The following is a 56,088-nucleotide window of genomic DNA, read 5'->3' as shown; positions in this document are numbered from 1 at the left end:
GCGCTCCGCCAGCAGCTCGTCCAGCCGGCAGTGGATCCGCCCGGCGTCGTCCTCGGGCGGCATCAGACCAGACCCTCGGTCTCGCGCTCCAGCCGCTCCCCCGCGTGGAAGGCGGCCGCGAGCGCGCCCACGGCCATGGACGCGAGGATCGGCGTCCACGACACCTGGAACGTGATCTGCTCCATGACCGCCCGGTCGGCGATCTGCGCCAGCACCCCGTTCGACGCCAGCACCGAGCAGCCGAACCAGGCGACCCACCCGCCGGCGATCAGCAGCGACACCGCCGTGATCAGCCGGGTGGTCGTGCGGGAGAAGAACTGCCCCGCCAGCATCCGCCGGGACAGCAGCAGCACGCACACGGTGACGCCGATCGTGGCGAGCGGCGGCACCGCGGCGGCACCGAGCGCCGCCACGTAGGTGGCGGCCGGCAGGTCCGACACGGTGAGGGTCGCGGTGTCCACCGTCGCCGCGACCGCGGCACCGTCGGGCCCCAGCGGGAGGTCGACGGTCGCGCCCATGATCATCACGTCCACGGGGGCGTCCCGGTTCGGGAGGATGCGTACCACCGAGGCGACGAGGCCGATCGCCTGCCAGACGATCACGGCGGCGCCCACCACGAGCAGGGACAGCAGGTCGGACCGGCTGGTGAACCAGGGTGTCCGGGTCGTCATGGCGCCTCCCAGGCGTATCGAAGATCGATGTTATCGATTGACGATATGCCATCGGGCGTCCCCCGTCGACCCCGTGCGGGGACGACGCAGGGCCGCGACCCCCGGCGAGGGGGGTCGCGGCCCTGGTGGTTCCCGTCACCCCCGGCGAGGGGGGTCGCGGTGCGTCAGCGCATGCCGGCGGCCTGGGCCCAGGCGACGGCCTCGGCCCGCGTGGAGACGCCGATCTTGCGGTACACCGACCGCACCTGCGACTTCACGGTGTTGCGCGTGACGAAGAGCTTGCGGGCGATGTCCTCGAGGGTGACGTCCTCCGCCAGCTCGGCGAGGACGACCCGCTCACGCGTCGTGAGCGGCTCACCCAGGATGCTGGTGGACGCGGTGGGGGCGATCTCCAGGGTGGCCATGCTGTCCTCCGGTCTGCGTGTGGCGAGTCCCGGCTGCTGGGGGTCTCCGGCTGCCGTCTACCGGTGTTGATCGGCAAGTGTGGCGGCCTCGATCGCAGTTGGTTTCTCACCCGTTCCCGGGGACGTGCGGACGATGCGGGACGGACCGCCCATGTGCTAGGACCGAAGGCCCAGGTCATCGTCCGGCAAGCGGTCTCCTGAGAGGCTCCTCAGAAACACCCGAACGGGCTAACCGCCGTCCGGGGGAGTCTCAGTCCGTGAGCGTCGCCGCGTACTCCTCGGCGGACAGCAGCGGGCCGGCGCTCGTGACGTCCACCCGGAACAGCCAGCCGGCCCCGTAGGGGTCCCCGTTCACGACCGACGGCTCGTCGACCGCCTCCTGGTTCACCTCGACCACGGTGCCCGCCACCGGGGAGTACAGCTCGGACACGGACTTGGTCGACTCGACCTCGCCCACGACCGCTCCCGCCGCGATCTCGCTGCCGACGGTCGGCAGCTCGAGGTAGACGATGTCGCCGAGCGCGTCGGCGGCGTTCTTGGTGATGCCGACGGTGGCCGGCTCGGCGCCGTCGATCCACTCGTGCTCGGCGGTGTACTGCAGGTGCGTGGGGACGTCGCTCATGGTGCTCTCCGGGGTTCTGCTCGCGAGCGGGCGCTCGCCGGCGGGTGGGGTGGTCGGGAGTCCGTCGGTCAGGACCGACGGTAGAACGGCAGCGCCACCACGCGGACCGGCTCGCGCCGGCCGCGCACGTCCACCGCGAGCTCCGTGCCCTCGGCGCTGACCTCGGGGGTCACGTACGCCATGGCGATCGGGGTGCCCAGCGTCGGCGAGGGCGCACCCGACGTGACGCGGCCGACCGTGACGGCGTCCTCGGCGGTCGAGGTCAGGACCTCGTAGCCGTGCCGGGCGGCGCGCCGGCCGGAGCCGACGAGGCCGACGAGCACGCGGGACGGGGTCGCGTGCGCCCGGGAGGCGAGCGCCGCACGGCCGACGAACGGCAGCGGCTCGCCGTCGGCGGTCGTCTTGTCCAGGCGGACCACGCGGCCGAGGCCCGCGTCGTGCGGGGCGGTGGTGGTGTCGAGCTCGTTGCCGTACAGCGGCATGCCCGCCTCCAGCCGCAGGCTGTCGCGAGCCGAGAGCCCGGCAGGCACCAGGCCGAGCGGGACGCCCGCGGCGAGCAGGTCCCGCCACAGACCGGGTGCGGCGGCGGCCGGCACGAACAGCTCGAAGCCGTCCTCGCCGGTGTAGCCCGTGCGGGCCACCAGCGCCTCGACACCGCCGACGGTGGCGGGCACGCCCGCGTAGTACTTCACGTCGCGGACCGCGTCGGCGTGGGCGGGTTCGGTGAGACCGACGACGATCTCGGCGGACCGGGGGCCCTGCACCGCGATGAGCGCCGTCTCCAGGGACCGGTCGGTGAGCGAGGCCTCGAACGGCGCCAGCCGCTCGGCCAGCGCGGCGGCGACCACCGCGACGTTCGAGGCGTTCGCCACGACCAGGTAGGCCTCGTCGGCGAGCCGGTAGACGATCAGGTCGTCCAGGATCCCGCCGTCCTCCTGCACGATCATCGTGTACCGCGCCCGGCCGACCGCGAGGCCGGAGATGTTCCCGACCAGCGCGTGGTCGAGGCCGGTGCCGGCCCCGGGGCCGTCCACGTGCAGCTCGCCCATGTGCGACAGGTCGAACAGCCCGGCCGCGGTCCGGACGGCCTGGTGCTCGGCGAGGTCGCCGGCGTACCGCAGCGGCATCATCCAGCCGGCGAACGGCGTCATCGTGGCGCCGAGCGCGACGTGCTCCGCGTGCAGCGGGGACAGCACGGCCCCCGTCGCGTCGTCGGTGGTCGGGGTGGTCGTCTCGGTCACAGCGCGGCTCCCTCGGCGTAGGCCTCGATGGGCGGGCAGGCGCAGACGAGGTTCCGGTCCCCGTGCGCGCCGTCGATCCGCCGGACCGGCGGCCAGTACTTCCCGGCGCGCAGGCCCGCGACCGGGTAGGCCGCGAGCTCGCGGCCGTAGGGCTTGTCCCAGTCGTCCGCGACCAGCGACCCCGCGGTGTGCGGGGCGTTCCGCAGCGGCGACTCCGCGACGGACCAGCGCCCGGCCGCGACCGCGTCGATCTCGGCGCGGATCGCGACCATCGCCTCGACGAACCGGTCGAGCTCCGCGACGTCCTCGGACTCGGTGGGCTCCACCATCAAGGTCCCGGCCACCGGGAACGACAGCGTCGGCGCGTGGAAGCCGTAGTCCATCAGCCGCTTGGCCACGTCCTCGGCCGTCACGCCGGTCTGCTTGGTGATCGCGCGGAGGTCGAGGATGCACTCGTGCGCCACCAGGCCGGCGGGGCCGGTGTAGAGCACCGGGAAGTGCGGGGCGAGCCGCGAGGCCAGGTAGTTGGCGGACAGCACGGCGGTCTCGGTGGCGCGACGCAGGCCGTCGCCGCCCATCAGCGCGACGTACGCCCAGGAGATCGGCAGGATGCCGGCGGACCCGAACGGCGCGGCCGACACGGCGGGAGCGGCCCCGCCGGCGAGCGGGCCCTCGTCCCCCGTCCACACCGCGTCGGTCGCCGGCAGGTACGGCACCAGGTGCGCAGCCACGCCGATCGGGCCGACGCCCGGGCCGCCGCCGCCGTGCGGGATGCAGAACGTCTTGTGCAGGTTGAGGTGCGAGACGTCGCCGCCGAACTCGCCCGGGCGGGCGAGGCCGACGAGTGCGTTCAGGTTCGCGCCGTCGATGTAGACCTGGCCGCCCGCGGCGTGCACCAGGTCGCAGACCTCGCGCACGTCCTCCTCGTAGACGCCGTGCGTCGACGGGTACGTGATCATGATCGCGGCCACCCGGGGGCCGTGCTGCTCGAGCTTCGCCCGCAGGTCGTCCAGCTGCACCGAGCCGTCCTCGGCGGTCGCGACGACGACCACCCGCATGCCCGCCAGCGCGGCGGAGGCCGCGTTGGTGCCGTGCGCCGAGGCCGGGATCAGGCAGAGGTCGCGCACCGGGACGTCCTCGGGCGCGGCGCCGGCGGCGATCGCCTCGGCGCGCCGGCCCTCGTGGTACCCGCGGATCGCGAGCAGCCCGGCGAACTCGCCCTGCGAGCCCGCGTTCGGCTGCACCGACACCGCGGCGTACCCGGTGATCTCGGCCAGCCAGCCGGTCAGGTCGCCGATCAGCTCGGCGTAGCCCGCGGCCTGCTCGGCCGGCACGAACGGGTGCACGCCGGCGAACCCGGGCCAGGAGATGGCCTCCATCTCGACCGTCGCGTTGAGCTTCATCGTGCAGGAGCCCAGCGGGATCATCGTCCGGTCGAGGGCGAGGTCCTTGTCCGACAGGGCGCGCAGGTACCGGAGCATCGCGGTCTCGGACCGGTGCCGGTGGAACACCGGGTGCGTCAGGTAGTCGCTCGTCCGGCGCAGGTGGACCGGGATCGCCGGGGCGTCGAGGCCGTCGGCCGGGCCGGTGGCGAGCGCGCCCGCGTCCGCGTTGGCGAACGACGCCAGGACCTCGGCCACGTGCGCCTCGGTGGTCACCTCGTCGCAGGTCACCTGGACGTGGTCGTCGTCCGCGGCCCAGACGTTGATCCCGCGGGCGGCCGCGGCGGCGACCACGGCGCGCGCCCGGCCCGGCACCACGGCGCGGACGGTGTCGAAGAACTGCGCGTGCTCGACGGCCACGCCGCCGGCTCGCAGCCCGTCCGCGAGCGCGACGGCCCGCGCGTGCACCCGCTCGGCGATCTCCCGCAGGCCGTCGGGCCCGTGGTAGACCGCGTACATCGAGGCGACGATCGCCAGCAGGGCCTGCGCGGTGCAGATGTTGCTGGTCGCCTTCTCGCGGCGGATGTGCTGCTCGCGCGTCTGCAGGGCGAGCCGGTACGCGGTGGCGCCATCGGCGTCGATCGACACCCCGACCAGGCGGCCGGGGAGCGAACGCTCCAGGCCGGTGCGCACGGCCATGTAGGCGGCGTGCGGGCCGCCGTAGAACAGCGGGACGCCGAACCGCTGGGCCGAGCCGACCGCGATGTCGGCGCCCTGCTCCCCCGGCGGCGTGAGCAGCGTGAGGGACAGCAGATCGGCGGCGACGGTGACCAGCGCGCCCGCGTCCTTGGCGGCGGCGATCAGCGGTGCGAGGTCGCGCACGGCGCCGGACGCACCGGGCGCCTGGAGCACGAGGCCGACCAGCGCGTCCCCGCCGAGGTCCGGCAGGCCGTCCGTCAGGTCCGCGACCCGCACGCCGAGCCCCGCCGCCTCCGCGCGGCCCAGCGTGACCGCGAGGGTCTGCGGCAGGCAGTCGGCGTCCAGCACGACGACGCCCGTGCGGCCCTTGGCCGCGCGGTGCATGAGCGCGACCGCCTCGGCGACCGCGGTGGCCTCGTCGAGCAGCGACGCGTTGGCGACCGGCAGCGCGGTGAGGTCGGCGACCACGGTCTGGAAGTTGAGCAGCGCCTCGAGCCGGCCCTGGGAGATCTCCGGCTGGTAGGGCGTGTACGCGGTGTACCAGGCCGGGGACTCGAGCACGTTCCGGCGGATCACCGGCGGCGTCACGGTGTCGTGGTAGCCCAGGCCGATCATCTGGGTCAGCACGGTGTTCTTGTCCGCGATCGTCCGCAGCGCGGCCAGCACCTCGGACTCGCCGCGCGCCTCGGGCAGCGCGAGCGGGCGGTCCGTGCGGATGCTCGCCGGGACCGCCGCGTCGATCAGCGCGTCCAGGCTCGGCCAGCCGTCGCCGACGTGCGCGAGCAGGCCCGCGACGTCGGCCGGGCGGGGACCGACGTGCCGGTCGGCGAAGCCGCGCGCGGCGTCGGTGCGGTCCGCGGGCGCGGCGGCGCGCGGGGTCCCGGCGGCCGTCGTGCGGGCGTCGGTGGGGAGGTCCTCGAGGTGGGTCACGCGGCTGCTCCGGGCGGGTCGGACGTGCAAGGCGGACGGGCGGGTGGTGCGCGTCTCCCCGCTCTGTCATCCGCCGGCCGCGGGCGTGCCGCGGACGTACGACCTGAGAGTTTTGCCGGTCCGCCGTGCCCGTGAGGGCCGGGGCGCGCCGACTTGCACCGTCGGTGGGCCGGCGTGCGCCGGCCGCTTTCCAGAGTTGCCTCGCCACGGCGGTACGGGGGCCTGAGAGATTCCCGGGGAGGGTTGCTCCTTCGGCGCCTCGCGGTCACGACCGCCGGGGCGGTCGCGCGGGAGGGCTCTCCCGCCGCGGTTCGAGCAGCGTGTTGAGTTGTCTGGGTCACAGCCTAACCGCGGTCGTGGGCCGTTCGTCCCGCGCGTCCGCCCGTCGGCCGTTACGGCTCCGTGAACTCTGCCGCGGGCAGCGGCAGCACGACAGTCGCGGCCGAGTCGGCGCCGCGGGCGCGCGCGTGCGCCACCACGCGCTCCACCTCCGGGAGCGGCCCCTCGACCAGCACCGGCTGGCCCGCGCCGGGGTCGCCGGACCAGCGCACGGCCGCGCCCTCGGGCGGCACGAACGCCCCGGACTCCCGCGGCAGGTGCACCACCGCGGCGGCGCGGACCGCCGGGTCGTCGACCGCGCGCACCTCGGCCGACCGGACGGCCGCGAGCCGCCGCAGCGTGCGCAGGAGCAGGCGCTGCCGGCGCTCGGAGGCCGTGAACGTGACGACGATGAGGCCGACGCCGTCGGCGACGTCGCCGGTGGTCAGCGAGTCGAACGAGACGCCCCGGGTGGAGAACACGCCGGTCAGCGCGGTGAGGGTGCCCGTCGCGTCGGCGCCTGCCACGAAGGCGACCCAGCGGCGGTCGGGGCCCGGGACGCCCCCGGCGGCGCCCGCGGGCCCGACGGCGGTCACCGGCCCGCCCCCGCGCCCAGGCCCCACGGCGCGAGCATCGCGTCGATCCGCGCGGCGGAGGCCAGCAGCCGGCGCGCCTCGTCCGGCGCGGGCTCGTCCAGCAGCACGCGCGTCCAGCCCTCGGGTCCCAGCACCACCGGCACCCCGAGCACCCCGCGCAGCGGCGTCCCCGCCACGGCCACCTCCCCGTCCAGCGCGACCTGGCCCGCGACGACGATGTCCCGCCCGTCGAGCACGGTGTCCACCAGGTCGACCGTCGCGTTCGCGGTGGCCGCCGCCGTCTTGGCCCCGCTCTGGTGCGTGAGCCACGGCCGCGCGACGCCGCGCAGGTCCGGCGGCCACGTCTCGACCAGGTCGAAAGCCGCAGCCACGTCGTCGGCCATCAGGCCGCCGAGGTCCCGCTTGGCGTCCTCGATCTCGGCCGCGAACCCGTCGAGGGTCCGCCCGCCGCGCAGCGCCGCCACCGCGCGCCGCCGCTCCTCGACGTCGAGCCCGCTGATCCGGACCGTCGACCACAGCGGCACCAGATCGTCCCCGTGCTGCCCCGCGACGAAGCCCCCGACCCGGTGCCGGCGCACGCCGAGGGACACCGCGACCTCGCGGCGGAACCGCAGCGTGTCCAGCCAGGCGCCCATCCCGATCACCCGGTGCCGGCCCAGCTCGCGGGCCACCACGGCGACGCCGAGCTCCACGGGGTTCGACACCACGACGACGACCTCGTGCCCCGAACCGTGCCGGGCGATGGCGCGGGCGTAGGAGGCGAACACCTCGTGGTTCTCCGCCGCGAGCGCCGCGCGGTCCGTCACCGCCCCGACGCGCGCGGGCGCGGTCCGGCCGGCGGTCAGGACGACGACATCGGCGACCACGTCCTCGGGGTCGAGCGCCACGTCGATGAGCGGCGCGTGCTCGTCGTAGGCGTCGACCAGGTCGGCGCGCAGCCCGTAGGACGCCCGCCCGGACGCGCCGCCCGGCCGCCCGACCAGCTGCAGCCGCGACGTCGTCGGCAGCACCCGCCGCTCGATGAGCTGCGCGCACACCTGCCGCCCGACGTCACCCGTCGCTCCCAGCACCGCCACGTCCACGCGCCGACCCTAGGGCAGACGCACCCGGTGCGCGGCGAGGACGACCGCTCACGACCCGACGTCGCCGGCCGATGGGCTCGTTGCGCCGTCCGGGGTACGCGCGCGCGAACGCCTGCCCGGCCGTGCGGTCGGGCGGCATCATCTCCAGCGTGCGACGAGCGGGGTCCCCGCAAGTTCGCCGTCCGGACCCAGGGCCCGAGGAGGACCCCCATGACGACCCGCCGACCGCTCCGCCGCCTCCGACTGACCACCGCCGCCGCCGCGACGCTGGCCGTGCTCGCGCCCACCGCGGCGATGGCCGACCAACCCACCACCGGCTACGAGGTCGACGGGCGGGTGGTGTACCGCACCGCCGACCTCCCGTCGCAGCACGGCGACGGCCACTTCGAGGAGGGCTCGGTCACCACGGCCTACGCCGAGGTCGACGGCGCGTACGTCGACCTGTCCGCGGTGCAGGCGCCCACCGTCGGGACCGGCACCCCGACGGGGCTCCCGGCGGGTTCCGGGGTGACGGTCACGATCGAGGCCCCCGCCGGTCTGGCGGAGTCCGAGGTCGTCGACCTCGTGACGACCGCCTCGCCGGACGACGCGACCGGTGGGGACGCCGCCCGGGTCGTGGACGCCGTCGTCACCGAGAGCGGCCCCCACGCCTCGTCGCTGCCCACCGCCGGGCTCGTGTCCGGGGTGCACCAGCTCGTCGTCGTCCCGGTGCGGTGGTCGGCGACGGACGCCGTGCCGACCGCCGCGCTCACCGCCGCCGCCTCGGGGACCGAGGAGTACTGGGAGCGGCAGAGCGGCGGGCGGATCGACGTGCAGCCCACGGTCGCCGGGGCGGTGACGATGCCGCGCGACGAGCTCTGCGACGTCGACGCGATCATGGACCAGGTGGTGGCGGCCACGGGGATCGCGCCGAGCACCACCCGGCACGTCGCCGCGGCCTTCCCCGAGATCGACGCGTGCGAGTTCTCCGGGCTCGCCTCGATCACCGGGGGTGCGATCTGGCTGAACGGCGACACGTCGACGTACGTCCTGGCGCACGAGCTCGGGCACAATCTCGGCCTCGGCCACGCGAACACGCTGACCTGCAGGTCGGGCAGCTCTCGCACCCCGCTCACGTCGGACCTCGCCGGCTGCACCGCGGTCGAGTACGGCGACAACACCGACGTGATGGGCCAGGGACGCAACCTCAGCTCGCCCGGCAGCATCAGCTCGGGGTTCGCCCAGTCGCTCGGGTGGGCGGACGTCGTCACGGTCCCGGGCCCGCCCGCGATCTTCCGGCCCATGACCGTCGACCTCCAGCCGCTGTCGCAGGCGACCGGCGTGCGCGGCGTCCGGCTGACCGCCCCGGCGGGGCCCGTGTTCGTCGACTACCGCCCGGCCGTCGGCGCCGACGCCCTGCACGAGCCCGGGTGGGCGGGGGTCCAGGCGCGGCTGATCCTGTCGGACAGCTCCTTCCCGTTCCCGACGAGCTACCTCCTCGACCTGCAGCCGGCGCGCGCTCCGTTCACGAACCCGTCGCTCCCCGCCGGGCAGACCTGGCGCGTGAGCGACCGGGGCACCGGCGTCACCACCACGTCTCTCGGTGCGGCCGCCCGCGTCGTGATCGAGGTGGCGCCCGGCGCTGCGCAGGACGAGCGCTACGTCACGCGGGTCTACCAGGACCTGTTCGGGCGCGCGCCGGACCCCACCGGCCTCTCCGGATGGACGTGGGCCCTCGCCGGGGGCACCCCGAGGATCGCGGTCGCGAACTCGATCACCGGGTCCGACGAGTACCGGGCCGGCCTGATCGCCGGCGCCTACCGCACCTACCTCGACCGGGGCCCCGACCCCGTGGGCAGCGACGCCTGGCTGGCGGCGATGCGGGGCGGGAGCACCATCCAGGGCATCGAGTCCGGATTCATCGCGTCGTCCGAGTACTACCAGCGGGCCGGCGGGACGGACGCGGCCTGGGTCTCCCGCCTGTACCGCAACGTGCTGAACCGCGAGGCAGCGCCCTCGGAGGTGGCCACCTGGACCCGGCAGCTCACGCTCGGCGCGTCCCGGCAGACCGTCGCGACGGGCTTCCTCCTGTCGTCCGAGCACCTCACCACGGTGGTGGACGGGTACTACGTCGCTCTGCTGGGGCGGCACATCGACCCGACGGGTCAGGCCGCGTGGGTCGCGCAGATCCAGGGCGGCGTCCGCGTCGAGACGATCATGGGCGGGATCATCGCGAGCGACGAGTACTACGCCCGGGTGTGACCGCCGGCCGGTCAGTCGAAGTCGAGCAGGTCGCCCAGCCAGGACTCCCGCTTCTTCTTCTTGCCGTACGGGTACCGCGGGTCACGGCGGTCGTCGTACCGCCGTTCGTCGGGGCGGCGGTCGTACCCGCGGTCGTCACGGTAGCCCCGGTCGTCGCGGTAGCCGCCGTCACCGCGGTGGCCCGGGTCGCGGTAGCCGTCGTAGCCCGGGGCCGGCGGGTACCCGGGGGCGGGCGCCGGCGGGTAGCCGGGGCCGGGGTCCGGCACCCCCGGCGCGGGCGCCCCGGCGGCGCGGTCGAGGATCTTGTCGAGCTCGCCGCGGTCGAGCCAGATGCCCCGGCACGACGGGCAGTAGTCGATCTCGACGCCCTGCCGCTCCGCCATCACCAGCTCGGCCCCGTCCGTGGGACACCTCATGTCGCCCTCCTCGCCCGTGCGCGCCCTGGGGACGCGCGTCCTGCCCGGCCCAACGGACGGGGACGGAGCCCGGTTCCGGGCACGGGGGGCGGTGGCGGCGCTACAGCGTCCGCTGCCAGGCGACGACCCGGTCCACCGCCTCCGCCACGACCTCCGGCGCGGACGCGAACGACAGCCGCACCCAGTCGTGCCCGTCCACCGAGTCGAAGTCGGTGCCGGGGGTGAGCGCGACGCCGGCCTCGTCGAGCAGCCGGGAGCACCAGGTCCGCGAGTCCAGCCCGGTCGCCGACACGTCCGCGTACACGTAGAACGCCCCGTCGGCGGGCGCCACCCGGGACCAGCCGAGCTCCGGCAGCCGGTCCAGCACCGACCGCCGGGACGCCGCGTACTGGGCGACGTTCGCCTCGGCGGCGGCGTACCCCTCGGGCGTGAACGCCGCGACGCCCGCGTGCTGCGCGAGCGCCGGCGGGCACAGCGCGACGTTGCCGGCGAGAGCGTCGACCGGGGCCGCCAGGTCCTCGGGGAGCAGCAGCCAGCCGAGCCGCCAGCCGGTCATCGCCCAGAACTTCGAGAACGAGTTGACCACGACGGTGCCGGTGCCGAGCGACGTCGCGGCGGTGGGCGCACCGGCCGGCCCGGGCTCGGCGGCGACCGCGTCGGGGTAGGTGATGCCGTGGTAGATCTCGTCGGACACCAGCCGGACCCCGTGCTCCGCGCACCACGCGGCGAGCCCGTCGAGCGACGCCCGGTCGATCAGCGTGCCGGTCGGGTTCGCGGGGCCGGCGACGACGAGCCCGTCCACGGGGCGGTCCAGCGCCTCGAGCTGCTCGACCGTCGGCTGGTACCGGGTCTCCGGGCCGCACGGCAGCTCGACGACCTCGCACCCGAGCGAGGCGAGGATGTTCTTGTACGCCGGGTACCCGGGCCGGGCCAGAGCCACCCGGTCGCCGACGTCGAACGCCGCCAGGAACGCGAGCATGAACCCGCCCGACGACCCGGTGGTGACGGCCACCCGCGCCGGGTCGACGTCGACGCCATACCAGGACCGGTAGTGCCCGGCGATCGCCGCCCGCAGCGCCGGGCTGCCGAGCGCCTCGGTGTACCCGAGGTCCCCGCCCGCGAGCAGCTGCACCGCGCGGTCGCGCACCACGTCCGACGCGCCGGTCGACGGCTCCCCGACGCACAGGTTGAGCACCGACTGGCCGGCGGCACGGCGGGCGTTGGCGGCCGCGACGATGTCCATCACGGCGAACGGGGGCACCTGGGAGCGCGCGGAGACCTTCACCCGCCCCATCCTGCCCCGCGCCCGCCCACCGGCGCCCGCCCGCGCCGGTGCCCGCCGAGCGCGGCACTTCCAGCCGAGCGCGGCACCTCCAGCCACCGCACTCGGCGCGAGCTGCCGCGCTCGCAGGGAGCCGCCTACGGTCTCCTGCGCGGACACCCCCGGTCGGGGGTGGCGGCGCCGGAAGGCGTAGGCCGCGCGGCCGCGCCCGCCGGGCCGCGCCCGCCCGCGGTCAAGCCCGCGCGGCGTCCCGGTCGGAGAGCGCCGCGCGGACCGCGTCGACGACGCCGTCCGCCGCCGCCTCGATCTCGTCCAGGCAGTGCTCGAAGTTCTCCGGCCCGCCGTACCAGGGGTCGTCGACGTCGAGCAGGTGCTCGTCGGCGCGGTCGGCCACCCGCGGCGCCGCCGGGTCGAACGTCCGGAACATCACCACCCGCCCGGCCGCCTCGTCGTCGCCGGCGATCCGGCGCAGCGCGCGGGCGTGCGACGCGGTCATCGCCAGCACCAGGTCGCGCTCGGCGAGGTCGGCGGCCCGCACCTGGCGCGCCGCCCGCCGGGGCACGTCGTAGCCGCGCGCTGCGAGCGCCGTGCGAGCCCGGCGGTCGATCGGGTTGCCGTGCTCCTCGTCGCTGACCCCGGTCGAGTCGACCACCACCCGGTCGCCGAGCCCGGCGTCCTCCAGGCGGGCGCGCAGCACCACCTCGGCCATCGGGGACCGGCAGATGTTGCCGGTGCACACCGTCATCACGCGGTAGCGGTCGTCCGTCACGCCGGGTCCTCCAGGGGATCGTCGGGTCCGCCGTCCATCCTGGCACCCGCGCCCCGCCCCGGGGCCGCTCAGTGCCCGCCGCCCCCCAGTGCCTCTGCCAGCCGCCCGAGCCGCCGCGCGCTGTCCGCGTTCAGCCCGACCACCTCCGCCGCTTTCCCCTTGGCGGCGTACTTGGTGACGATCGCGTCCAGCGTGGCCGCCGTCGACGCGTCCCACACGTGCGCGTCCGCCAGGTCGATGACCACCCGCGCCGGGTCCCCGTCGTAGTCGAACTGGTAGACGAGGTCGTTGGACGACGCGAAGAACAGCGCCCCGGACACCGCGTACCGCCGCACGCCGGGGTCCTCCCCCGCGTCGAGCCGGGTCACGGTCGTCAGGTGCGCCACGCGGCGGGCGAACAGCACCGTCGCCACCAGGACCCCCGACACGACGCCGTACGCGAGGTTGTGCGTGGCGACGGTGACCGCGACCGTCACGAGCATCACCGCGGTCTCGCTCAGCGGCATCCGGCGCAGCGTCGACGGGCGCACCGAGTGCCAGTCGAACGTCGCGACGCAGACCATCACCATGACGGCCACCAGCGCGGCCATCGGGATCGCCCCGACGACGTCGCCGAGCACCACGACCAGCACCAGCAGGAACGCGCCGGCGAGGAACGTCGAGATCCGGGTGCGGGCGCCCGAGACCTTCACGTTGATCATCGTCTGGCCGATCATCGCGCAGCCGCCCATGCCGCCGAACAGGCCGGAGAGCACGTTCGCGGCGCCCTGGCCCCAGGCCTCGCGGGTCTTGTCCGAGTGGGTGTCGGTGACGTCGTCGACGAGCTTCGCGGTCATCAGCGACTCGAGCAGCCCGACCAGCGCGAGCCCGACGGCGTACGGCGCGATGATCCGCAGCGTCTCCAGGCTCAGCGGGACGTCGGGCAGCACGAACGCGGGCAGGCTGTCCGGCAGCTCGCCCTGGTCGCGCACCCGCGGGACGGCCAGCCCCGCCACCACGGTCACGACCGTCAGCAGCACGATCGCGACCAGCGGCGCCGGGACGACGGTCGTGACCCGCGGCAGCAGCGCGATGATCGCGATCCCCGCCGCCACCAGCGGGTAGACCACCCACGGCACGTCGACCAGGTGCGGCAGCTGCGCGACGAGCACCAGGATCGCCAGCGCGTTGACGAACCCGACCATGACCGACCGCGGGATGAACCGCATGAGCCGCGCGACACCCAGCAGGCCCAGCGCCACCTGGATCACGCCGCCCAGGACGACCGTCGCCAGCAGGTACTGCACCCCGTGGTCCCGCACGACCGGGGCCACCACCAGCGCCACGGCGCCGGTCGCGGCGGAGATCATCGCGGGCCGGCCGCCGAGGAACGCCAGCGAGACCGCCATGACGAACGACGAGAACAGCCCGACCCGCGGGTCCACGCCGGCGACGATGGAGAACGAGATCGCCTCCGGGATCAGCGCGAGCGCCACCACCAGGCCGCCGAGCACCTCGGTGCGCAGCCGGGCCGGGGAGCGCAGCGCCGTGCGCACCGACCAGGAGGCGTCCGCCTCGGGAACGGCGGGGTGCGCACCGTCGGGCGGCGCCGGGACGGGCTGGGGGGTCGCGGGCACGCGGGATCCGTTCGAGGTCGGGTGGGGGGCCGACGGGATCGTACTCTCACGCCGCGTCAGGGTTGCCCCGCACCCCCGTCGCCGACGGGCCCCCGCACCGCTACCGTCGCTGCCAGCCGGGGCACGCGCCCCGTGGGCCGACCGGTGCGGAGGAGACGCATGGACGACGACCTGATCGTGGTGACGGGCGCCTCGGGCCGGGTGGGCCGACGGCTCGCCGTCCGGCTGGCCGCGGAGGGGGCGCACCAGCGCCTGGTGGTCCGCTCGCCCGACCGCGCCCCGTCGATCCCGGGCACCGAGACCGAGGTCGCCCTCAGCCCCGGCTACCGCGACGTGGCGTCGATGCGGGCGGCGTTCGCGGGCGCCCGGACCGTGTTCCTCGTGTCCGGGCGTGAGTCCGCGGACCGGGTCGCCGAGCACCGGGCCGCCGTGGACGCGGCCGTCGACGCCGGGGTCGAGCGGCTGGTCTACCTGTCGTTCATGGGCGCGGCACCCGACGCGACGTTCACGTTCGCCCGCGACCACTGGGTCACCGAGGAGCACATCCGCGCGTCCGGCCTGCGGTTCGCGTTCCTGCGGGACTGCCTGTACCACGACGCGATCGTGCACTTCGTGGGCGAGGACGGCGTGATCCGCGGGCCGGCGGGCGACGGCCTGGTCGCCGCGGTCGCGCACGACGACGTCGCGGACGTGGCGACCGCGGTGCTGCTCGACGAGCGGGCGCACGCGCACGACGGGGCCACCTACGACGTCACCGGCCCCAGCGGGTACACCCTCGCCGAGGCTGCCCAGGTCCTGTCCTCCGCGACCGGTCGGGAGATCACGTACCACCCGGAGACGGTCGAGGAGGCCTACGCGTCCCGTGCCGCGTACGCCGCCGAGCCGTGGGAGGTCGACGGCTGGGTGTCCTCCTACACCGCGATCGCCGCGGGCGAGCTCGCGACGCCGTCGCCGATCGTGCGTCGCCTGTCGGGCCGCCCGGCGCAGTCCCTCGCCGAGTGGCTGACGGTCAACCCGCAGGAGTGGGCGCACCTGCGCGCCTGACCCGCGGGCCCCGCGGCCACGACGCGACGGGGGCGGCGCCCGACCTCCCCCGAGCGTGCGCCGCCCCCGCCCGTCCAGGCGTCCGCGCGACCGCGACGGGCGTCCACGTCACGTTCGCCGACCGCGCTGGCCGGGGGGCGTCGGCGGGGTGAACGCGGGGCGTCGGCCGCGCGTCGGCTCGGCGGCGCGGCCGGCTCGGCGGCGCGACCGCGGGCCGGTGCGTGCGCCCCGCCGCGGGTCAGCCCTTGCGGGCCGTGAGCACCAGCGGGCCGTCGGCCGTGATCGCGACGGTGTGCTCGGCGTGCGCGGCGCGCGCGCCGTCGGCGGTCCGGATCGTCCAGCCGTCCGGGTCGATCACGTAGCCGTCGCCCCCGGCCATGAACCACGGCTCGATCGCGATGACGAGCCCGGCCTTGAGCTTCAGACCGGTCCCGCGGCGGCCGAGGTTCGGCACGTGCGGCTCCTCGTGCATCGTGCGCCCGACGCCGTGGCCGCCGAAGTCGGCGTTGATCCCGAGTCCCGCCGCGCGGCCGACCTCGCCGATCGCCGCGGAGATGTCGCCCATCCGGTTGCCCGGGCGCGCCTGCGCGATGCCGGCGGCGAGCGCCTCCTCGGTGACCCGGATCAGCCGCTGGGACTCCGGGTCGGGCGTGCCGAGCTGGAAGGTGAGCGCCGAGTCGGCCACCCAGCCGTTCACCTGCGCCGCGAAGTCGATGCTCAGCACGTCGCCGTCCGCGAGCACCTGCTCCGACGGCAGGCCGTGCAGCGCGGCGTCGTTCACGCTGGTGCACAGCACGCCCGGGTACGGCATCGCGCCGAACGACGGGTGGTATCCCAGGTAGACGGAGTGGGCGCCGGCGTCGTCGATCAGGCGGTGCGCGTGCGCGTCGAGCTCCTTCAGCGTCATGCCCACCCGGGCGACGTCCTGCAGGCTGCTCAGCACGCGGGCCACGAAGGCACCCGCCGCCCGCATCGCCTCGATCTCGCGGGGTGTCTTCAGCTCGGCCACGCGCCCACCCTAGACGCGCCGGCGCGCCCGGCTCAGCCCGCGGCGGCGCTGCCGTCGGCCGCGAGCGCCGCGACGCCCGCCACCAGCATCCCGACCAGCACGTCGAAGCTGCGGTCCCGGTCCTGCGGCATCCGGAACCCGCCGCCGAGCTCGAGGGCCACGAACCCGTGCACCCCCGCCCGGACCGCCCGCACGGCGTCGACCGACCGCTCCTCGGGCAGGTCGAACCCGCGCAGCGCGGCCGCGATCACCTCGACCGTGCGCGCCGCCGCGGCGGCCAGCGCGGCCGAGTCGGGGTCGGCCGGGTCCGGCGCGACCTGGACGGCGGCGTACCGGCCCGGGTGGGCGTGGGCGTAGCCGCGTATCGCACCCGCCAGCGCCCGGAGCGCGTCGGGGCCGGAGCGTCCGACGGTCGCGTCGACGAGCCGAGCGCCGAGGTCCTGCACCGTCAGGACGGCGACCTCCCGGCGCAGCGCGGCCAGCGAGCCCACGTGCTTGTAGAGACTCGGCGTCGCGACGCCGGCCTCGGCGGCGACCTTGGCGAGCGTGAGGTCGGCGAAGCCGGTGGGTCCGCCGTCGTCCACCAGGTCGAGCGCGATCCGGACGACCGCCTCGCGGGACAGGCCGGCCCTAGGCACCGGCGACCCCGTCGGCGGGGGTGGCGGGGGCCACCGGCGCGACCTCCGCGAGCAGCGCGAGCACCGCCTCGGCCACGACCTCCGGGGTCTGGTGCTGCGGGTAGTGCCCGGCGTCCTCGACCAGGACCGCCCGGGCGCCGATCGCGTCGCGGATCCACGCGAGCTCGGCGGCGGGGTCCTTCCAGTCGGGGTCGAGCGCCCCGACGACCGCGAGCGCGGGCGCCTGGATGCGCGGCACGCGGGCCTCGACGGGCGCGTGCGTGAGCGCCAGCGCCAGGTCGCGGAACTGGCCCAGGTAGCCGGGGCGGCGGAGGCTCGCGCGGATCGCCGCCGTGTGCACGTCCAGCCGCGGCGACCGGGTGCCCTTGTTCAGCGACCGGTAGTAGCCGGCCCAGGCCGCGGCGCCCCACGGGGCCGCGAGCATCGCCCGGTAGACCAGCGGCATCACCGCGCGCACCGCGCCGGGGAGCTGCGGGTCGCGCAGGAACGGCGCCAGCAGGACCAGGCCGCGGACCAGGTCCGGCCGGTCGGCCGCGACCACGGCCGCCGCCGAGGAGCCCATCGAGTTGCCGACGAGCACCGCGGGCCCCGCGGCCAGGTGCTCGACCAGTGCGACGACGTCGCCCGCCGTCGCCTCGTCGCCGTGCGTGGTGAACCCGGCGTCGGAGTCGCCGTGGCCGCGCAGGTCGGTGGTGACGACCCGGTAGCCCGCGCCGAGCAAGGCGGCACGGAGCTCGTCGTAGGTGGACCGCAGGTCTCCCATCCCGGGGACCATGACGACGAGCGGGCCGGTGCCGGCGTCGTCGTAGGCGACCCTCCCCTCGGGCCGCGGCAGGTGCAGCGTGCGTCGTGCGTGGTTGTTGTCCATAGCCCACAGGCTAATGCCATTAGCTTTCGACCGCAAGAGGTGGGGTGCGGCATGCTCACCGGGTGCTGCACGACGTCATCCTCGAGGGCCACGGCGCCCGGCTCGTCCCGCTCGACCTCCCGCACGCGGAGGCGCTCGCCGCGTTCGTCGACGCGCGGGTGTGGGCCGGGATGTCCTCCGCGCTGCCCGTCGGCGTCGACGCCTGGCGCGCCGAGATCGAGGGGGCCCGCGCCGCGCCCGGCCGGCTGGCGTTCGCGGCGCTCGACGCCGCGACCGGCGAGGTCCGGGGCAGCACGTCGTTCTACGACCGGGACCTCCGGGTGCCCCGCGTCGAGATCGGGCACACCTTCTTCGCCCCGCGCTGGTGGGGCACGTCGAACAACCCGGCCTGCAAGCTGCTCATGCTGGAGCACGCCTTCGACGTCTGGGGCTGCGCGCGGGTCGCGCTGCGGGCCGACACCCGGAACACCCGCTCCGTCGCGGCGATCACCCGGCTCGGCGCGGTCCCCGAGGGCGTGCTGCGGAACCACCGGCTCGCGCCCGACGGCTCGCGGGGCGACACCGCGTACTTCTCGATCCTGCCGGGCGAGTGGCCGGCGGTGCGCGCGGGACTGCGGGCGCGGCTCGGCGCCGCCTGAGCCCGTCCCGCGCACCCGGGTGGCCGCACCCGGGCGTCCGCGCCCGGGCAGGGAACAGCCCGTGGGCCGGGCCTCCTGCTGGAGGGCCCTGCCGCGAAGGACGAGCTCGCGGCTCCCACGGGCTGCGGTGACTGCGGGGATTCGCCCGTCGCGGTCGCCGGTCGGACCGGCGGCGCGGCGAACGGATCGCAATCCGTCCGAACACTGCTGTCCGCGACTAGCGGGCAGTCACCTCACGCGTCCAAGAAGACTTCATGTCTCGGACCACCTCCTTCCCGTGTGCCTCGACCGTACGTCCGCCCCGCCGCACGCACCAACGGATTTTCCCCACGGCGGAACCGGGTCGGCTGACCAGGAACAACGGGCGCCCCCAACCCGTTGGCCCCGGCATGACCACGATCGGATTCATCGGCGCCGGCCACATCGGCGGCGCGCTCGCCCGCCTGGCCGTCCAGCACGGGCAGACGCCCGTCCTCAGCAACTCGCGCGGTCCGCACACGCTCGTGGACCTGGTGTCCGAGCTCGGCGACGGCGCCCGCGCCGGCACCGCCGAGGAGGCCGCGACGGACGGCGACGTCGTCGTCGTCACCGTGCCGTTCCACGCCTACGCGCAGGTCCCCGCCGCGCCCCTGGCCGGCAAGGTCGTCATCGACACCAACAACTACTACTGGGAGCGCGACGGCCACGTGGCCGCGCTCGACGACGGCTCCACCACCAGCGCCGAGCTGCTGGCCGACCACCTCGGCGGCGCCCGGGTCGTCAAGGCGTTCAACCACATCACCGCCGCCGACCTCGGGTCGAAGGGCACGCCCGCCGGGACGCCCGGCCGCCGCGCGCTCGCCATCGCCGGCGACGACGCGGACGCCAAGGCCGAGGTCACCGCGCTCATCGACCGGTGGGGCTTCGACGTCGTCGACGCCGGCCCGCTGTCCGAGGGCTGGCGATTCCAGCGGGACACCCCCGCGTACGGTGCCGAGCTCGACGCCGAGGGGCTGCGCGCCGCGCTCGCCGCGGCGACCCGCTGACCCGACCTCCGCCGCGCCCGGTCCGGCGCGGCGGCGGCGCGGCTCAGCCCGCGGTGCCGTCGCGCTGCTCCGGGACCCGCACCTCGGGCGTCAGCCGGTAGCCCAGGCCGCGCACCGTGCTGATCGCGGTCCGGTCGCCCGACCCCTCCGCGAGCTTCCGGCGCAGGTTCGCCATGTGCACCTCGATGCTGCGCCGGTCGGCGTCCGTCGGCGTCGGCACCGCGTGCGGCCCGTGCACCGCGACCGCCACGGCGAGCTCGTCCTTCGACACCGGCTGACCGGCGCGCTCCGCGAGCGCCACGAGGATCTCGAACTCGCTGCGGGTCAGCGGGACCGGGCGGTCCGCGACGCGCACGCACCGCGCGGGCACCTCGACCACGAGGTCCCCGCGCACCAGCACCCGGCCGTCGTCGAGGCCGGAGTCGTCTCCGATCGCCATCGGTTCACGGTACGTCGGGTGGGTCGCGCCGTCGCGCGGTGCCGCGTCCCCGCCGGTCAGCGCCCCGCCCTGCGCCGGGGTCGGGGTGGTACCACCCAGGCCCGCAAGACCGGACCTCAGAATCCCTGACACGTCGCCCGCCCGCGCCGATGAGGCCCCCGTTCACACCACTCGGGGGCTCGCACCCCCGCAACCGGGGGAGTACCTGTGCACGGAGTGCGCACCACACGAGCGGGCCGTCTGCGGCGCCCCGCAGCCCTGGCCGTCACCACGGCCGTCCTCGCTGTCATGATCCCGACGGGGTCGGCGATGGCCGACACCGGCGACGCGTCCGAGGTCGTAGCCGTCGAGACGGCGTCGACCACGACGACCGAGACCGTCGTCGAGGAGCCTGTCGTCGTCGAGCAGCCCGCCGACGAGGCTCCCGCCACGGACGCCGAGACCGTGGGCGAGGTCCCGGTCGAGCAGGCCGCCGCGCCCGCCGCCGACGAGACCCCCGACGTCCCGTCCGAGCAGGCCGAGCCCTCGGCGGAGGCTCCCGCCACCGAGACCACCCTCGACGCGGCCGGGCAGGCCGAGCCCGCCCCTCGACTCGCCGCGCTCGGCGCGACGACCGACGGCCAGGAGACCGGCTACTCCTACGAGGACTACGGCGTGGGGCTCACGGTCCACGGCATCGTGGGCGACCCCTGGGACGACGGCTACGTCGTCGCCGGCACCGAGCTGTACGCGGAGGCACGCGCCGACTGGTACCCCGAGGGGACCACGTTCAGCTACCTGTGGCTCGTCGACGGGATCCCGGTGCAGTCCGGGCAGTACTTCACTCCGAGCGCGGGCGACGTCGACCGCTTCGTCGAGGTCGAGGTCGAGCCGCACTTCGTCGACGAGAACTCCGGCGGCGGCGGCTTCGCCCCCGTCGGCCAGATCCGGCTCGCCGACGACCCCGACCAGGGTGGTGGCGACACGCCCCCGGTCGTGAGCCCGGACCAGGGCTGGACCCACGCCGGCATGATCATCACGGGCACCACCGGCCCGTCCGGCACCGCCGAGGTCGGCAAGCCGATCACGGTCATCCCGGACTCCTCCTGGGCGCCGGGGACGACCTTCAAGACCTGGTGGAGCGTCAACAGCAACTCGGTCGGCGACCCGTTCGTCCCGTCGTACACGCCGACCGCGCAGGACGTGCACGGTGTCATCAACGTCTACGTCGAGCGCTTCGTCGACGGCATCTTCCAGGGCGGCCCGTACTACCTGACCGTAGCCACGGACGTCGTCGACCCCGACGCGCTCCCGGCGCTGCCGCAGGGCACCGTGTCGGTCTCCGGCCGGGTGGACTCCCTCCCGACGTCCGGGACCGCGCTGACCGCGTCCACGACGGGTTGGCCGGTGGGCACCACGTTCACGCACCGCTGGGAGGTCCAGGGCGACGTCCGCGGCGAGGGTGGGACGTTCACGCCCGCCGCGGCGGATCTCGGCCGCTACCTGACGCTCGTCACCACGGCGAGCCTCGAGGGCTACGAGAGTGCCGAGGACCGGCAGCACCTCGGCGTCATCACGGCCACGCCCACGGTGACCGTCGCCGCGAAGACCGTCATGGTCCGCGAGGACGCCAAGATCTCGGTGAAGGTGTTCGGTCCGGACGGCGGCCCGACGCCGAACGGCACGCTGGGTCTCACGCTCACCGCGCGTGACGGCGGCGCCGTCCGGACGGTGGAGTCCGTGTCCCTCGTCGAGGGCGCCGCCACGTTCCGCGTGCCGGGGCTGGCCGCGGGCGTCTGGGACATCAAGGCGACCTACCAGCCGAAGCAGGTCATCTGGGCGTTCGGCGCGTCCGCCTCCTTCGTGCCCAAGGAAGGCGGCCCGTACCTGGCCGCCGAGGGCCGCGGCTCCGTCTCGGTGGAGAAGGTCGCCCCGGTGCTCACCACCCCGGCCTCGATCAGCACCTTCGTCGCCACACGTGCGGTCCTGCAGGCGTCGGTCGCGGTCTCGGGCGCCACGCTGCCCGGCGCCTGGACCCTGCGCGCCGCCGACGGCTCGGTCCTCGCGTCCGGCCCCGTGGGCGGGGACGGCAAGATCAACGGCACGATCCCGGTCCTGAGCCCGGGTACGCACCGCCTCGTGCTCGAGGTCGCGGCCGGCAAGGAGACCGCCGCCGCCTCGCGGGCGTTCGACGTGGTCGTCGCCGGCGAGCCGGCCCAGCTCGGCGGCACGCCGACCGCCGTGCTCGACTCCCCGAAGAGCGCGACGTCCGTCGGTCAGGAGATGGAGCTGGTCGCCGAGGGCTTCGAGCCCGGTGAGGTCGTCGCGTTCTACCTGCACTCCGACCCGGTGTTCCTCGGCACGGCCGTCGCGGACGCGAACGGCGTCGCCCGGCTCATGGCCTTCATCCCGGCGGACGTCCCGGTGGGCTCGCACACCGTCATGGCCACCGGCGGGACGTCCGGCCGGTGGGCGGCACTGCCCGTGACTCTGGCGGTCCCCTCGGACACGGCCGTCCCGGTCGCCGCCCCGGTCGCCGTCTCCCCGGCCGCGGTGCCGGCGGGTGACGAGCTGGCCGTGACCGGCTCGCAGTCGGGCCTGCTGTTCGCGGGCTCGTGGCTGATGCTCCTGGTGGGCGGCGGCCTGGTGCTGGTCGCGCGGAAGGTGCGCGCGCTGCGCTGATGCGCTGCCGCACGACGGCCCCTCGACCCGCGGATCGGGTCGAGGGGCCGTCGTCGTGCGGGCCGGGGCCGTGCACCCCTGGTCCCCGGCTCTTCCTCGCACGGTCGCCCGATCGATCAGGGTTCGGCGCGAGAACCGGGTGGGGATCAGCCGGGCCGCCGGCCGGGCGCGGTCCCGTCAGCAGGTGGCGAAGGCGTACGCCGGGTCGTCCGGCGTGCTCAGGTCGCGGTCGCGGCGGATCGTCGACGGCGGCCGGTCCGGGTCCGCGCAGGCCGCGGCGAAGCCGTCGTCGGTGTACTCGATGTCCAGGACCGCGTCGCCGTAGACCTCCGTGTACGCCGCGCACTCGTCGTACTGCGCGCACTCCTCCGCCACCGCGAAGTCGAACCCCGCCTCGTCCCGCCCGCGGGTCCCGAGCTGCGGCGTGTTCTTCTGCCCCGCGGCCAGCCCCGCGTCGTGCGCGACGGCCACCAACCGGGCCGCCAGGTCGACCGCCCCGTCCTCGTCGAGCCGGCCGCCGGACCGGGTCCAGGAGTCGAGGTTGTCGAGCTCCACCGCGGCGAACCCGCGCTCGGCGCACGCGCGGACCTGCGCGCCGATGACCTCCGCGAGCGCCGCCCGGTCCGCCGCGGTGCTCGTGTCGAGCAGCAGCTCGTCCGGCCAGCCCTCGTCGACGACGGGCTCCCCCGTGTCGTCGCGCAGCACCAGATCGGGGTGGTCGGTCAGCCAGGTGCCGCGGTCGCCGGGCTGGGTCTGGAACCCGTTGACGTAGCAGGCCGACCACAGGCCGGGCTCGGGCTCGTCGGTGACGTCGCGGATCACGCCGCCGACGGCGTCCGGCGCCGGGTAGCCGCCCGCGAGCTGGTAGTCGACGACGACGCCCGCGGGCGGACCGCCGGGGTGGGGCTCGTCGGAGGCGGCGCGGGTCGGCTCGCCCGCGCCCGCGTCCGCGTCCGCATCCGCCGAGCGGGAACCGCCGGCAGCCACGTCCGCACCGCGTCCGCCGTCGTCCGCGCCGCCGTCCGCCGCGCAGCCCGCGACCAGCGCGAGCGCCAGCACCCCGGCCGGTACCGCACGGACAGCCCGGGCGAGCACACTCACAGCACCGCCGCGAGCCCCTCGAGGGCGGCGAGCGGGTCCGGACCGGCGGGCGCGAGCACCACCGCGTCGGCGCCGGCCAGCGCGAGCCCGTCCAGCCGCGCCCGCGCCTGCTCCGGCGTCCCGACGACCGCCAGCCGGTCGACCCAGGAGTCCGGCAGCGCGGCCGCGAACTGCGCCCGGTGCGGGGTCCGGTCGCGCAGGTCGCGGAACTCCGCTGCGAAGTCCATCGGGTCGATGTGCGGCGCCCAGCCCGGGTCGCCGATCCAGGCCAGCGCGGGCCGCACCCGGTCCCGCGCGGCGGCCGCGTCGGCGTCGACGGCCGCGACGTCGTAGGCCACGACGCGGTGGTCGGGGGCGTGGCCGATCTGCGCGATCGCCGCGGCGAGGTACTCGGGGCCCACGGGCTCGGCGAGCACCGTCCCGTCGGCGCACCGGCCGGCCGCGGCGAGCGACTTCGGCCCGCGCACCCCGGCCAGCACCGGCGGCACCTCGGCCGGCGGGGTCTCCAGCCGCACGCCGTCGAGCCGCACGTACCGGCCGTCGACGGTCACCTCCTCGCCGCGGAGCAGCGCGCGCAGCGCGGTCACGTACTCCTCGAACGCGGCCAGCGGGCTCGCCGGCCACGCGCCGACCTGGCGCATCCAGTCCGGCATCCCGTGGCCGATGCCGAGGTGCAGCCGGCCGGGGAACAGCTCGGCGACCGTCGCCGCCTCCATCGCCGCGAACGCCACGTTGCGCGCGCCGACCGGCAGGATGCCGACGCCGACGCGGATCCGCTCCGTCACCGCGAGCGCCGCCGCGGCCTGCGCCATCCCGCCGCGGAACCCGAGGTCCTCGACCACCCACAGCTCGGCGAACCCGAGCTCGTCGGCGCGCCGCGCGTAGGGCAGCACCTGGTGGGCGGGCAGGTCACGGGGCAGCAGGACGCCGACGTCGAGGCTCATCCCCCGACCCTACGGGCGCGGCGCATCCCGGTGTGCTGTCCTGGTGCCCTGACCCGCGGCGTCGCGGGACCCGCCCACGCCGGGAGGTCGGCCATGGCCAGGCTCGTCTACTCCGCGATCACGTCCCTCGACGGGTTCGTCGCCGACCGTGACGGCCGGTTCGACTGGAGCATGCCGGACGAGGCGGTGCACCAGCGGGTCAACGAGCTGCACCGCGGCGTCGGGACGTACCTGTACGGGCGCCGGCTCTACGACGTGATGGTCGCGTGGGAGACGATGGAGACCGCCGACGAGCCGCCCGCCGTCCAGGAGTACGCCCAGCTCTGGCGCGCGGCGCACAAGGTCGTCTACTCGACCACCCTCGCCACCCCGCGCAGCGCGCGCACCCAGGTCGAGGCCACGTTCGACCCGGAGGCGGTGCGCCGGCTGCTGCACAGCTCGCCGCACGACGTGCTCATCGGCGGCGCGCACCTCGCCGGCCTGGCGCTGCGCGCGGGGCTCGTCGACGAGGTGCACCTGTTCGTCTCGCCGGTCCTGGTCGGCGGCGGGACCCGGGCGCTGCCGCGGGACGTGCGCGTCGACCTGGAGCTGCTGGACCTGGAGCGGTTCGCGAACGGGGTGGCGCACCTGCACCACCGCGTGCACGAGGTGCACTGACCCCGCGGCACCGCGCCGAGGTCGTCCCATCGCCGCGAGGTCGTCAGAGGTTCGTGACGACCTCACCGGCTTCCGTCGACCTCAGCGCCGGACGGGGAAGCTCAGGTGCGTGACCCCGCGCGACGGCACCACCACCGTCGGGTCGCCGAGCGGCACGGGCCCGCCGGCCTGCGCCGTGAAGTACGGCCGCCCCGACCCGAGGAACACCGGCACGAGGTCGACGTTCACCGCGTCGAGCAGCCCGGCCGCGTGCACCTGGGACGCGATCGTCCCGGCCGCGACGCCGACGACCTTGTCCCCCGCGAGCTCCTGCGCCGCGGCGACCGCCTCCAGGACGCCCTCGTGCATGACCACCAGGTCAGGGGACCCCAGCGCCGCCGACTCCCGCACCGGCCGGTGCGTGAGCAGCACGAACGGGACGCCCAGCGGGTGCTTCCCGCCCCAGCCGTCGGTGAGGTCGAACAGCTCGCGCCCCACGACCAGCGCCCCCAGCTGCTCACGCCACGCCAGCCAGTAGGCGGCGCTCTCCTCCGTCAGCCGGAACGGCGGCAGGTCGCCGTGGTTCTCCACCACGACGTCGCCGACGTCGTACCAGCCGAACAGCTCGTCGATCCCGTGGTCCTGCCGCGCGATGAAGCCGTCGAGCGACGTGGTCGCCGAGGCGATGACCTGTCCCATGCGCGCGACGCTAGTCCCGCGCATCGCCCCGGAGAAGGGGTCAGACCTTCGCGTGCCGGGCCCGCCCGAACGCGTACACCCCGTACGCGGCGAACCCGAGCGCGACGAGCGTCAGCAGCACCGCCCCGAACGGCAGGCCCGCCAGCGTGTGCAGCGCCGCGTCGAGTCCCTCGGCCTTCTCCGGGTCGGCCTGCACGGCGGCGACGACGAGCAGCACCCCGACGACCGCGAGCGCCGCACCCTTGCCGATGTACCCGACCTTCCCGGCCTTCCGCACCCAGGGCGCCGGGCTGGACTCGAGGTCCTCCAGGAACTTCTCGTTCCAGCCCTTGACGACGTGGTACCCCGCCACGGCGACGACGCCCACCCCGACGAGCCCGACGAGCACCCGCCCGAACCCCGAGGACAGCAGCCCGGACGTCGCGCCGCCGGACCCGCCCGACGACTGGTCCGTCAGCACCGACACCGTGGTGAACGCCAGCACCGCGTAGGTCACGGCCTTCGCCGCGGCCTTCAGCCGGTCGGCCGTCTCGCCCCAGGCGATCGCCTCGGTCGCCTGCCACAGCGCGAGCAGCACGAACCCGACCAGCAGCACCCACAGCAGCACCTGGCCGAAGCCGTTCCCGGCGACCTGCTGGAGCGCGCCCTGCTGGTCGGCCTGCTCACCGCCCGACGTCCAGGCGAGCTGGACGGTCACCCAGGCCAGCAGGAGGTGCAGGACCCCGCTGGCGGCGTAGCCGAGTCGGGCGCCCTTCTCCAGGAGCGGGTGGTCACCGGCGCGGGCGGCTGCGTGCTGGACGTCTCCGGTCATGCAGCGAGGGTGGCATCGGCGGGGCCGGGGCGCGCGGCGAGCGGCGGGCACCGGGGCGGAGGCGCGCGTCACACCCCGCCTGGGCCGATGGTCACGGCCGCCGGCCGATCCGCGGGCTACGCCGACCCGCTCGCGACCGCCCTCCGGGACGCCACCCGCTCGCGGGTTGCCCACCGCCCCGGCAGCAGGAGCAGGGTGGGCCCCGTGCAGTCGGACGAGTGGGTGCAGCGGGACCTCCCGGGGCAGGACGGCGTGATCGAGCGGGCGCGGCACCGCGCGGAGGTCGTGCGCGACCACGTCGAGCACGCCATCGACCTCGCCGAGCGCGACGGCGGCCCGTTCGACTTCCTGTCCATCGCCATCGCCGCGCACTGCTCCGTGACCTACCTGCGCCAGCACCGGGAGTTCGCCGCGCGGATCCGGGCGCTCCAGGCCACGGTCCCGCCGGCGCCCGCGGACCGGCAGGACGCCGCGCTGCGTCGCCGGCTCGCGGACGCGCAGCACCGCGCGGCCGCCCTGGGGGACCGCGTCGCGCAGCTGGAGGCGGAGAACGCGCGGCTGCGCGACCGCCTCGCGCAGACCCGGCGGGCGGTCCCGGTCCGGCTCGGTCCCGGGGCGCGTCGACCCGGGGCCGCTCGGTAGGCCCTACTCCCCCGCGAGCCGCGCCACCGCTCGCGCCACCCGCTGCGCCCGCGCCTCCGGCGTCGGCGCGACCATGAGCGGGTGCAGCACGGAGTACCGCGCCTGCCGGTCCAGCGCGTCGAACGCCACTCGGGCCGCCGGGACCGCGTCGAGGGCCGCCAGCAGGTCGGCCGGGACCTCCGCGGTGGCCGAGCCGGCGTAGGCGCGGTCCCACCGCCCGTCGGCGCGCGCGAGGTCCACCTCGGCGTGCCCGCGCGCCCGCATCCGGCCGTCCGCGACGAGCCGGGCGACGTGCTCGACGTTCCGCTGCGACCAGATCGACCGCGCCCGCCGCGGCGTGAACCGCTGCAGGAAGGTCGCGTCGTCGCGGCTGCGCTTCTGCCCGTCGATCCAGCCGCTGCACAGCGCCTCGTCCAGGGCCTCGGCGTAGGTGAGCGACGTCGGCTCGACCGTGCCCTTCTTCGCGAGCACCAGCCACACGCCGTGCGGCTCGTGCTCGTGGGCGTCGAGCCACGCGCGCCACACGGCGGCGTCACGGACGACGAGCGGGGCGTCGGCCTCGGCCGGGATCGGGTCGGTCATGCGCCCAGCATCCCCGACCGACGCCCCGCTCGTGGCTCACGCGGTCGTGAGCTCCATCGGCAGGTGCTCCGCGGGGAGGTGCCCGGGGTGCGGTCGCGCGACGAGCACGGGGCAGTGCGCCCGGTGCAGCACCTGCTGGCAGGTGGACCCGAGGAGCAGGCCGCGGAACCCGCCGATCCCCCGGGAGCCGACGACCAGCAGGTCCGCCGACGACATGCGCTCGAGCAGCGCGCCCGGTGCGGCCGCCTCGACGACCGCGCCGTCCACCGGGACGTCCGGGTGCTCGGCACGCAGCCGGTCGGTCACCCGCGTCAGGTCGGCGCGGGCCGCCGAGACGAGGTCGTCGCGGATGCCGGAGCGCTGCCAGGGCGCTCGCCGCCACGTCCCGGTCGGCAGGGCCCGCACCACGAGCAGGCTCGACCGCCAGGCGCGCGCCTGCTGCACGGCGTGGTGCAGCGCGGCCTGCGAGCCGGGCGACCCGTCGACGCCGACGACGACGCGCCCGTGCCGCGCGGACTCCGTCCGGGAGGCGGGGGACCCCCGCCGCACCGGGTGGTGCCGGGCCGGCACCACGACGGTCGGGCAGTGCGCGTGCGCCGGCAGGGTCACGGAGACCGTGCCGAGCAGCCGCTCCGCGACGCGACCCGCACCGCGCGCGCCGACGACGACGAGCGCGTGCTCGGCCGAGCGGTCCACGAGGACGCCCGTCGGCTCCCCGTCGGCCAGCTCGGTCGACGCGGAGACGCCCGCGCGCTCGGCGCGCTCCCGGCCCTCCTCCAGCACCTGCTCGACGCGGCGCCGGACCGCGCCGTCCTCGATCAGCGGGTGCGCGTACGGCCAGTCGCCGCGGGCGTGCGTGTCGGGCAGCTGGTAGCTGCACACGAGGTGCAGTGAGCGGCCGGTCCGCCGCGCGTACGCGGCCGCCCAGTCGAGCGCCTGCAGGCTCGGGGACGTGCCGTCGAAGCCGACGAGCACGGTGTCCCGCCGGGTCACGGCCGCCACCCCCCTCGGGGCGCGGGGGCGACCGCGGCACCGCGGAGCACGCGCTGGGGGTCGCGCATCAGGGTGGTCCACACGCGGTGGGCCACGGCGAGCAGGGCGAGCAGACCGCCGAGGACGGCCAGGTCGGTCAGCACGGGGTCACCTCCTGGAGGACGACGGGGACGGGCTCCGTGGCGGGCGCCGCCGAGGCGCCGGCGTGGTGCAGCGCGACGGCGGCGCCGACGAACCCGGCGACGACCGCGCCGAGCGCCACGGTGAAGGCGGTGGTGGACAGGGTGAGGGACATCGGGACCTCCTCGGGTGGGGTGGGTGGGCGGGTGTCGGGGGTCAGGCCGCGCGGGACGACCCGAGCGCGGGCGCGGCGGCCGCGTCCGCGGTGCGGGACCACAGCCGGTCCAGGGCGAGGTCGAGCGCGTTCGTGACGGCGGCCGCGCGCCGCAGCGTGGCCGAGACCGTGACAGGCGCCGGCGCGTGGTGCCGGTAGGCGAGGCGGTGCTCCAGGCACGCCCAGAAGTCCATGGCGACGGTGCGGAGCTGGATCTCGACAGTGACGTGGCCGGCGCCCCGGACGGGCACGCCGACGACGAGGTGCAGGCTGCGGTAGCCGCTGGCCTTCGGCCGCGTGGCGTAGTCGCGCTCCTCCAGCAGGACCAGGCCGGGCAGCGCGAGCACCGCGTCCCGAACCTCGCGCACGTCCGACAGGAACGCGCACACGACCCGGAGCCCGGCCAGGTCCTGCAGTCCGCCGCGGAGCGCGTCGTCGTCGAGCGGGATGCCCTTGCGCCTGGCCTTGGCCTCGATGGACGCGGCGGACTTGAGCCGCCACGTCATGTGCTCGACGGGGTCGTCCCGTCCGCCGCGGACCTGGTCGCGCAGCCCGGCGATGCCGAGCAGGAGGTGCGCGAGCGCGTGGCGGTGGTCGCGGAGCAGCCGGTCGGTGTCGACGGCGGCACCGACGGCGACGGCGACGGCGGCGGCGACGGCGGCGGGCGCCGGGACGCGCCCGGGGACGGTGGGGAGGCTGTCGAGCGCGGTCGGCGCGACGGCGCTCGGGACGGTCAGGGTGGCGTGCACGGCTGTTCCTCGGTGGTCGTCGGGGACGATGACCCCCCGATCAGACGCGAGCGCGCGGCGCCCTCGGCCCCGCTCTGCGTGGAACCACGCACGCGACGTCCGGCTACCCGGTCCCGGCGGCGCGTCCGGGCGCCGGGCGGGCCGTCGGGCCGGCCGACGGACCGGCCGGCGGGCTCAGATCCAGCCCCGCTCCTCCGCGGCGAGCACCGCCTGCTGCCGGGTCGCCACGCCGACCTTCCCGAGGATCGACGACACGTGGTTCCGCACCGTCCCGGGCGACAGGTGCACGGCGGCCGCGATCTGCGCGATCGTCTCCCCGCGACGCCCGGCCCGCAGCACGTCGAGCTCGCGGTCGGTCAGCGGGCTGCGCTCGTCGGCGAGGGCGTCCGCCGCGACCTCGGGGTCGACGTACCGCCGCCCGGCCGCGACCAGCCGGATCACCTCGGCGACGTCCTGCGCCGGGCGGGACTTCGGCAGGAACCCGTCGACGCCCGCCTGTAGCGCGCGACGCAGGACGCCGGGGCGCGCGTGCCGGGTCACCACGAGGCACCGGGTCGGCACCGTCCGGGCGAGCCGCGCGGCGGTGTCGATGCCGTCGATCCCGGGCATCTCGAGGTCCAGCAGGCACACGTCGGGACGGGCGCGCTCCGCCACCGCGAGCGCCTCCGCGCCCGACGCGCACTCCGCGACCACGTCGAGGTCCGGCTCCAGGCGCAGCAGCGCCGCGAGCGCCGTGCGGATCATGTCCTCGTCGTCGGCGATGAGCACCCGGATCACGCGCCGGCCTCCTCTCCCGCGCCGACGGGCACCGCGACCGTCAGCTCGAACTCCTCGTCGCGCCGGACGTGCACCTCGCCGCCCAGCGCGCCGATCCGGTCCCGGATGGCGGCGATACCCGTCCCGTCCGGCGCGGTGGCGTCGCGGGCCGACCCGGGGTCGCGGTCGTTGGCGATGGCGTACCGCCACCGGTCGCCGTCGCGCCGCAGGCTGATCCGCGCCCGGGTCCCGCCGCCGTGCTTGAGCACGTTCGTCACGCTCTCGCGGACCAGCGGGCCGAGGACGTCCGCCGGGGCGTGCTCGGCGCCCGGGCCGACCTGCACGTGCACCTCGTGGCCGGCGGCGCGGAGCAGGTCCGCGGCGTTCGCCAGCTCGTCGGGCAGCGGGACGCCGCGGAACCGGGTCGCGAGGTCCCGCGTGCCGGCCCGGGCCTCGTCGACCGACGCCCGCGCCGTCCGGATCTGCTCGGCCGCCGCGGCCGGGTCGCGCTCGATCAGCCGCTCCGCGAGCTCGAGCTGCAGCGCGACGACCTGCAGGTGGTGGCCCTGGAGGTCGTGCACCTCGCCGGCCAGTCGCAGCCGCTCGCGCATCGCCGACACCGCGCCCGCCGCCTCCCGCGCCCGGTCGAGCTCCCGGACCAGGTCCCACCACCACAGCGAGAACGCGGACAGCGCCGGCAGCAGGAGGATCAGCGTCGGCGGCAGGGTCGACAGGTCGGCGTCGTCGGTGTCGATGCCGAGCCGCGGCGCGTCGACCACCCAGAGACCCGCGAGCACCAGGGTGAGGACCGCGATCAGCCGCCAGCGGACGCCCTTCGGCCACGGCAGCAGGCTCAGGAGGAAGGCGAGCACGCCGGACCCGAGCATCCAGGACCCGGTCGTCACGCCCAGCAGGACCGCCCCGGCGACGCCGACCACCAGCGCGACCGCCCGCCGGCCACGGAGGCCGCGGTGCGGGCCGCCGTCCTCCTCCTCGGTGGTGCCGGGCACGCCCACCGGGTAGTCGCAGACCAGCACCGTCGCGGCGGCGAGCTGGATCACCGCACCCAGGGCCGCGAGCGCGGCACCGCCCGGCAGCACGACGTGCTCGGGCAGCTCGCCGAGCCAGAGCCACCAGTTCATCAGCACGACCAGGTCGAGGAACACCAGGCCGGCGACGGTGTACCACCAGGTCGCGCGCACCCCGCCGGCGTAGGGACCGGCCGCCCCCGCCCACGTCGCCCGACCCCGCTCCGCCATGGACCCGACCGTACGGCCATGACATCCGTCACGGGGCGACCCCCGGGACCTCACGGACGCCGGTGACACCGCGCCACTGCCGCGCGCCGGGCGCGGGACATGGGATGGAGGCACGGAGAAGCACCCGTCCGCACCCGCACCCCGGAGGTCACCATGGCTGGTCTGCCCGACGTCGTCCCCCAGTTCCAGGAGTTCGTCGCCCAGCTCCCCGACTGGCTCCAGCCCGCGGGCGTCGCGCTCGCCGGCGCCGTCCCGTTCGTCGAGGGCGAGGGCGCGGCCGCGATCGGCGTGGTCGGCGGGATCAACCCCGTGGCGGCCGCCGCCGCGGCGATCGCGGGCAACTTCCTCGCGGTGCTGCTGGTCGTCGCGGTCGGCGCCCGCACCCGGCAGGCCGTGGTGACGCGCGGCGGCCGGACCCCGTCGGCGCCGAGCGCGAGCCGGCAGAAGTTCGACCGCGCGTTCGCCCGGTACGGGGTCGCCGGCGTCAGCCTGCTCGGCCCGCTGCTCATCCCGACGCACTTCACCGCGGCGGCGCTGGCCGCCTCGGGCATCTCCCGCGGGCGCATCCTCACCTGGCAGGCGATCGCGATCACGCTGTGGACGATCGCGATCAGCCTGGTCATCACGGGGGTCATCGCGTTCGCGGGCTGACCGCAGGCCCGCCGACCCCCGGGCTGGGCAGCCATCTGAGACGCACCTGGGACATTCGTAGCATTTCACTTGTGCAATACCACGCGGCGCTCTGCATGGGGTATGAACATCCTCACCACGGATCGAGAGCCCGGCACCAGAATGGCCGCGTGATGGCGGCACGTCGGTCTTAGCGTGAGGTCCGGATCGCCGAGCACCGCGGTCCGACGCTCTCGACGCAGAGGAACGCACGTGACAGCCCAGACGACCGTGCACGACGGGACACGCGCCCGCCCGAGCCCCCGAGCCGGAGACCGGAAGCACAGAGGACAGCGCGGTGGACGAGCGTGAGGCGGTCGCCGCGCTATTCCTCCCAGTGGGGAGACCTGGCGTGCAACCACGCGGTGATCGAGCGCCGTGAGGACCCCGCGACGCTGCACGACTGGCGGGCCGACGGGTACGCGTCCGCCGAGGAGTACCGACGGTGGTCGCTGAACACGTGCGGGATCGCCTGCCTCCAGTCCGTCCTCTCGGACCTGGGACACCCCGAGCAGCCCAAAACGACTCTCCTGCGTCGCGCCGTCGCGACCGGCGCCCTCGTCCCGCAGGACGACGGTGGGATCGACGGGATGTTCTACCGCCCGTTCGTCGAGTGGGTGCGGGCCGACTACGGGATCGAGGCGGTGGTCCGCGGTGTGCTCGAGGTGGACGAGCTCTCGTCCCACGTCGCGTCCGGCGACTGGTACGTCATCGCCTCCGTCTCGTCGGAGATCCGCTGGCCCGACCGACGACCGAGCCGCCGCGGAGGGCACCTCGTGCTGGTGCACGACATCCGGGACGGTCACCTCATCTTCCACAACCCGTCGGGACTCGGACCCACCGCAGCCGACGCCCGCTGCCGCCCTGAGAGGTTCGCCCACTTCTTCGCCAGGCGCGGCATCCTCGTGAAGAGGAGCCCGTGCGGATCGTCCTGACCACCGGCGGTCGAACCGCCGGGACGGCCGGCACCCGAGGCGCACCCGCCGCGGAGCCGGCCCGGACGAGGGCATCGTTCGCGGGCTGACCGCGGGCGCTCCCCGGCCGCGGCGCGCATGCTGGACCGGCCGGGTGCAGCGCCGCCGCCCGCAGTCGGACGAGGAGAACGTCATGACGACGAAGGTCGAGGAGTCGGTCCTGGTGAACGTGCCGGTGAGCGTCGCGTACAACCAGTGGACCCAGTTCGAGGACTTCCCCCGGTTCATGGGGGGCGTGCAGTCCGTGACCCAGCTCGGCGACGACCGCCTGCGGTGGGTCGCGGAGATCGCCGGCGTGAAGCGGGAGTGGGAGGCGCGGATCCTCGAGCAGGTCCGCGACGCGAAGGTCGCCTGGGCGGCCACCGAGGGCGCGACCAACGCGGGTGCCGTCACGTTCGAGGACCTGGGCGGCGGGCAGACCTCCGTGCACCTCTCGCTGGAGTACGCGCCGGAGGGCCTGGTCGAGAAGGTCGGGGACGCGCTGGGCGTCGTGGAGAGCCGCGCGAAGAAGGACCTCGAGCGGTTCAAGGCGTTCATCGAGGACGAGGGGTACGCCACCGGTGCCTGGCGCGGCGAGGTGAACGCCGGGGCCGGCGTCGGCACCCCGGGCGTCGAGGACGCGGCGGCCTCCGAGGGCGACAAGGGCAAGGCCGGGTTGTCCGGCAAGGCCGTGGCCGCGGGCCTCGGCGCCGCTGCGGCGGGGGCGGCCGCGGCCGTCGTCGGGGCCGCGCGGGCCGGTGGGGACGCGGACGCGGCGGAGGTGGACCCGGTGGTGCCCGCGACCGCGGAGCCGCTGCCGCCGGCGGAGCCGGTCACCGGCCAGGCCGCGCCCGTGGTCGACGTGCCGCCGACGCGGACCGCGCCGGTGGCCGACGACGGGACGGACCCCGCCGCGCAGATCTGACACGGCGCCCCCGGTCGGGACCTGCCCGACCGGGGGCGCGGTGCGTCAGTCCTCCTCGGCCAGGAACCAGGCCGTCGTCCACCCGGGCACGACCCCGTCCGCCCCGGCGCCCGGCTCCGCGCTCATGAGCACCACGCGCCCGGCGTCGACCCGGTACGGCTCCGCGCCGAAGGTGGTGACGACGTGCCACCCGCCCGGGCGGACGTAGTGCAGGACGTCGTCCCGCCCGGTCTCGACCCACGCCAGCTCCTCCGCCCCCTGGAGCCGCCGCCGGGCCGCGAGCGCCCGCCGGTAGAGCCCGAGCGTCGAGACGGGGTCCGCCTCCTGGGCCGCGACCGCGTGCTCGGCGAACCACGCCGGCTGCGGCAGGTGCGCGTCGCCGGCGCCGAAGCCGAACGAGCCGCCGTCGGCGGTCCACGGGATCGGCACCCGGCAGCCGTCGCGGCCGACCTGGGTCCCGCCGGTGCGGAAGAAGGTCGGGTCCTGCCGCTGCTCCGCGGGGATGTCCGCCACCTCGTGCAGGCCGAGCTCCTCGCCCTGGTAGAGGTAGGTCGACCCCGGCAGGCCCAGCACCAGCAGCGTCGCGGCCCGGGCGACCCGCAGGCCGTGCTCCCGGTCCAGCCCGGACTCCGGACCGCCCTCCAGCAGCCAGCGTGCGGCCCGCTCCCGCGGGGCGAGACCGTCGCCCCGACGCGCGATGCCGTAGCGGGTCGGGTGCCGCACCACGTCGTGGTTCGACAGCACCCAGGTGCTCGACGAGCCGGAGCGCGCGGCCAGCTCGAGGTTGTCGGTGATGATCCGCCGGAACTCCGCGGCGTCCGGCTCGGCCAGCAGCAGGTCGAAGTTGAAGGACTGGCCGAGGCTCTCCGGGCGGGCGTACAGCGGCACCCGCTCGGAGTCGACCCACGCCTCGGCGACGGCGGCGCGCGGCGGGTCGTAGTCGTCGAGGACGGTCCGCCACTCGGCGTACACCTCGTGCACGTCGTCCCGGTCGTACAGCGGGTGGTTCCCGTCCCGCGGCAGCGCCTCGATCTCCGCGGCCGAGGGCAGCGGCTCGGTCAGGTCCTTGGTCAGCATGTGCGCGACGTCGATCCGGAAGCCGTCGACCCCGCGGTCCGACCAGAACCGCAGGGTCCGGACGAAGTCCGCGCGGACCTCCGGGTGGTCCCAGGCGAGGTCGGGCTGCTCGGTCGCGAAGCTGTGCAGGTACCACTGCCCGTCGGCGACCCGCTCCCAGGCCGGCCCGCCGAACGTCGACTCCCAGTCGGTCGGCGGCTCGGCGCCACCGGGACCGGTGCCGTCCCGGAAGATGTACCGCGCGCGCTCGGGCGACCCCGGCCCCGCCGCCAGCGCCGCGCGGAACCACGCGTGCTGGTCGGAGGTGTGGTTGGGCACGATGTCGACGACGACCCGGATCCCGCGGGCGTGCAGCGCCTCGACCATCGCGTCGAAGTCGTCGAGGGTGCCGAGCCGCGGGTCGACGTCGCGGTAGTCCGCGACGTCGTAGCCGCCGTCCGCGAGCGCGGACGGGTAGAACGGGCTGAGCCAGACGGCATCGACCCCGAGCTCGGCGAGGTAGCCGGCGCGGCGCGTGATCCCGGTCAGGTCGCCGAGGCCGTCGCCGTCGGCGTCGGCGAAGCTGCGCGGGTAGACCTGGTAGACGACGGCCTGCCGCCACCAGGCGGGGACGTCCCCGGGCGGGGTGCTCGCGGCCGGGGCCGGGACGGTGGTCTGCTGTGCGGTCATGCGGGTGCGTCCTCCTGCGGGGTCGGTCTGGGAGCGGGGTCGGGTGCGGGCGTGGGAGCGGGCGCGAGCGGCCGGGACGGCCGGCCGCTCAGCCCTTGACGGCGCCCTGGGTGACGCCCTCCATCACCCAGCGCTGGGTGAACAGGTAGGCGACGATCGCGGGCGCCATCGCCATCAGGTACGAGGCGAACGCCACGTGGTAGTTGTTGCTGAACTGGTTCTGGAACAGGTTCTGCCGCACCGGCAGCGTCTGGAGCGCCGGGTCGGAGATGATCAGCGACGGCATCATGAAGTCGTTCCAGGCGTAGAGGAACGCGAAGATCCCGACGGTCGCGCTCATCGGCGCCAGCAGCGGGAAGATCAGTCGCCAGAACGTCTGCCACGTCGTGGCGCCGTCGAGCCGCGCGCTCTCCTCGAGCTCCTCGGGGATCGACCGCAGGAACGCCGTGAACAGCAGCACGCTGAAGCTGAGCTGGAACATCGTCGCCAGCAGGATCACGCCGAACGGGTTGTCCAGGCCGACGCGGCCGGTGAGCTGGATCTGCGGCAGGGCGACCACCGGGAACGGGATGAACATCGCCGCGAGCAGGTAGTAGAAGGAGTACCGGAACAGCCGGTGGTCCCAGTTCCGCATGATCGCGTAGGACGCGAACGCGGCGAGCAGGATCGTCGCCACGACCGTCCCGGCCGTGACGAGCAGCGAGATCCCCGCGCCCACCGGGAACTTCGTGAGGTTCCACGCCTCGACGAACCCGTCGACGCTGAACGGCGCCGGCAGCGAGAAGGCCTGGCCGTCGACCGCCTGCCCCTGGGTCTTGAACGCCATCGACACCGTCACGTAGAGCGGCAGCAGGACGGTGACCGCGCACAGCACCAGGACGACGGTCCCGGACCAGTTCGTGCGCTCGGACCGGACGTGGCCGGTGGTGCGGCCGGTGCCGCGGGCGGCCGCGACCGCCGTCGTCGTCTGCGTCGCCATCACGAGGCCTTCCGGGTGCGCGTCAGGGAGAGCTGCAGGAGGGAGATGAGGACCGCGACGACGAAGAAGATCGTCGCGTTCGCCATCTGGTAGGCGTAGTCGCCGCCGTTGAAGCCGGCGATGATCGTCATCGCGACGCTGCGGGTCTCGGTGCCGGGGCCGCCGTTCGTGAGGCCGACGATGATGTCGTAGGCGTTCAGGTAGCCCTTGAACCCGAGGATCACGTTGATGACGACGTAGCCGGCCACCAGCGGCACGGTGATCCGGAGCAGCTGCTGGACCTTGCTCGCGCCGTCCAGGTCGGCCGCCTCGTACACGTCGCCGGGCACGGACAGCAGGCCCGCGATGTAGATGAGCATCGTCCCGGGGATCGACTGCCACGCGGTGACGAGGACGATCGCGACCCAGGCCAGGTCCGGGTTGGCCAGCAGGCTCGTCTCGAGCCACCCGATCCCGGTGGCGGCGCCCGCGGCGGGCAGCGAGTTCGAGAACAGGAAGTTGAAGACGTACGCGATGATGATGCCGCTGATCACCATGGGGACCACGAACACGGTCCGCAGCGCCGTCTTCATCCGGATCCGCGACGTCAGGCCGACCGCGAGCAGGAACGCCACCAGGTTGACGACGACCACCGTGGCGACGGCGAAGCCGAAGGTGAACAGGTAGCTCTGCAGGATCGCCGGGTCGCTGAACATCGCGACGTAGTTGGTCAGCCCGACGAAGCTCCAGTCCCCGATCCCGATCGAGTCGGTGAAGCTGAAAAAGATCCCGATGATCCCCGGCACCGTGATCGCCAGCGTGAACAGGACGACGGTGGGCAGCAGGAGCAGGTAGTAGATCGGCTCGACCCGGCGGCGGGCGCGCCGGGGCGGTGGGGCGGTGGCGGCCGCGCGGGCGGCCGTCCCGGTGGTCACGGTGCTGGTCATCGCGTCGACTCCTTCGTCTCCGTGACCGGGGCCGGCTGCCGGAAGGCGAGCCGCGCCCAGTCCGCGTCCAGCGTGCGGAGCATCCCGGCGGGGTCGCCGCCGAGCAGGACCGCCTGCGCGTAGTTGTTGACCGGGATGGTCTTGGGGATGAGCACCGAGGGACCCTGGTACACCCGGTTGTCCTCGTAGTACGACGCCATCCCGGCCACCCGCGGGTCGTCGACGGGCGCGGCGTCGGTGGTCGGCGTGAAGCCGAGCTGCGAGGCGTTGTAGGCCTCGATGACCTCCGGGCGGTACAGGTACTCGAGGAAGTCGCGTGCCGCCCCCGGGTGCTTCGCCTCCACCGGGATCCAGGCCGCGAGGTCGACGTTCACCCGGACCGCGAGGTCGTCGGGGTCGTCGGTCATCGGCAGCGGGAACGTCCCCAGCGCGAGGTCCGGCGACGTCTTGGCGATCTCGCTGAACGCCCACGGACCCTGGAGGTACATCGCCGCCTCGCCCTGGGCGAAGGCGAGGTTGCCGTCGCCGTAGCCGCGGCTGGCGGCGTCCGGGTTGACGTACTGCGCGAGCTCGGTCGCCTGCTCCAGCGGCCCGGTGAAGTCCTGCTCGAACGACACCGCGCTGCCCGGGCCGACGTCGGTGCCCTGCTCGGCGAGCCGGTCGAAGAAGTCGAGGACGTCGACCTGCCCGCCGACCGCGTAGTCGAACCAGCCCTGCGCGACCGTCCAGTCGTCCTTGAACGTGGCGTAGATCGGCGTGATCCCGGCGGCCTGCAGCGTCTCGCAGGCGGCGATCAGCTCGTCCCAGGTCTGCGGGACCTCGATCCCCTGCTCCGCGAAGATCTGCTCGTTGTAGATCACCGACGCGGCCATGACCGAGTACGGCAGCGCGCTCGTCCGGCCCGGGTACGACCCGTACTGGTCCATCAGCGGCTGCAGGTCCGGGCGGATCCGGGTGGCCGCCTCCGTGTCCGACAGGTCGCTCAGCGCACCGCGCTGGACGAACCGCGCCGACTCCATGTTGTAGTTCGCGAGCGCGATGTCCGGCGGGTTGCCCCGGACGAAGCTCGCCGACACCACGTCCACGCCGGAGGTGTCGAGCACCACCCGCACGTCGGTCTGCGCGGCGTTGTACTCGTCGACCAGCTCCGTCATGAAGCCGATCGCCTCGCGCTTGCTGAACGCGAACCGCACCTCGTCGCGTCCGTCACCGGCGCACGCCGCGAGCAGCACCCCGCTCGTCAGGACCACGAGCGCGGACGCGACGGCCCGGCGCACGCGCCGCACCCGTCCCGTCCGCCCCGCGGGTCGAGAGATCCCCTGCACCATCGTCCCCTCCGTCGCGGACACCGGTCGGGCGAACGTCATCGTCGCCCACTAGATCTACTTGGCAAATCAACTCGCCTCGGGCAGTGTGTCAGCGCCGAGGAAGGGCGGTCAAGACCTGTGACGACCCAGCACCACCGCGCGGCGCCGCGGCCCGCGAGCCTGGACGCCGTGCTGTCCTGCGCCTGGGACGCCGCCGAGCTCACCGCCAGCGAGGTCATCGCCGCGACCGGCCTGACCCGGTCCACCGCGATCGAGGCCCTCGACGCTCTCACCGCCACCGGGCTGCTCCGGGAGCTGCCGAACGCCCGCGCGGCCGGCGCCTACCGCAAGGGCCGCCCGGCGCGGCGGTTCGGGCTCGTCGCCGACGCGGCCGTCCTCGTCGGGGTGGACAGCGGCCAGGTGCACGTCACGGCCACCGTCGCCGACCTGCGCGGCGCGCCGCTCGGGACGGCGCGGGCGGTGCTCGGCCCGCTGCACGACGACCCCGCGGTGCGCAGGACCGCGGTCCTCGCCGCCGTCGACGAGGCGCTGGCCGCCGCGGCGCGGACCCGTGCGGACGTGCTCGCCCTGTGCGCCGGCGTGCCCGCCCCCGTCAACACCCACGGCGACTCGCCCCCGCACCCGGACGGCTTCTGGGACCGGATGAACCCGGGGCTGCGCGACGCGTTCGCCTGGGCGCCGCTGGTCCGCGTCGAGAACGACGCCTCGCTGGCCGCGGTCGCCGAGGGCACGCGCGGCGCGGCGGTCGGGAGCCGGAACTACGTGGCGCTGCTGGCGGGCGAGCGACTGGGCGCGGGCGTCGTCGTCGACGGCCGGGTGCTGCACGGCGCGCACGGCGGCGTCGGCGAGATGGTGGCCTTCGACCTGGTGGAGGGCGTCGGCGCGGCGTACGGGCTCGGGGCCCGGGCGGCCGAGTGGGCGGCCGACGCCGTCGCGCGCGGGGAGGTCGTCGCCGACGGGCCGCTCGCCGCCGTCGCCGCGGAGGACCTCGACGGGCGACGGGTGCTCGAGCTCGCCGCCGACGGCGACCCGGACGCCCTGCAGGTCGTCCAGCGGGTCGGCGCGATGCTCGCGCGCGTCGTCAGCGTGCTGGGCAGCATGTTCGACCCGGAGCGCATCGTGGTCTCGGGCGCCGTGTCCGCGGGGGTGCAGCAGGTGGTCGAGGCCGCGCGAGCGGCGCTGCCGCCGGGGCTGCACCTGCCCGCGCCGGCGCTCGAGATCTCGCCGCTGGGGGCGGACGTGGTGGTGACCGGGGCGATCGCGGAGGCGCTCTCCGCCGCCCGGGCGCACGCGCTCGACGTCCTGGCGTCGCGCGCGGCCGCCGGCGACGCGCGGGGATAGCGCCCCGCGGGAGCGTCGCCGCACCCCACGACCGCTCCTCGGAGGGGGCTGGCTCCGGTCGGCCCGACCCGCGAGGATGCCGCGGTGACCGCACCCACGCACGCCGCCCTCATCGCCGATCTGCGCCCCGCCGAGCGCAGCAGCCAGGCACCGGAGCAGCCCGGCCCCGCGCACGACGACGCGGTCGGGGCGCTCCGGGCGCACGCGGCGCGGTGGTCGCTCCAGGACGCCGCATCCGCGTGGGCGGCGGGCCTGTGGTCCGCGCCGTTCGGCTGGCGCAGCGCGCTGACCGGCGTCGCCGTCGGCAGCGTCCTCCCGGTGCACCCGGCGGAGCCGTACTCCGCCACGTCCGACGTGTGCCGGGTCTGCGGGCACCGGGAGGGCCACGGGCTCGACGTCGCCGAGGAGCGCTGGCAGCGGCACACCCAGGGGGCGCCGATCGACGGGGCCGTCGCCGAGCACGTCCTCGCGCTGGACGACCTCGCGGGTCATCCCCGCCCCGAGCCGACCGACTACGACGTCTGGGCCCTGCGCGCGCTGCTCACGACCCTGCGCACCCTGCCGCCCCGCACCCGCCCGCCGAAGGCCCGGGACGCGCTGAAGCGGACCGGGGTGCTGCCGACGTCGTCGGCGTGGGCGTACCAGTCGGTGCTCGAGGAGCTGGCGCTGGTCGGCGTCGTCGCGACGGCCGTGCGCCCCGGCATGGTCGAGCGGTGGACGACCTACGCCGAGCGCGACCAGCGGCCGAGCGTGCGGGTGGAGGTGCAGGCGCCGCTGGCCTGGTGGGACTCGGACCACGGTCTGCGGGAGGACGTCGTGGAGCGGGTGTTCGGCCACCTCGGGACCTCGTCCGTGGACCTGGACGCGCCCCGGCCGACGCCCGTGCCCGAGCGGGCCGCGACCGCCACCGTCGCGATCCCCGCGCTGCTGCGCGCGCCCCGGACGGGCAGCGCGCTGCCGCCGCACGTCGGGACCGGGCAGGCCGAGGCCGGCGACGTGTACGCGATCCGTCTCCCCGACGACCGGTGGGTCACCGCGTACGTGCACGGCGAGGCGCTGACGGAGCCCCGGCGGTACGTCCTGGTGGAGTACCTCGCCGGGGTGCACGCCGCGTTCCCGTCGCCGGACGCCGTCGGGACGACCGTGCAGCCGCGGCGAGACGGTCGCTCGACGTTCCGGGTGCACTCGCTCGAGAAGCTGCCGCGCGCCCGCCGGATCGCCCGGGACGTCCCGGCGCCGTCGGCGGCGGAGCCGCTGCCCGCGAGCTCCCCGACGGGGGGCGCAGAGACCGTCCGCCAGATGGCGGGCTGGTTCTTCCCGGACGCGTGAGCGCCGGCCCCGGTGCCGGACGGGCGTGGGGAGGGGACGTCGGTGATCCGCACGCGCCCAATGACCAGCGAGAAGACCGCGACGGGTCCGTTCAGGTGAACCTCACCCGCACGCATGCCTGATATGTCCGCTTTGTGACAGGCTGCCCGCACCAGCAGCGGGGCACGGGCAGGGCGGGACGCCAGGGGGCGACGTGACGATCGAGACCACCACGAGTGCGCGCGTCGAGGGGGTCGACGCCCTGCGCGGACTGGCCGCGATCGCCGTGTTCGTCTGCCACATCGGCGGCTACTGGGGCTTCCTCGACCTGCCGGGCAAGCTCCCGCAGCTCGTCGCGGCCGGAGCGCACGGCGTCGACGTGTTCATCGTCATCTCCGGGTTCTGCCTCGCCCTGCCGCTCGCCGGGCACCGGCGGCCGCTGCGGGTCCCGCAGTTCTACGGCCGCCGCGCCTGGCGCATCCTGCCGCCGTACTACGTCGCCCTGGCGATCGCCGCCGTGCTCGCGCTGCTCCCGGCGACCTGGCACCTGACCGTCGCCCGGCAGGCGTCCCTCGGCGATGTCCTGCTGCACGTCGTCACCGGGCAGGCGTGGGTGCCCGGGGAGGTCGGCACCATCAACGGGTCGCTGTGGTCGGTCGCGCTGGAGGTCCAGCTGTACCTGCTGTTCCCGCTGCTCGTCGTCGCCTGGCGCCGCTGGGGCATCGCCCCCGTGCTGGTCGGGGCGGTCGCGCTCGACCTGGCCTGGCGGGGCTCCGGGGCGCTCGGCGGCCCCGCCCCTCTCGGGTCCGACCTCGTCGTCCCGGCCCGGCTGGACCAGTTCGTCGGCGGCATGGCCTGCGCCGTGGCGATCCGCGCCGGCTTCACCTGGTCCGTGCGCCGCGGCCTGGTCGTGTTCGCGATCGCCACCCTGGCCGCGCTCGGCACCTCGACCCTCGACCTCGGGGTGTTCACCGGCGTGGCATGGGCCGCCGCCGGGTCGAGCGCGGTGCTGCTCCTCGCCGGGCCGCTCGGCCGGGCGCTCGGGGGCACCGTCCTGGACCGGTTCGGCGCGCGGTCGTTCAGCTTCTACCTGCTGCACCAGCCGGTGCTGCTCGTCGGCGCCCCGGTGGTGGCGCTGCTCCCGGGCGGGACGGCGGTCCGGCTCGTCGTCGGCGGACTCGCGGCGTTCGGCGCCACGGCTCTGCTCGCGGAGCTGATGTACCGCGGGGTCGAGCTGCCCAGCCACCACGCCGGGCGTCGACGCTTCCCGGTCACCGTCGCGCTGCCGCCGAGCACGCGGGTCACCGCGCGGGACGACCGGCGCGACGACCTCCCCGAGCCGACGCCGGTGTGACCGTGCCCAGCCGGATGAGCCGCGAGCGGCGACGCGGACTGCTCGTGCTGCTGAGCGCCGCGTCGGCGTGCTGGGTCGCCCTGCTCGTGGTGGCCGTCGCCACCCGCGACCTGCCCGTCCTCCAGACGGTGACCACGTCCACCGTGCTGGCGATCGCGTGGATCTCGTGGGCGGTCGACGTCCGTCGCGGTCGCCGCGATCGGTGAGCCGGTCGCCCCGGCGCGGTCCTGGCGACCGGCCGCTCGGTCCCGGACGCGAAGAACCCCCGGCCGGATCTCTCCGACCGGGGGTTCCCCGTCATGTGTGCGCGAGGGGGGATTTGAACCCCCACGCCCTTTCGGACACTGGCACCTGAAGCCAGCGCGTCTGCCGTTCCGCCACTCGCGCGCCGCAGAAGATTAACACGATTCCGGGGGCCCTCCTGACCACCCCGCAGCGGCGCCCCGGGACCCCGCCTGCACGCCCCGCGCACACCCCGCCGCGACCTCTTCACCAGGGACGCGCCACACCCGTCGTCCTCAGGGAGAGCCTCAGGACCTGGTCCGCGGCTACCATCGACGCAGTGTGTCGGGTGCAGGTTCGCGCCCGACCGTTCGCGCGTGCGGTGAGGAGGTGGTGGGCGTGGGCATCCTGGACCGGTTCGAGCACGGTGTGGAGCGCGTGGTGAACACCGCGTTCGCCAAGGCCTTCCGCAGCGAGGTGAAGCCCGTCGAGCTGGCGAGCGCGCTGCGCCGCGAGGTCGACGACCGGGCCGCGGTCGTCGGCCGCGACCGGACGGTCGTGCCGAACGAGTTCACGCTGGAGCTGTCGCCGTCGGACTACGACCAGGTCGAGGCCTGGGGCGCCGAGGCGCTGGCCGACGAGCTGGCCGCGAACGTCACGGAGCACGCGACGGGCCAGCGGTACGCGTTCGTCGGCCCCGTGACGGTGGCGTTCCACGAGTACGAGGACCTCGAGACCGGCCGGTTCCGGGTGAAGTCGGCGACGGTGCGCGGCGCGGCCGCCCCGGCGACGACCGCCGCCCCGAGCCCGCGGCACCCCCTCATCGACATCGACGGCCAGCGCTACCTGCTGACCGGCCCGGTCACGGTCATCGGCCGCGGCTCCGAGGCCGACATCGTGGTGGACGACCCGGGCGTGTCCCGCCGGCACCTCGAGATCCGCGTCTCGTCGCAAGGGGTCGTCGCCTCGGACCTCGGTTCCACGAACGGGTTGTTCGTCGAGGGCCACCAGGTCCCCGCCGCGACACTCCTGGACGGGAACACGCTCACCATCGGCCGGACCCGCATCATGTTCTGGACGGGCGACGGCGACGGACAGGACCAGGACGAGTGAGCCACGGCACGCAAGGCACGCATGAGTGAGCTGACGGTCACCCTGCTCCGCCTGGGCTACCTCGTGCTCCTGTGGGCCTTCGTGCTGTCCGCGATCGGGGTGCTGCGCCGGGACCTGTACGGGACCCGCATCACGAGCCGCCGCAAGCCGCGCGCCGCGGCTCCCGCCGGCCCCGCCACGGCCCCCGCCGCCGCCCCGGCTCCCGAGCGCGGCCGCGGCCGCAAGAACGGTCCGACCCGCCTCGTGGTCACCGAGGGCCCGTTGCGCGGCACGACGCTCCCGCTCGGGTCGTCGGCCGTGCTGATCGGCCGCGCCCCGTCCTGCACGCTGGTGCTCGACGACGACTACTCGTCCTCCCGGCACGCGCGGGTCTACCCCGAGGGCGGCCAGTGGCTGGTCGAGGACATGGGGTCGACCAACGGCACCTTCCTGGACGACCAGAAGGTCACGGACGCGGTCCCGGTCCGCCCCGGTGCGCAGATCCGCATCGGCCAGAGCGTCCTCGAGCTGCAGGGGTAGCGGGGATCGTGGGCATCGCGCTGCGGTACGCCGCCCGGTCCGACGTGGGGCTGGTCCGGTCGAACAACCAGGACTCCGCGTACGCCGGTCCGCACCTGCTGGTCGTCGCGGACGGCATGGGCGGGCACGCCGGGGGTGACGTCGCGTCGTCCGTGGCGATCGCCGCCCTCGCCCCGCTGGACGGCGAGTCGCACGGCCCCGACGACGCGCTGGACGAGCTCGAGCGCGCGCTCGAGGAGGCCCGCGAGGAGATCATCAGCCGCTCGGAGTCGAACCCCGAGCTCGCCGGGATGGGCACGACCGTCACCGCGATCCTGCGGGCCGGCAACAAGCTCGCGATGGTGCACCTCGGCGACTCCCGCGGCTACCTGCTGCGCGACGGCGTGCTGACCCAGGTCACGACCGACCACACCTTCGTCCAGCACCTGGTCAACACGGGCAAGATCACGCCCGAGGAGGCCGAGACCCACCCGCAGCGTTCCGTCGTCATGCGGGTGCTGGGCGACTTCGACGTCGACATCGCCCCCGACCTGTCCGTCCGGGAGGCGCGCGCGGGCGACCGCTGGCTGCTGTGCTCCGACGGGCTGTCGGGGTTCGTGAGCGGGGAGACGATCGCCCGGACGCTGTACGAGCTGCCGGACGTCGACACCTGCGCCGAGCGGCTGGTCCAGCTCGCGCTGCGCGCGGGCGGCGGCGACAACGTGACCGTGGTGGTCGCCGACGTGCTCGAGCTCAACGAGGTCCGCGACGGCGCCGGCCCCACCACGAACGCGGTGGTCGTCGGTTCCGCGGCCGTCTCGCGCAACCGGCCGACCGCCGCGCAGGACGGGCCCGCCGCGCGCGCCGCCGAGCTGTCCCGGCAGGCCAGCACCCCCGGCGGGGGCGTGGCCGTCGTGGACGACGCCGACGACGCGGAGGACGACCCCGACGAGCGCCGCGCGCGCCGGCGGCGGCGGACGCGCCGCGTCGTGCTGAGCCTGCTCGCCGTCGTGGTCCTGGCCGGGGCCGCGTTCGGCTTCTACCGGTGGACGCAGACCCAGTACTACGTCGGGGTCGACGGCGAGGTCGTCGCGATCTACCGCGGCATCCCGCAGTCAGTCGGACCGCTGTCCCTGTCGGAGGTCGTCGAGAACACCGACGTCGTCGTCGACGACCTGCCCGCGTTCGTGCAGGAGCGCCTCGACCAGACGATCCACACCGCGACGCTGGCCGACGCCCGCGAGCGCGTCGAGTCGCTCGCGGCGGACGCGGAGCCGGAGCCGGAGCCGAGCCCCACGCCCGCCCCGACCACCCCGGCGGCCCCGGCGGACCCCGCTGCCACCGCACCGGCGGGACCCTGATGGCCACGGTGGAGGCGCACCGCGTACGCGCCGGCCGCGGCACCGAGCTGGCCCTGCTGGTCCTGGCGCTGGCGATCGCGATCGCCGCGTACGCGCTGGTCGGCCTGGGCGCGACCGACGAGCTGCCCGCCGACGTGCTCGGGTACGGCGCCGGCCTGGCCGGGCTCGCGCTGGTGGTGCACCTCGTGCTGCGCTGGCGCGCGCCCTACGCGGACCCGGTGATCCTGCCGTCGGTGATCGCGCTCAACGGCATCGGCCTGGCGATGATCTACCGGATCGACCTGGCCCGCGAGGCCCGCGGCGGCACGGAGATGTTCGCCGGGAAGCAGCTCGCGTGGTCGGCCATCTCGGTCGTGCTCGCGTGCGTGGTCCTCGTCGTGCTGCGTGACCACCGCACCCTGCGCCGGTACACCTACACGGCAATGGTCGTCGGCCTCGCGCTCATCGTGCTCCCCCTGGTCCCCGGGCTCGGCGTGACGATCAACGGCGCCCGGATCTGGGTCCGCGCGCTCGGGTTCTCGCTGCAGCCCGCCGAGCTGGCGAAGATCGCGCTGGCCGTGTTCTTCGCCGGCTACCTGGTCACGCACCGCGACACGCTCGCCCTGGCCGGACCCAAGGTGCTCGGCCTGCAGCTCCCGCGCCTGCGCGACCTCGGCCCGATCATCGTCGTCTGGGCCGCCTCGATCGCCGTCCTGGTGCTGCAGAGCGACCTCGGCACCTCGCTCCTGCTGTTCGGTCTGTTCGTCGCGATGCTCTACGTCGCGACCGAGCGGCTGTCCTGGATCGTCATCGGCATGGTGATGTTCGCCGGCGGCGTCGCCTTCGCCACCACCGCGTTCGGGCACGTCGCGGCGCGGTTCCACATCTGGCTGCACGCGCTCGACCAGGACGTGTTCGAGCGGTCCCCGGGCGGCTCCGGCCAGCTGGTGCGCGGCCTGTTCGGGCTGGCCAGCGGCGGGCTGTTCGGCACCGGCTGGGGCCAGGGCCGGCCCGACCTGGTGCCGTTCGCCGAGTCGGACTTCATCATCGCGTCGCTCGGCGAGGAGCTCGGCCTGACCGGGCTCATGGCGATCCTCACGATCTACCTGGTGCTGTGCCAGCGCGGCCTGCGCACCGCGATCGGCGTCCGGGACGGCTTCGGCAAGCTGCTCGCCGCCGGCCTGGCGTTCGTCATCGCGTTCCAGTGCTTCGTCGTCGTCGGCGGCATCACCCGGATCATCCCGCTCACGGGCCTGACCACGCCGTTCCTCGCGTACGGCGGCTCCTCGCTCCTCGCCAACTGGATCGTCGCGGCGCTGCTGCTGCGCATCTCCGACGACGCCCGGCGGCCGGCACCCGAGCCCGTCGGCGAGCTCCTGACCACGCCCGCGGGCGGGACCCCGCTCGACGAGGACGCCCGCAACCCCGTCGCTGTCGCCGGCGACGACCAGCCCACCGAGCAGCTGCGCCGCACGTCCGGGGGTGGTCGCGCGTGAACACCGCCCTCCGCCGCCTGGCGACGGTCGTCGTCGTCATGTTCCTGGCCCTGCTCGCCGGCACCACCTGGGTGCAGTTCGGCCAGGCGTCCGCGCTGAACAACGACTCGCGCAACGTGCGCACGCTGTACCGGGAGTACGGCAAGCCGCGCGGCCCGATCATCGTGGCCGGCCAGCCCGTGGCGCAGTCGACGGCCGTCGACGACCCGTTCGGGTTCCAGCGCTCCTACAGCCAACCCGAGCTCTACTCGACCGTCACGGGCTTCTACTCGGTCGTCAACGGCGGCTCCCAGCTCGAGCGCTCGATGAACGACGTGCTCACCGGCCAGGCCGACTCGCTGTTCTGGACCCGTATCCAGGACCTGATCACGGGCGCGCAGCCGCAGGGCTCGTCCATCGAGCTCACGATCGACCCGGCGGCCCAGCAGGCGGCGGTCGACGCGCTCGGCGGCCAGCAGGGCGCGGTCGTGGCGGTGGAGCCGTCGACCGGCCGGATCCTCGCGATGGTCTCGACGCCGGGCTTCGACCCGAACGCCCTCGCCACGCACGACACGACGGCGGCGAACGCGGCGTACCAGCAGCTCCTCGCGGCCGAGGGCGACCCCCTCATCAACAAGACCACCAGCGAGAACTACCCGCCGGGGTCGACGTTCAAGCTGGTCACCGCCGCGGCGGCCCTGGAGTCCGGCGCCTACACGCCCGACTCGGTGCTGTCCGCGCCCGACGTCTACACGCTGCCCGGCACGCGGACGACCCTGCCCAACTTCGGCGGGTCGTCCTGCGGGGCGAACCAGCAGACGACGCTCGCCGACGCGCTGCGGATCTCCTGCAACACGGCCTTCGCGTCGCTCGGGGTGGACCTCGGCGACGACGCGATCCGCGAGCAGGCCGAGAAGTTCGGCTTCGACCAGACCGACCTCACCGTGCCCATGCGCGTCGCCGCCTCGCGGTACCCCGAGGACCTGGACGACGCCCAGACCGCGCTGTCGGCGATCGGCCAGGAGTCCGTGCGGGCGACCCCGACCCAGATGGCGATGGTCGCCTCGGCGATCGCGAACGGCGGCACGCTGATGACGCCGTACCTGGTGCAGACCGTGCGCACCGCCAACCTCGACGTCGTCAGCGAGGCGGACCCGACGGAGCTGTCCCAGGCGGTCTCGCCCGCGACCGCGCAGCAGCTGACCGACATGATGATCGGCGTCGTGCAGTCCGGGTCGGGCACGTCCGCGCAGATCCCCGGCGTGGCGGTGGCCGGGAAGACCGGCACCGCGCAGACCGGCGTCGAGGGCGACGCCCCGCACGCCTGGTTCACCGGCTTCGCGCCCGCGGACAACCCCCAGGTCGCCGTCGCGGTCATCGTCGAGCACGGCGGGTCCGTCGGCTCCGAGGCCACCGGCGGCCGCGTCGCCGCGCCGATCGCCAAGGCCGTCATCGAGGCGGTGATCAACCCGTGAGGCCGGCACCGGGCGTGGTGCTGGGCGGGCGCTACCGCCTGACCCGGCAGATCGCCGTCGGCGGCATGGGCGAGGTCTGGGCCGCGCACGACGAGTCCCTGGCCCGGGACATCGCGATCAAGGTGCTGCGCGAGGAGTACGCCGGCGACACCGGGTTCCTCGAGCGGTTCCGCACCGAGGCGCGCAACGCCGGCAGCCTGTCGCACGCCGGCATCGCCGCGTTGTTCGACTACGGCGAGCAGGACGGGTCCGCGTTCCTGGCGATGGAGCTGATCGTCGGCGAGCCCATGAGCGACCTGCTCGAGCGCGAGCCCGTGCTGCCGCCGCGGCGGCTGCTGCCGATCCTGGCGCAGACCGCGCGGGCCCTGCACGCCGCGCACGAGGCCGGCGTCGTGCACCGCGACGTGAAGCCCGGGAACATCCTCATCACGCCCACGGGCAAGGTGAAGATCACCGACTTCGGCGTCTCGCTGTCCAGCAACCAGGTCCCGATGACCGCCACCGGCATGGTGATGGGCACCGCCCAGTACCTGTCGCCCGAGCAGGCCGTCGGCGGCCCCGCCACGGCGGCGTCCGACATGTACGCGCTCGGGATCGTCGCCTACGAGGCGCTGGTCGGGCACCGGCCGTTCACCGGGCCGACCGCCGTCGACATCGCGGTCGCGCACGTGAACACCCCCGTCCCGCCGCTGCCACCCTCGGTGGACCGGCAGATCGCGCGGCTGGTCATGCGGCTGCTCGCCAAGGACCCGGCCGACCGGCCCCGGACCGCCGACGAGCTCGCCGACCTGTTCGACGCGCTCGTCCCGCACACGCCCGCCGGCGGCAGCCCGCCGGTGTCGATCGTGCCGGGGCGTTCGGCCTCCGGCGCCGGCGCGGGCGCCCGGTCGGGCGCGCGCGAGACGGCCGGCGAGTCGCGCGCGACCGGCTCGCGGCCCAGCGAGGCCGGCGCGATGCGGGTACGCGGCTCTGCCGGCTCGGCCTCCTCCCCCGCGGCGACCGCGACCGACACCCCGCCGTCGTTCGACCCGCGGACGGGACGGCCGACCACGGGCGCCCGCACGGCCGCGCCGGCGCCGACCTACCGCGCGACCGGTGGCCGCGGCGGCGCGCACAGCAACCCGACGACCCGGGCGCACGCCCGCGTGCAGCGGGGCACCGGCGGCGGGCGGTTCCACGTCCGCTGGCCGCTCCTGGTGCTCGCCGTGCTCGTCGTGGCGCTCTTGGGCGCCGCGCTGGCCGACCGCCTGACGGGTGACACGGGGTCGCTCGCCCCCGTGGGTACCAGCGAGTACACCCGGGCGGCCACCGAGGGTGGGATGATCTGGCGAGCACTGCCCGGTGCAACCGCGCCGGACGCGCAGACGACGACAGCGAAGGACGCCTAGTGGTGGACGACGGATCCCGGATCCTCGCCGGACGGTACGAGGTCGGTGAGCTCATCGGCCGTGGTGGCATGGCCGAGGTGCACATCGGGCACGACGCGCGCCTCGGGCGCACCGTGGCGATCAAGATCCTGCGCTCCGACCTCGCGCGCGACCCGTCGTTCCAGGCGCGGTTCCGCCGCGAGGCGCAGGCCGCGGCGGGCCTCAACCACCCGTCGATCGTCGCCGTCTACGACACCGGCGAGGACGTGTACACCGAGCCGACGGGTGCGACCGCGCACGTGCCGTTCATCGTCATGGAGTACGTCGAGGGCCACACGGTCCGCGACATCCTCCGCGACGGCCAGGCCGTGCCGATCGAGGAGGCCATCGAGATCACCGCCGGCGTGCTGTCGGCGCTCGAGTACTCCCACCACGCGGGCATCGTGCACCGCGACATCAAGCCGGCGAACGTCATGCTGACGCCCACCGGTGCGGTCAAGGTGATGGACTTCGGCATCGCGCGCGCCGTCGCCGACTCCGCGGCCACCATGACGCAGACCCAGGCCGTCATCGGCACCGCGCAGTACCTGTCGCCCGAGCAGGCCCGCGGCGAGACCGTCGACGCCCGCTCCGACCTGTACTCGGCCGGCTGCCTGCTGTTCGAGCTGCTCACCGGGCGCCCGCCGTTCATCGGCGACTCCCCCGTGGCCGTCGCCTACCAGCACGTCCGCGAGATCGCCCCGGCGCCGTCCTCCGTCGCGTCCGACGTGCCCGAGGTGCTCGACCGGATCACCGCGAAGGCGCTGGCCAAGGAGCGGGACGCCCGCTACTCGTCCGCCGCCGAGTTCCGCGCCGACCTCGAGGCCGCCGCCCGCGGCGGAGCCGTGTCCGCGCCCGCCGTGGCCGCCGCGGCGCTGGGTGCCGGCGCCGCGACGCAGGTCCTCGCGCCCGACGCGGCAGCGACCCAGGTCATGCCCGGCGACGCCCCCGCGTGGGCGCCCACCGGCCCCGGCACGTCGGTGCTGCCCGCGCAGACCGACGAGGAGCCGGAGGAGGAGAACAAGTCCAAGCGGTGGCTGTGGATCACGCTCAGCGTGATCGCCGTCCTGGCGGTGGGCGGCCTCATCTGGCTGCTGACGCAGGACCGGGAGCCGGACGTCGTCATGGTCCCCGTGCCGACCGTGACCGGTCAGGCGGAGGCGGACGCGACCACGGCGCTGACCGACGCGGGCTTCGAGGTGGACCGGCAGGCCGAGGCCAGCGCCGACGTGCCCGAGGGATCCGTCACCCGCACCGACCCGGCCGGTGGCACGGAGGCCGAGGACGGCTCCTCGGTCACCATGTGGGTGTCCACCGGGCCGAACGCCGTCACGGTGCCGGACGTCTCCGGGCTGACCCAGGACCAGGCGCGCCAGCAGCTCACCGACGCCGGCCTGGTCGTGGGTACCGTCCGCGAGGACGACAACCCCGCGCAGCCCGAAGGGCGGGCGCTGGGCACCGAGCCCGGCGCGACGCAGTCGGTCGCCGAGGGGTCGTCGGTCACGCTCGTGCTCTCGTCCGGCAACGTCGAGCTCCCGGACCTCACTGGCCAGACGGAGGACGCCGCGAAGGAGACGCTCAACGGCCTCAAGCTGACGGCCAACACGTCGTCCGAGGAGAGCGCGGCCGTCGCCCCCGGCACCGTGATCCGGCAGGACCGGGCTCCTGGCCTCGTCCGCCAGGGGTCGACCGTGAACCTGGTCATCGCCACCGCCCCGACGACGGTCACCATCCCGAACGACATCGTCGGCAAGTCCGAGGCGGACGCCACCGCGCAGCTCCAGGGCCTGGGCCTCCAGGTCGACGCCGTGTCCTCGGACGACCCGTCCAGCCAGCCCGCCGGGACGGTGCTGTCGTCCGACCCCCGGGCGGGCTCGACGGTCCCGCTCAACAGCACGGTCACCCTGACGCTGTCCTCGGGCCCGAACCCGACGGGCGGCAACCAGGGCAACGCCGGTGGCAACAGCGGCACCGGCGGCTGAGCAGCGGCACCCGCCTCGGCACGCGGGCCCCGATCCCCTCCGCGCGGATCGGGGCCCGCGTCGTCTCCCCGGTCCGCCCCGACCATCCGCCGAGATAGGACCTCCCCGGCGAGATAGGGCCGTGCGCGGTCCTATCTCGGCACGCGGGTCCTATCTCGGCGACGCGTCCCGGGGTGCTCTGCGGGCTGCTCGGCGGTAGGCGCGGCGCAGGCGGTCACCCAGGGCGTCCAGGTCCGCGAGGTCTGCCCACACCACGCGGACCACCATCCAGCCCTCGTCCTCCAGGGCGTCCTGGCGGCGCTTCTCCTCGAACACCGCACGTGCCGCGGTCGCCCGGTCCGGGCCGTACTTGACCCGCCCGTCGAACTCGACGGCCAGACGCTGCCCGGGCCATCCCAGATCCGGCCACCGCCACCCGAGGCGGGTCTCGATCCCGACCTGCAGCTCTGGCGCGGGGAGTCCCGCGTCGTGCACAGCCCAGCGCGTCAACGACTCACCCGCTGACTCGGCCCGTCCATCCGCGAGCTCGAGCACCTCCCTCGCCCGCCGCACGCCGCGCGCGCCGACCGCCTCCTCGATCAGTGTGCGGAGCACTCCGGCGTCCGCACCAGCACGCAACGCCGAGTCCGCGACCACCAGTCCCTGCGCCGGGGGCAGGGACGCGGCGCAGTCGAACGCGGTGCGTTCCAGCGACGTCGCCGGCAGGGCGGTCGCGAGGCTCACCTCCGCGACCCGCTCTGCCCGGCTCGTCCAGTGCCATGCCACCTCAGCACCATCACGCCGCGGCCGGGCGTGCGGGTTCACGAGACTCGTGACGTGCACGCGACCCGGCACGCGTGCCACCTCGCAGCCCCAGAGGACGGCGGCGGTCGTGTGGCTGAACCAGTGCTCGCCGGTCAGCACGAGGTGCAGTGCGGCGGCACGCTGCAGCAGGGCGTGCGTGTCGGCCGCCCAGCGCGGCTCCCGCGGGCCGGGCCAGCCGTAGACGCCACGCAGCACACGGACCAGAGCGCCGGCACGCACCCGCCGAGCGAGCTCGTCGGCGGGCAGATCAGCCGCACGCACGACGCGCGGCACGGCGGGCCGCAGGACGGGCGGAGAGGCTCGGCGTGGTGCGGTCAGGGCAGGCCCGTGGTCGAGGGCTGGCGTGAGATCCATCCACCCACCGTCGAGCGCGTGCGGCCGGCGCAGAGCACTCGTCCCCAGAACGGCCCCCGAAGAACCGGCTCTCACCCCTGTGGTCGCCCCACCGCCCCGTACTGGCGCGCCATTCCCCCCGTGGGGATAGGACTCCCCCGTCGAAATAGGGCCACCTCGGGTCCTATCTCGACGCGCAGGTCCTATCTCGGCGGGGAAGGTGCGTCGGGGCCTACGGGCGCACGAGGGGGTGGAGGTCCGCGGAGCGGGCGACCGCGTCCGACTCGCCCGTCAGGGTCAGCCAGTTCGCCAGGAGGCGGTGGCCGCCCTCCGTCAGGACGCTCTCCGGGTGGAACTGGACGCCGTGCAGCGGCAGGGTGCGGTGCTGCAGGCCCATGATGATGCCGTTCGCCCGCGCGGTGACCTCCAGGTCCGACGAGACGGTGTCGTCCACGACCGCCAGCGAGTGGTACCGGGTCGCGGTGAACGGCGTCGGCAGGCCCTCGAAGACACCGTGCCCCTCGTGGGACACCAGGCTGGTCTTGCCGTGCATGAGCTCCGGGGCGTGGGTCACGGTGCCGCCGAACACCTCGCCGAGCGCCTGGTGCCCGAGGCAGACCCCGAGCATCGGTGTGCCCGACTCGGCGCAGTCGCGGATGACCTGCATCGACGCGCCGGCCTCGGACGGCGTGCCCGGGCCGGGCGACACGAGGACCCCGTCGAACTCCCCGCGCTCGGAAATCGGCGGCACGGCGTCGTTCCGCACGACGACGGTCTCGGCGCCGAGCTGGTCCAGGTACCCGACGATCGTGTAGACGAACGAGTCGTAGTTGTCGACGACCAGGATGCGGCTCATCGTCAGCCCTCCCCCACGGTGGTGTCGTTGAACGGCATGTACGGGGCGAGCCAGGGGAACACCCACACGAAGCACGCGGCCAGGACGGCCACGGCGAGGACCAGCAGGATCAGGACGCGCACCAGGGCCGGCCCGGGCAGGTGCCGCCACAGCCACCCGTACATCAGGAGACCTCCGCGAGCTCGGCGGGCACGCCCTCGGAGACGGGGGCCCAGTAGTCCAGGACGCCGTGCACGATGTACCGCTCCCGCGCGGAGAACATCGGGTGGCAGGTCGTCAGGGTGATGAAGCGCTCGGTCGGCTCGGCATCCGGCTGGTCCGGCACCGGGGCGATCACCTGCACGTCGTCGGGCATGACGATCTGCGACGACGTCACGCGGTAGACGTACCAGGTGTCCTCGGTCCACACGACGATCGGGTCGCCCTCCTGGAGCTCCGCGATCCGGTTGAACGGCTTGCCGTACGTCGTGCGGTGCGCGGCGAGCGAGAAGTTGCCGACGCCGCCGGGCATCGCGGTGCCCTCGTAGTGTCCGACGCCGAGCGGGTTGAGGACGTTCGGCCGGTCGGTGCCCTGCGTGATGGTGCGGGTCGGCTCGCCGTCCCAGCGCGGCACCCGCATGGACGCGAACGTCGTGAGGTACTCCGGCTCGGCCATCACGGGCGGCTCGTCGTACCGCGGCGTGACGATCGCGGGGCCCTCGGACGCCTCCAACGGTGCCAGGGGCTCGTCCCAGCCCTGCTCCTGGACGAGCTGGGCCTGCTCGCGGTTCGACTCGACGTCCGTCCACCACAGCTGCCAGGCGAGGAACGCCAGCAGCAGGACGCCGGCGGTGATGAGCAGCTCGCCGAGGACGCCGACGGCACCGAGGACGACGCCGCCCCCGCCCGACGGCTGCCGGTCGCGCGACCGGCCCGCGCGCCGCCCTCCGCCCGCGCCGGACCCGCGCGCGCCGGACCC

General features: G+C 75.2%; 56 protein-coding genes, 1 tRNA gene and 1 riboswitch (1 of these 58 only partly in view). Of the genes, 21 read left to right on the top strand and 36 right to left on the bottom strand.

The window, feature by feature from the left end:
- The 8 genes from J5O08_RS09150 to J5O08_RS09115 form a co-directional block, all read right to left on the bottom strand.
- On the bottom strand, positions 1 to 63 hold the 5' end (the start) of the coding sequence (locus J5O08_RS09150) for a helix-turn-helix transcriptional regulator (RefSeq protein ID WP_217614378.1). 168 nt of this gene lie to the left of the window's left edge; the window shows 63 of its 231 coding nt (coding positions 1-63); its start codon is at positions 61 to 63; the stop codon falls past the left edge of the window.
- A complete protein-coding gene (locus J5O08_RS09145) occupies positions 63 to 671 on the bottom strand; it encodes a hypothetical protein (RefSeq protein WP_217614377.1) in 609 nt (202 codons plus the stop codon). Before J5O08_RS09145 ends, J5O08_RS09150 begins: the two co-directional genes overlap by 1 nt.
- A gap of 164 nt (positions 672 to 835) precedes the next feature.
- Complete coding sequence (locus J5O08_RS09140) at positions 836 to 1,075, bottom strand: helix-turn-helix transcriptional regulator (protein WP_147795137.1); 240 nt, start codon at positions 1,073 to 1,075, stop codon at positions 836 to 838.
- Positions 1,076 to 1,325: 250 nt separating this feature from the next.
- Positions 1,326 to 1,697 carry a glycine cleavage system protein GcvH gene (gene gcvH, locus J5O08_RS09135; RefSeq protein ID WP_218706558.1) on the bottom strand — a complete coding sequence of 124 codons (372 nt, stop codon included), beginning with the start codon at positions 1,695 to 1,697 and terminating at the stop codon, positions 1,326 to 1,328.
- Positions 1,698 to 1,765: 68 nt separating this feature from the next.
- Positions 1,766 to 2,938, bottom strand: a complete 1,173-nt coding sequence (gene gcvT, locus J5O08_RS09130) for a glycine cleavage system aminomethyltransferase GcvT (protein ID WP_308281504.1) — start codon at positions 2,936 to 2,938, stop codon at positions 1,766 to 1,768.
- Positions 2,935 to 5,949, bottom strand: a complete 3,015-nt coding sequence (gcvP, locus tag J5O08_RS09125; RefSeq protein ID WP_218706557.1) for an aminomethyl-transferring glycine dehydrogenase — start codon at positions 5,947 to 5,949, stop codon at positions 2,935 to 2,937. The genes gcvT and gcvP overlap by 4 nt, the downstream gene beginning before the upstream one ends.
- 200 nt (positions 5,950 to 6,149) lie before the next feature.
- Positions 6,150 to 6,263, bottom strand: a riboswitch (glycine riboswitch).
- 78 nt (positions 6,264 to 6,341) lie between these two features.
- Positions 6,342 to 6,863 (bottom strand): hypothetical protein, encoded by a 522-nt coding sequence (locus J5O08_RS09120; protein WP_218706556.1) that lies wholly within the window; start codon positions 6,861 to 6,863, stop codon positions 6,342 to 6,344.
- Positions 6,860 to 7,945, bottom strand: coding sequence for a lactate dehydrogenase (locus J5O08_RS09115; protein WP_218706554.1), 1,086 nt, complete (start codon positions 7,943 to 7,945; stop codon positions 6,860 to 6,862). The genes J5O08_RS09120 and J5O08_RS09115 overlap by 4 nt, the downstream gene beginning before the upstream one ends.
- Positions 7,946 to 8,155: 210 nt before the next feature.
- On the opposite strand from J5O08_RS09115, the gene J5O08_RS09110 reads away from it, so the two are divergent.
- Positions 8,156 to 10,186: a DUF4214 domain-containing protein gene (locus J5O08_RS09110; protein WP_218706552.1), complete on the top strand. Its 2,031-nt coding sequence runs from the start codon at positions 8,156 to 8,158 to the stop codon at positions 10,184 to 10,186.
- 11 nt (positions 10,187 to 10,197) lie between these two features.
- Here the strand turns inward: J5O08_RS09110 and J5O08_RS09105 are convergent, their stop codons facing one another.
- The 4 genes from J5O08_RS09105 to J5O08_RS09090 form a co-directional block, all read right to left on the bottom strand.
- A complete protein-coding gene (locus J5O08_RS09105) occupies positions 10,198 to 10,602 on the bottom strand; it encodes a zf-TFIIB domain-containing protein (RefSeq protein ID WP_218706551.1) in 405 nt (134 codons plus the stop codon).
- 100 nt (positions 10,603 to 10,702) lie between these two features.
- Complete coding sequence (locus tag J5O08_RS09100; RefSeq protein WP_218706550.1) at positions 10,703 to 11,887, bottom strand: pyridoxal phosphate-dependent aminotransferase; 1,185 nt, start codon at positions 11,885 to 11,887, stop codon at positions 10,703 to 10,705.
- Between the two features lie 229 nt (positions 11,888 to 12,116).
- Complete coding sequence (locus J5O08_RS09095) at positions 12,117 to 12,629, bottom strand: low molecular weight protein-tyrosine-phosphatase (RefSeq protein WP_218706572.1); 513 nt, start codon at positions 12,627 to 12,629, stop codon at positions 12,117 to 12,119.
- 92 nt (positions 12,630 to 12,721) lie between these two features.
- On the bottom strand, positions 12,722 to 14,269 hold the full coding sequence (locus J5O08_RS09090; RefSeq protein ID WP_218706549.1) for a SulP family inorganic anion transporter: 1,548 nt from the start codon (positions 14,267 to 14,269) through the stop codon (positions 12,722 to 12,724).
- 159 nt (positions 14,270 to 14,428) lie between these two features.
- Between J5O08_RS09090 and J5O08_RS09085 the strand changes: the two genes are divergently transcribed.
- Positions 14,429 to 15,313: an NAD(P)H-binding protein gene (locus J5O08_RS09085; RefSeq protein ID WP_218706548.1), complete on the top strand. Its 885-nt coding sequence runs from the start codon at positions 14,429 to 14,431 to the stop codon at positions 15,311 to 15,313.
- Between the two features lie 238 nt (positions 15,314 to 15,551).
- On the opposite strand, the gene map is transcribed toward J5O08_RS09085, so the two are convergent.
- The 3 genes from map to J5O08_RS09070 are packed head-to-tail and all read right to left on the bottom strand — an operon-like array spanning position 15,552 to position 17,828.
- Positions 15,552 to 16,322, bottom strand: coding sequence for a type I methionyl aminopeptidase (gene map, locus J5O08_RS09080; RefSeq protein ID WP_218706547.1), 771 nt, complete (start codon positions 16,320 to 16,322; stop codon positions 15,552 to 15,554).
- A gap of 32 nt (positions 16,323 to 16,354) precedes the next feature.
- A complete protein-coding gene (locus J5O08_RS09075) occupies positions 16,355 to 16,960 on the bottom strand; it encodes a TetR/AcrR family transcriptional regulator (protein ID WP_218706546.1) in 606 nt (201 codons plus the stop codon).
- Complete coding sequence (locus J5O08_RS09070; RefSeq protein ID WP_218706545.1) at positions 16,953 to 17,828, bottom strand: alpha/beta fold hydrolase; 876 nt, start codon at positions 17,826 to 17,828, stop codon at positions 16,953 to 16,955. The genes J5O08_RS09075 and J5O08_RS09070 overlap by 8 nt, the downstream gene beginning before the upstream one ends.
- A 62-nt stretch (positions 17,829 to 17,890) precedes the next feature.
- On the opposite strand from J5O08_RS09070, the gene J5O08_RS09065 reads away from it, so the two are divergent.
- Positions 17,891 to 18,466, top strand: a complete 576-nt coding sequence (locus J5O08_RS09065; RefSeq protein WP_218706544.1) for a GNAT family N-acetyltransferase — start codon at positions 17,891 to 17,893, stop codon at positions 18,464 to 18,466.
- A 389-nt stretch (positions 18,467 to 18,855) separates the two neighbouring features.
- On the top strand, positions 18,856 to 19,491 hold the full coding sequence (locus J5O08_RS09060; protein ID WP_218706543.1) for an NADPH-dependent F420 reductase: 636 nt from the start codon (positions 18,856 to 18,858) through the stop codon (positions 19,489 to 19,491).
- A 43-nt stretch (positions 19,492 to 19,534) separates the two neighbouring features.
- On the opposite strand, the gene J5O08_RS09055 is transcribed toward J5O08_RS09060, so the two are convergent.
- Entirely contained in the window at positions 19,535 to 19,930 is a 396-nt protein-coding gene (locus J5O08_RS09055; RefSeq protein WP_147795124.1) for a winged helix-turn-helix domain-containing protein, read from the bottom strand.
- 309 nt (positions 19,931 to 20,239) lie between these two features.
- Between J5O08_RS09055 and J5O08_RS09050 the strand changes: the two genes are divergently transcribed.
- Positions 20,240 to 22,591: a hypothetical protein gene (locus J5O08_RS09050; RefSeq protein WP_218706542.1), complete on the top strand. Its 2,352-nt coding sequence runs from the start codon at positions 20,240 to 20,242 to the stop codon at positions 22,589 to 22,591.
- Positions 22,592 to 22,768: 177 nt separating this feature from the next.
- Here J5O08_RS09050 and J5O08_RS09045 read toward each other — a convergent pair whose 3' ends face one another.
- Both J5O08_RS09045 and J5O08_RS09040 read right to left on the bottom strand, forming a co-directional pair.
- Entirely contained in the window at positions 22,769 to 23,692 is a 924-nt protein-coding gene (locus tag J5O08_RS09045; protein WP_308281501.1) for an endo alpha-1,4 polygalactosaminidase, read from the bottom strand.
- A complete protein-coding gene (locus J5O08_RS09040) occupies positions 23,689 to 24,636 on the bottom strand; it encodes an LLM class flavin-dependent oxidoreductase (RefSeq protein WP_218706541.1) in 948 nt (315 codons plus the stop codon). The genes J5O08_RS09045 and J5O08_RS09040 overlap by 4 nt, the downstream gene beginning before the upstream one ends.
- 93 nt (positions 24,637 to 24,729) lie before the next feature.
- Here J5O08_RS09040 and J5O08_RS09035 point away from each other — a divergent pair, with 93 nt between their 5' ends.
- The gene (locus tag J5O08_RS09035; RefSeq protein WP_218706539.1) at positions 24,730 to 25,293 is read left to right on the top strand and encodes a dihydrofolate reductase family protein; all 564 of its coding nucleotides are present in this window, start codon (positions 24,730 to 24,732) and stop codon (positions 25,291 to 25,293) included.
- Between the two features lie 81 nt (positions 25,294 to 25,374).
- On the opposite strand, the gene J5O08_RS09030 is transcribed toward J5O08_RS09035, so the two are convergent.
- On the bottom strand, positions 25,375 to 25,971 hold the full coding sequence (locus J5O08_RS09030) for a dihydrofolate reductase family protein (protein ID WP_218706537.1): 597 nt from the start codon (positions 25,969 to 25,971) through the stop codon (positions 25,375 to 25,377).
- A 40-nt stretch (positions 25,972 to 26,011) separates the two neighbouring features.
- Positions 26,012 to 26,782 carry a DUF1206 domain-containing protein gene (locus tag J5O08_RS09025; protein WP_218706535.1) on the bottom strand — a complete coding sequence of 257 codons (771 nt, stop codon included), beginning with the start codon at positions 26,780 to 26,782 and terminating at the stop codon, positions 26,012 to 26,014.
- 204 nt (positions 26,783 to 26,986) lie between these two features.
- Here J5O08_RS09025 and J5O08_RS09020 point away from each other — a divergent pair, with 204 nt between their 5' ends.
- Positions 26,987 to 27,424 (top strand): hypothetical protein, encoded by a 438-nt coding sequence (locus J5O08_RS09020; protein ID WP_218706534.1) that lies wholly within the window; start codon positions 26,987 to 26,989, stop codon positions 27,422 to 27,424.
- Positions 27,425 to 27,427: 3 nt separating this feature from the next.
- On the opposite strand, the gene J5O08_RS09015 is transcribed toward J5O08_RS09020, so the two are convergent.
- The 7 genes from J5O08_RS09015 to J5O08_RS21600 form a co-directional block, all read right to left on the bottom strand.
- Complete coding sequence (locus J5O08_RS09015; RefSeq protein WP_218706533.1) at positions 27,428 to 28,006, bottom strand: YdeI family protein; 579 nt, start codon at positions 28,004 to 28,006, stop codon at positions 27,428 to 27,430.
- A gap of 36 nt (positions 28,007 to 28,042) precedes the next feature.
- Positions 28,043 to 28,999, bottom strand: coding sequence for a universal stress protein (locus J5O08_RS21605; RefSeq protein WP_218706532.1), 957 nt, complete (start codon positions 28,997 to 28,999; stop codon positions 28,043 to 28,045).
- A complete protein-coding gene (locus J5O08_RS09005; RefSeq protein WP_218706531.1) occupies positions 28,996 to 29,142 on the bottom strand; it encodes a hypothetical protein in 147 nt (48 codons plus the stop codon). The genes J5O08_RS21605 and J5O08_RS09005 overlap by 4 nt, the downstream gene beginning before the upstream one ends.
- Positions 29,136 to 29,294 (bottom strand): hypothetical protein, encoded by a 159-nt coding sequence (locus tag J5O08_RS09000; RefSeq protein ID WP_168216944.1) that lies wholly within the window; start codon positions 29,292 to 29,294, stop codon positions 29,136 to 29,138. Before J5O08_RS09000 ends, J5O08_RS09005 begins: the two co-directional genes overlap by 7 nt.
- A gap of 41 nt (positions 29,295 to 29,335) precedes the next feature.
- Positions 29,336 to 30,082 (bottom strand): GTP pyrophosphokinase family protein, encoded by a 747-nt coding sequence (locus tag J5O08_RS08995; RefSeq protein ID WP_218706530.1) that lies wholly within the window; start codon positions 30,080 to 30,082, stop codon positions 29,336 to 29,338.
- A 174-nt stretch (positions 30,083 to 30,256) separates the two neighbouring features.
- Positions 30,257 to 30,859 carry a response regulator transcription factor gene (locus tag J5O08_RS08990; protein WP_218706529.1) on the bottom strand — a complete coding sequence of 201 codons (603 nt, stop codon included), beginning with the start codon at positions 30,857 to 30,859 and terminating at the stop codon, positions 30,257 to 30,259.
- Positions 30,856 to 32,097, bottom strand: coding sequence for a histidine kinase (locus tag J5O08_RS21600; RefSeq protein ID WP_218706528.1), 1,242 nt, complete (start codon positions 32,095 to 32,097; stop codon positions 30,856 to 30,858). Before J5O08_RS21600 ends, J5O08_RS08990 begins: the two co-directional genes overlap by 4 nt.
- Positions 32,098 to 32,250: 153 nt before the next feature.
- Here J5O08_RS21600 and J5O08_RS08980 point away from each other — a divergent pair, with 153 nt between their 5' ends.
- The 3 genes from J5O08_RS08980 (at position 32,251) to J5O08_RS08970 (ending at position 34,644) form a co-directional block, all read left to right on the top strand.
- A complete protein-coding gene (locus J5O08_RS08980; RefSeq protein ID WP_147795109.1) occupies positions 32,251 to 32,748 on the top strand; it encodes a small multidrug efflux protein in 498 nt (165 codons plus the stop codon).
- Positions 32,749 to 33,131: 383 nt separating this feature from the next.
- Entirely contained in the window at positions 33,132 to 33,701 is a 570-nt protein-coding gene (locus J5O08_RS08975; protein ID WP_308281499.1) for a hypothetical protein, read from the top strand.
- Between the two features lie 172 nt (positions 33,702 to 33,873).
- Complete coding sequence (locus J5O08_RS08970; protein ID WP_218706526.1) at positions 33,874 to 34,644, top strand: SRPBCC family protein; 771 nt, start codon at positions 33,874 to 33,876, stop codon at positions 34,642 to 34,644.
- A 45-nt stretch (positions 34,645 to 34,689) separates the two neighbouring features.
- Here J5O08_RS08970 and J5O08_RS08965 read toward each other — a convergent pair whose 3' ends face one another.
- The 4 genes from J5O08_RS08965 to J5O08_RS08950 all read right to left on the bottom strand — a co-directional run bounded on the left by J5O08_RS08965 (position 34,690) and on the right by J5O08_RS08950 (position 39,623).
- Positions 34,690 to 36,390 carry a glycoside hydrolase family 13 protein gene (locus J5O08_RS08965; RefSeq protein ID WP_218706525.1) on the bottom strand — a complete coding sequence of 567 codons (1,701 nt, stop codon included), beginning with the start codon at positions 36,388 to 36,390 and terminating at the stop codon, positions 34,690 to 34,692.
- A gap of 88 nt (positions 36,391 to 36,478) precedes the next feature.
- A complete protein-coding gene (locus J5O08_RS08960) occupies positions 36,479 to 37,369 on the bottom strand; it encodes a carbohydrate ABC transporter permease (RefSeq protein WP_217614347.1) in 891 nt (296 codons plus the stop codon).
- Positions 37,369 to 38,295 carry a carbohydrate ABC transporter permease gene (locus J5O08_RS08955; RefSeq protein WP_147795105.1) on the bottom strand — a complete coding sequence of 309 codons (927 nt, stop codon included), beginning with the start codon at positions 38,293 to 38,295 and terminating at the stop codon, positions 37,369 to 37,371. Before J5O08_RS08955 ends, J5O08_RS08960 begins: the two co-directional genes overlap by 1 nt.
- Entirely contained in the window at positions 38,292 to 39,623 is a 1,332-nt protein-coding gene (locus J5O08_RS08950; protein ID WP_218706570.1) for an extracellular solute-binding protein, read from the bottom strand. Before J5O08_RS08950 ends, J5O08_RS08955 begins: the two co-directional genes overlap by 4 nt.
- 117 nt (positions 39,624 to 39,740) lie before the next feature.
- Here J5O08_RS08950 and J5O08_RS08945 point away from each other — a divergent pair, with 117 nt between their 5' ends.
- From J5O08_RS08945 to J5O08_RS08930, 4 genes are all read left to right on the top strand, one after another.
- Positions 39,741 to 40,964, top strand: a complete 1,224-nt coding sequence (locus tag J5O08_RS08945) for an ROK family protein (protein ID WP_218706524.1) — start codon at positions 39,741 to 39,743, stop codon at positions 40,962 to 40,964.
- Positions 40,965 to 41,048: 84 nt separating this feature from the next.
- The gene (locus J5O08_RS08940; RefSeq protein WP_218706523.1) at positions 41,049 to 42,293 is read left to right on the top strand and encodes a hypothetical protein; all 1,245 of its coding nucleotides are present in this window, start codon (positions 41,049 to 41,051) and stop codon (positions 42,291 to 42,293) included.
- Positions 42,294 to 42,486: 193 nt separating this feature from the next.
- On the top strand, positions 42,487 to 43,626 hold the full coding sequence (locus J5O08_RS08935; RefSeq protein ID WP_218706521.1) for an acyltransferase: 1,140 nt from the start codon (positions 42,487 to 42,489) through the stop codon (positions 43,624 to 43,626).
- Complete coding sequence (locus tag J5O08_RS08930) at positions 43,623 to 43,832, top strand: hypothetical protein (RefSeq protein ID WP_218706519.1); 210 nt, start codon at positions 43,623 to 43,625, stop codon at positions 43,830 to 43,832. The genes J5O08_RS08935 and J5O08_RS08930 overlap by 4 nt, the downstream gene beginning before the upstream one ends.
- A gap of 98 nt (positions 43,833 to 43,930) precedes the next feature.
- On the opposite strand, the gene J5O08_RS08925 is transcribed toward J5O08_RS08930, so the two are convergent.
- Positions 43,931 to 44,013 (bottom strand) — tRNA-Leu (locus tag J5O08_RS08925).
- 234 nt (positions 44,014 to 44,247) lie between these two features.
- Between J5O08_RS08925 and J5O08_RS08920 the strand changes: the two genes are divergently transcribed.
- Genes J5O08_RS08920 through pknB form a run of 7 tightly spaced genes read left to right on the top strand, consistent with a single transcriptional unit; the run spans position 44,248 to position 53,137 of the window.
- Complete coding sequence (locus J5O08_RS08920) at positions 44,248 to 44,961, top strand: DUF3662 and FHA domain-containing protein (RefSeq protein WP_147795101.1); 714 nt, start codon at positions 44,248 to 44,250, stop codon at positions 44,959 to 44,961.
- Positions 44,962 to 44,982: 21 nt separating this feature from the next.
- The gene (locus J5O08_RS08915) at positions 44,983 to 45,480 is read left to right on the top strand and encodes an FHA domain-containing protein (RefSeq protein ID WP_218706517.1); all 498 of its coding nucleotides are present in this window, start codon (positions 44,983 to 44,985) and stop codon (positions 45,478 to 45,480) included.
- A gap of 8 nt (positions 45,481 to 45,488) precedes the next feature.
- The gene (locus tag J5O08_RS08910; RefSeq protein WP_218706516.1) at positions 45,489 to 46,820 is read left to right on the top strand and encodes a Stp1/IreP family PP2C-type Ser/Thr phosphatase; all 1,332 of its coding nucleotides are present in this window, start codon (positions 45,489 to 45,491) and stop codon (positions 46,818 to 46,820) included.
- Positions 46,820 to 48,295, top strand: coding sequence for an FtsW/RodA/SpoVE family cell cycle protein (locus J5O08_RS08905; RefSeq protein ID WP_218706515.1), 1,476 nt, complete (start codon positions 46,820 to 46,822; stop codon positions 48,293 to 48,295). Before J5O08_RS08910 ends, J5O08_RS08905 begins: the two co-directional genes overlap by 1 nt.
- On the top strand, positions 48,292 to 49,749 hold the full coding sequence (locus J5O08_RS08900; RefSeq protein ID WP_218706514.1) for a penicillin-binding protein 2: 1,458 nt from the start codon (positions 48,292 to 48,294) through the stop codon (positions 49,747 to 49,749). The genes J5O08_RS08905 and J5O08_RS08900 overlap by 4 nt, the downstream gene beginning before the upstream one ends.
- Positions 49,746 to 51,137, top strand: a complete 1,392-nt coding sequence (locus tag J5O08_RS08895; protein ID WP_218706513.1) for a serine/threonine-protein kinase — start codon at positions 49,746 to 49,748, stop codon at positions 51,135 to 51,137. The genes J5O08_RS08900 and J5O08_RS08895 overlap by 4 nt, the downstream gene beginning before the upstream one ends.
- 2 nt (positions 51,138 to 51,139) lie before the next feature.
- The gene (gene pknB, locus J5O08_RS08890) at positions 51,140 to 53,137 is read left to right on the top strand and encodes a Stk1 family PASTA domain-containing Ser/Thr kinase (RefSeq protein ID WP_308281497.1); all 1,998 of its coding nucleotides are present in this window, start codon (positions 51,140 to 51,142) and stop codon (positions 53,135 to 53,137) included.
- Between the two features lie 150 nt (positions 53,138 to 53,287).
- On the opposite strand, the gene J5O08_RS08885 is transcribed toward pknB, so the two are convergent.
- From J5O08_RS08885 to J5O08_RS08870, 4 genes are all read right to left on the bottom strand, one after another.
- Positions 53,288 to 54,160 carry a hypothetical protein gene (locus J5O08_RS08885; RefSeq protein WP_218706511.1) on the bottom strand — a complete coding sequence of 291 codons (873 nt, stop codon included), beginning with the start codon at positions 54,158 to 54,160 and terminating at the stop codon, positions 53,288 to 53,290.
- A 346-nt stretch (positions 54,161 to 54,506) separates the two neighbouring features.
- The gene (locus J5O08_RS08880; protein WP_218706510.1) at positions 54,507 to 55,130 is read right to left on the bottom strand and encodes an aminodeoxychorismate/anthranilate synthase component II; all 624 of its coding nucleotides are present in this window, start codon (positions 55,128 to 55,130) and stop codon (positions 54,507 to 54,509) included.
- Between the two features lie 2 nt (positions 55,131 to 55,132).
- On the bottom strand, positions 55,133 to 55,294 hold the full coding sequence (locus tag J5O08_RS08875; protein WP_166938077.1) for a hypothetical protein: 162 nt from the start codon (positions 55,292 to 55,294) through the stop codon (positions 55,133 to 55,135).
- Positions 55,294 to 56,088 (bottom strand): class E sortase (locus tag J5O08_RS08870; protein WP_255589524.1); only part of this gene is annotated, 795 nt, incomplete at its 5' end. The genes J5O08_RS08870 and J5O08_RS08875, both read right to left, overlap by 1 nt.

This window comes from Cellulomonas sp. PS-H5 (assembly GCF_019265565.1).
Lineage (GTDB): Bacteria > Actinomycetota > Actinomycetes > Actinomycetales > Cellulomonadaceae > Cellulomonas.
This window is presented reverse-complemented; position numbering and strand designations above follow the sequence as displayed.

Excerpts from the sequence above, each read along its gene's own strand:
- J5O08_RS09145 (WP_217614377.1), bottom strand. The coding sequence starts at position 671 with ATGACGACCCGGACACCCTGGTTCACCAGCCGGTCCGACCTGCTGTCC.
- J5O08_RS09140 (WP_147795137.1), bottom strand. The coding sequence starts at position 1,075 with ATGGCCACCCTGGAGATCGCCCCCACCGCGTCCACCAGCATCCTGGGT.
- gcvH (WP_218706558.1), bottom strand. The coding sequence starts at position 1,697 with ATGAGCGACGTCCCCACGCACCTGCAGTACACCGCCGAGCACGAGTGG.
- J5O08_RS09110 (WP_218706552.1), top strand. The coding sequence starts at position 8,156 with ATGACGACCCGCCGACCGCTCCGCCGCCTCCGACTGACCACCGCCGCC.
- J5O08_RS09105 (WP_218706551.1), bottom strand. The coding sequence starts at position 10,602 with ATGAGGTGTCCCACGGACGGGGCCGAGCTGGTGATGGCGGAGCGGCAG.
- J5O08_RS09095 (WP_218706572.1), bottom strand. The coding sequence starts at position 12,629 with ATGACGGTGTGCACCGGCAACATCTGCCGGTCCCCGATGGCCGAGGTG.
- J5O08_RS09085 (WP_218706548.1), top strand. The coding sequence starts at position 14,429 with ATGGACGACGACCTGATCGTGGTGACGGGCGCCTCGGGCCGGGTGGGC.
- J5O08_RS09070 (WP_218706545.1), bottom strand. The coding sequence starts at position 17,828 with ATGGACAACAACCACGCACGACGCACGCTGCACCTGCCGCGGCCCGAG.
- J5O08_RS09060 (WP_218706543.1), top strand. The coding sequence starts at position 18,856 with ATGACCACGATCGGATTCATCGGCGCCGGCCACATCGGCGGCGCGCTC.
- J5O08_RS09055 (WP_147795124.1), bottom strand. The coding sequence starts at position 19,930 with ATGGCGATCGGAGACGACTCCGGCCTCGACGACGGCCGGGTGCTGGTG.
- J5O08_RS09050 (WP_218706542.1), top strand. The coding sequence starts at position 20,240 with ATGGCCGACACCGGCGACGCGTCCGAGGTCGTAGCCGTCGAGACGGCG.
- J5O08_RS09040 (WP_218706541.1), bottom strand. The coding sequence starts at position 24,636 with ATGAGCCTCGACGTCGGCGTCCTGCTGCCCCGTGACCTGCCCGCCCAC.
- J5O08_RS09035 (WP_218706539.1), top strand. The coding sequence starts at position 24,730 with ATGGCCAGGCTCGTCTACTCCGCGATCACGTCCCTCGACGGGTTCGTC.
- J5O08_RS09030 (WP_218706537.1), bottom strand. The coding sequence starts at position 25,971 with ATGGGACAGGTCATCGCCTCGGCGACCACGTCGCTCGACGGCTTCATC.
- J5O08_RS09025 (WP_218706535.1), bottom strand. The coding sequence starts at position 26,782 with ATGACCGGAGACGTCCAGCACGCAGCCGCCCGCGCCGGTGACCACCCG.
- J5O08_RS09015 (WP_218706533.1), bottom strand. The coding sequence starts at position 28,006 with ATGACCGACCCGATCCCGGCCGAGGCCGACGCCCCGCTCGTCGTCCGT.
- J5O08_RS09000 (WP_168216944.1), bottom strand. The coding sequence starts at position 29,294 with ATGTCCCTCACCCTGTCCACCACCGCCTTCACCGTGGCGCTCGGCGCG.
- J5O08_RS21600 (WP_218706528.1), bottom strand. The coding sequence starts at position 32,097 with ATGGCGGAGCGGGGTCGGGCGACGTGGGCGGGGGCGGCCGGTCCCTAC.
- J5O08_RS08980 (WP_147795109.1), top strand. The coding sequence starts at position 32,251 with ATGGCTGGTCTGCCCGACGTCGTCCCCCAGTTCCAGGAGTTCGTCGCC.
- J5O08_RS08970 (WP_218706526.1), top strand. The coding sequence starts at position 33,874 with ATGACGACGAAGGTCGAGGAGTCGGTCCTGGTGAACGTGCCGGTGAGC.
- J5O08_RS08965 (WP_218706525.1), bottom strand. The coding sequence starts at position 36,390 with ATGACCGCACAGCAGACCACCGTCCCGGCCCCGGCCGCGAGCACCCCG.
- J5O08_RS08960 (WP_217614347.1), bottom strand. The coding sequence starts at position 37,369 with ATGGCGACGCAGACGACGACGGCGGTCGCGGCCGCCCGCGGCACCGGC.
- J5O08_RS08955 (WP_147795105.1), bottom strand. The coding sequence starts at position 38,295 with ATGACCAGCACCGTGACCACCGGGACGGCCGCCCGCGCGGCCGCCACC.
- J5O08_RS08950 (WP_218706570.1), bottom strand. The coding sequence starts at position 39,623 with ATGGTGCAGGGGATCTCTCGACCCGCGGGGCGGACGGGACGGGTGCGG.
- J5O08_RS08915 (WP_218706517.1), top strand. The coding sequence starts at position 44,983 with ATGAGTGAGCTGACGGTCACCCTGCTCCGCCTGGGCTACCTCGTGCTC.
- J5O08_RS08905 (WP_218706515.1), top strand. The coding sequence starts at position 46,820 with ATGGCCACGGTGGAGGCGCACCGCGTACGCGCCGGCCGCGGCACCGAG.
- J5O08_RS08880 (WP_218706510.1), bottom strand. The coding sequence starts at position 55,130 with ATGAGCCGCATCCTGGTCGTCGACAACTACGACTCGTTCGTCTACACG.
- J5O08_RS08875 (WP_166938077.1), bottom strand. The coding sequence starts at position 55,294 with ATGTACGGGTGGCTGTGGCGGCACCTGCCCGGGCCGGCCCTGGTGCGC.